The 57,671-nt window shown below is 63.7% G+C and carries 51 protein-coding genes and 2 tRNA genes (1 of these 53 cut by a window edge); 20 read left to right on the top strand and 33 right to left on the bottom strand.

What is annotated here, in order from left to right:
• The 6 genes from uxaC to H9627_RS13000 all read left to right on the top strand — a co-directional run.
• Positions 1-844 carry the 3' portion of a glucuronate isomerase gene (gene uxaC, locus H9627_RS13025; protein WP_191734456.1) on the top strand. 566 nt of this gene lie to the left of the window's left edge, so 844 of the gene's 1,410 nt are visible here — the last part of the coding sequence; its start codon lies beyond the left edge, outside the window; its stop codon occupies positions 842-844.
• Positions 841-2,226 (top strand): mannitol dehydrogenase family protein, encoded by a 1,386-nt coding sequence (locus H9627_RS13020; RefSeq protein WP_191734455.1) that lies wholly within the window; start codon positions 841-843, stop codon positions 2,224-2,226. Before uxaC ends, H9627_RS13020 begins: the two co-directional genes overlap by 4 nt.
• Before the next feature lie 11 nt (positions 2,227-2,237).
• Positions 2,238-4,079 carry a beta-glucuronidase gene (gene uidA, locus H9627_RS13015; protein ID WP_191734454.1) on the top strand — a complete coding sequence of 614 codons (1,842 nt, stop codon included), beginning with the start codon at positions 2,238-2,240 and terminating at the stop codon, positions 4,077-4,079.
• Between the two features lie 39 nt (positions 4,080-4,118).
• Positions 4,119-6,230 (top strand): cytidylate kinase family protein, encoded by a 2,112-nt coding sequence (locus H9627_RS13010; RefSeq protein ID WP_318247799.1) that lies wholly within the window; start codon positions 4,119-4,121, stop codon positions 6,228-6,230.
• A gap of 223 nt (positions 6,231-6,453) precedes the next feature.
• Positions 6,454-6,954, top strand: coding sequence for a gluconokinase (locus H9627_RS13005; RefSeq protein WP_191734453.1), 501 nt, complete (start codon positions 6,454-6,456; stop codon positions 6,952-6,954).
• A gap of 114 nt (positions 6,955-7,068) precedes the next feature.
• The gene (locus H9627_RS13000) at positions 7,069-7,629 is read left to right on the top strand and encodes a nicotinamidase (protein ID WP_191734452.1); all 561 of its coding nucleotides are present in this window, start codon (positions 7,069-7,071) and stop codon (positions 7,627-7,629) included.
• Between the two features lie 14 nt (positions 7,630-7,643).
• Here H9627_RS13000 and H9627_RS12995 read toward each other — a convergent pair whose 3' ends face one another.
• The gene (locus H9627_RS12995; RefSeq protein WP_191734451.1) at positions 7,644-8,765 is read right to left on the bottom strand and encodes an SPFH domain-containing protein; all 1,122 of its coding nucleotides are present in this window, start codon (positions 8,763-8,765) and stop codon (positions 7,644-7,646) included.
• Positions 8,766-8,955: 190 nt separating this feature from the next.
• Entirely contained in the window at positions 8,956-9,231 is a 276-nt protein-coding gene (locus H9627_RS12990; protein ID WP_191734450.1) for a DUF3618 domain-containing protein, read from the bottom strand.
• 152 nt (positions 9,232-9,383) lie between these two features.
• Here H9627_RS12990 and bcp point away from each other — a divergent pair, with 152 nt between their 5' ends.
• Both bcp and H9627_RS12980 read left to right on the top strand, forming a co-directional pair.
• Positions 9,384-9,860: a thioredoxin-dependent thiol peroxidase gene (bcp, locus tag H9627_RS12985; RefSeq protein WP_191734449.1), complete on the top strand. Its 477-nt coding sequence runs from the start codon at positions 9,384-9,386 to the stop codon at positions 9,858-9,860.
• A gap of 12 nt (positions 9,861-9,872) precedes the next feature.
• Positions 9,873-10,562 (top strand): TetR/AcrR family transcriptional regulator, encoded by a 690-nt coding sequence (locus tag H9627_RS12980; protein WP_191734448.1) that lies wholly within the window; start codon positions 9,873-9,875, stop codon positions 10,560-10,562.
• Here the strand turns inward: H9627_RS12980 and acpS are convergent.
• The 7 genes from acpS to H9627_RS14260 all read right to left on the bottom strand — a co-directional run bounded on the left by acpS (position 10,535) and on the right by H9627_RS14260 (position 24,484).
• On the bottom strand, positions 10,535-10,960 hold the full coding sequence (acpS, locus tag H9627_RS12975; protein ID WP_019372780.1) for a holo-ACP synthase AcpS: 426 nt from the start codon (positions 10,958-10,960) through the stop codon (positions 10,535-10,537). The genes H9627_RS12980 and acpS overlap by 28 nt on opposite strands.
• 6 nt (positions 10,961-10,966) lie before the next feature.
• Positions 10,967-12,424 carry an MDR family MFS transporter gene (locus H9627_RS12970; protein WP_191734447.1) on the bottom strand — a complete coding sequence of 486 codons (1,458 nt, stop codon included), beginning with the start codon at positions 12,422-12,424 and terminating at the stop codon, positions 10,967-10,969.
• Positions 12,425-12,573: 149 nt separating this feature from the next.
• Complete coding sequence (locus H9627_RS12965; RefSeq protein ID WP_191734446.1) at positions 12,574-21,642, bottom strand: type I polyketide synthase; 9,069 nt, start codon at positions 21,640-21,642, stop codon at positions 12,574-12,576.
• A 313-nt stretch (positions 21,643-21,955) separates the two neighbouring features.
• Positions 21,956-22,162, bottom strand: coding sequence for a hypothetical protein (locus H9627_RS12960; RefSeq protein WP_191734445.1), 207 nt, complete (start codon positions 22,160-22,162; stop codon positions 21,956-21,958).
• A gap of 82 nt (positions 22,163-22,244) precedes the next feature.
• Positions 22,245-23,009: a 3-hydroxybutyrate dehydrogenase gene (locus H9627_RS12955; RefSeq protein WP_191734444.1), complete on the bottom strand. Its 765-nt coding sequence runs from the start codon at positions 23,007-23,009 to the stop codon at positions 22,245-22,247.
• A gap of 60 nt (positions 23,010-23,069) precedes the next feature.
• The gene (locus H9627_RS14265; RefSeq protein ID WP_225213855.1) at positions 23,070-23,684 is read right to left on the bottom strand and encodes a hypothetical protein; all 615 of its coding nucleotides are present in this window, start codon (positions 23,682-23,684) and stop codon (positions 23,070-23,072) included.
• Entirely contained in the window at positions 23,570-24,484 is a 915-nt protein-coding gene (locus H9627_RS14260; protein ID WP_225213854.1) for a GntP family permease, read from the bottom strand. Before H9627_RS14260 ends, H9627_RS14265 begins: the two co-directional genes overlap by 115 nt.
• A 606-nt stretch (positions 24,485-25,090) precedes the next feature.
• Between H9627_RS14260 and H9627_RS12945 the strand changes: the two genes are divergently transcribed.
• Positions 25,091-25,672 (top strand): M23 family metallopeptidase, encoded by a 582-nt coding sequence (locus H9627_RS12945; protein WP_191734443.1) that lies wholly within the window; start codon positions 25,091-25,093, stop codon positions 25,670-25,672.
• A gap of 143 nt (positions 25,673-25,815) precedes the next feature.
• Here H9627_RS12945 and H9627_RS12940 read toward each other — a convergent pair.
• Positions 25,816-25,897: transfer RNA gene (locus H9627_RS12940), tRNA-Leu, on the bottom strand.
• A 133-nt stretch (positions 25,898-26,030) separates the two neighbouring features.
• On the opposite strand from H9627_RS12940, the gene H9627_RS12935 reads away from it, so the two are divergent.
• Positions 26,031-26,507, top strand: a complete 477-nt coding sequence (locus H9627_RS12935) for a hypothetical protein (protein ID WP_191734442.1) — start codon at positions 26,031-26,033, stop codon at positions 26,505-26,507.
• Positions 26,508-26,599: 92 nt separating this feature from the next.
• Positions 26,600-26,977, top strand: coding sequence for a DUF3817 domain-containing protein (locus tag H9627_RS12930; RefSeq protein ID WP_191734441.1), 378 nt, complete (start codon positions 26,600-26,602; stop codon positions 26,975-26,977).
• Positions 26,978-27,059: 82 nt separating this feature from the next.
• Here H9627_RS12930 and H9627_RS12925 read toward each other — a convergent pair whose 3' ends face one another.
• The 4 genes from H9627_RS12925 to murI all read right to left on the bottom strand — a co-directional run bounded on the left by H9627_RS12925 (position 27,060) and on the right by murI (position 30,133).
• Positions 27,060-27,683, bottom strand: coding sequence for a non-canonical purine NTP pyrophosphatase (locus H9627_RS12925; RefSeq protein ID WP_191734440.1), 624 nt, complete (start codon positions 27,681-27,683; stop codon positions 27,060-27,062).
• Between the two features lies 1 nt (position 27,684).
• Positions 27,685-28,422 carry a ribonuclease PH gene (rph, locus tag H9627_RS12920; RefSeq protein ID WP_191734439.1) on the bottom strand — a complete coding sequence of 246 codons (738 nt, stop codon included), beginning with the start codon at positions 28,420-28,422 and terminating at the stop codon, positions 27,685-27,687.
• Positions 28,423-28,480: 58 nt separating this feature from the next.
• Complete coding sequence (locus H9627_RS12915; RefSeq protein WP_191734438.1) at positions 28,481-29,248, bottom strand: MBL fold metallo-hydrolase; 768 nt, start codon at positions 29,246-29,248, stop codon at positions 28,481-28,483.
• A gap of 63 nt (positions 29,249-29,311) precedes the next feature.
• Positions 29,312-30,133: a glutamate racemase gene (gene murI, locus H9627_RS12910; RefSeq protein WP_191734472.1), complete on the bottom strand. Its 822-nt coding sequence runs from the start codon at positions 30,131-30,133 to the stop codon at positions 29,312-29,314.
• A 142-nt stretch (positions 30,134-30,275) separates the two neighbouring features.
• Here murI and H9627_RS12905 point away from each other — a divergent pair, with 142 nt between their 5' ends.
• Positions 30,276-30,911 (top strand): hypothetical protein, encoded by a 636-nt coding sequence (locus H9627_RS12905; RefSeq protein WP_191734437.1) that lies wholly within the window; start codon positions 30,276-30,278, stop codon positions 30,909-30,911.
• A 17-nt stretch (positions 30,912-30,928) separates the two neighbouring features.
• Here the strand turns inward: H9627_RS12905 and H9627_RS12900 are convergent, their stop codons facing one another.
• From H9627_RS12900 to clpS, 5 genes are all read right to left on the bottom strand, one after another.
• Positions 30,929-31,429, bottom strand: a complete 501-nt coding sequence (locus tag H9627_RS12900; RefSeq protein ID WP_173362578.1) for a MarR family winged helix-turn-helix transcriptional regulator — start codon at positions 31,427-31,429, stop codon at positions 30,929-30,931.
• Between the two features lie 100 nt (positions 31,430-31,529).
• The gene (locus H9627_RS12895; RefSeq protein WP_191734436.1) at positions 31,530-32,303 is read right to left on the bottom strand and encodes a rhomboid family intramembrane serine protease; all 774 of its coding nucleotides are present in this window, start codon (positions 32,301-32,303) and stop codon (positions 31,530-31,532) included.
• Positions 32,300-33,235, bottom strand: a complete 936-nt coding sequence (locus H9627_RS12890) for a P1 family peptidase (protein WP_191734471.1) — start codon at positions 33,233-33,235, stop codon at positions 32,300-32,302. The genes H9627_RS12895 and H9627_RS12890 overlap by 4 nt, the downstream gene beginning before the upstream one ends.
• A gap of 19 nt (positions 33,236-33,254) precedes the next feature.
• Positions 33,255-33,797 carry a DUF2017 domain-containing protein gene (locus tag H9627_RS12885; RefSeq protein ID WP_191734435.1) on the bottom strand — a complete coding sequence of 181 codons (543 nt, stop codon included), beginning with the start codon at positions 33,795-33,797 and terminating at the stop codon, positions 33,255-33,257.
• A gap of 11 nt (positions 33,798-33,808) precedes the next feature.
• Complete coding sequence (gene clpS, locus H9627_RS12880) at positions 33,809-34,069, bottom strand: ATP-dependent Clp protease adapter ClpS (RefSeq protein ID WP_006768416.1); 261 nt, start codon at positions 34,067-34,069, stop codon at positions 33,809-33,811.
• A gap of 323 nt (positions 34,070-34,392) precedes the next feature.
• On the opposite strand from clpS, the gene H9627_RS12875 reads away from it, so the two are divergent.
• A complete protein-coding gene (locus H9627_RS12875; RefSeq protein WP_191734434.1) occupies positions 34,393-34,917 on the top strand; it encodes a CAP domain-containing protein in 525 nt (174 codons plus the stop codon).
• A gap of 21 nt (positions 34,918-34,938) precedes the next feature.
• Positions 34,939-36,273 (top strand): nicotinate phosphoribosyltransferase, encoded by a 1,335-nt coding sequence (locus H9627_RS12870; protein WP_191734433.1) that lies wholly within the window; start codon positions 34,939-34,941, stop codon positions 36,271-36,273.
• On the opposite strand, the gene H9627_RS12865 is transcribed toward H9627_RS12870, so the two are convergent.
• Positions 36,270-37,217 carry an SGNH/GDSL hydrolase family protein gene (locus H9627_RS12865; RefSeq protein ID WP_191734432.1) on the bottom strand — a complete coding sequence of 316 codons (948 nt, stop codon included), beginning with the start codon at positions 37,215-37,217 and terminating at the stop codon, positions 36,270-36,272. The genes H9627_RS12870 and H9627_RS12865 overlap by 4 nt on opposite strands.
• A gap of 172 nt (positions 37,218-37,389) precedes the next feature.
• Here H9627_RS12865 and H9627_RS12860 point away from each other — a divergent pair, with 172 nt between their 5' ends.
• Together H9627_RS12860 and H9627_RS12855 are read left to right on the top strand one after the other, a co-directional pair.
• Positions 37,390-38,628, top strand: a complete 1,239-nt coding sequence (locus H9627_RS12860) for a glycosyltransferase 87 family protein (protein WP_191734431.1) — start codon at positions 37,390-37,392, stop codon at positions 38,626-38,628.
• Between the two features lie 40 nt (positions 38,629-38,668).
• A complete protein-coding gene (locus H9627_RS12855; protein WP_225213852.1) occupies positions 38,669-40,696 on the top strand; it encodes an ATP-dependent DNA helicase in 2,028 nt (675 codons plus the stop codon).
• On the opposite strand, the gene H9627_RS12850 is transcribed toward H9627_RS12855, so the two are convergent.
• The 4 genes from H9627_RS12850 to nrdF form a co-directional block, all read right to left on the bottom strand.
• Complete coding sequence (locus H9627_RS12850; protein WP_225213851.1) at positions 40,693-41,421, bottom strand: aminoacyl-tRNA hydrolase; 729 nt, start codon at positions 41,419-41,421, stop codon at positions 40,693-40,695. The genes H9627_RS12855 and H9627_RS12850 overlap by 4 nt on opposite strands.
• A gap of 7 nt (positions 41,422-41,428) precedes the next feature.
• The gene (gene serB / locus H9627_RS12845) at positions 41,429-42,727 is read right to left on the bottom strand and encodes a phosphoserine phosphatase SerB (RefSeq protein WP_191734430.1); all 1,299 of its coding nucleotides are present in this window, start codon (positions 42,725-42,727) and stop codon (positions 41,429-41,431) included.
• An 87-nt stretch (positions 42,728-42,814) separates the two neighbouring features.
• On the bottom strand, positions 42,815-44,557 hold the full coding sequence (gene ctaD / locus H9627_RS12840) for an aa3-type cytochrome oxidase subunit I (protein WP_191734429.1): 1,743 nt from the start codon (positions 44,555-44,557) through the stop codon (positions 42,815-42,817).
• Between the two features lie 626 nt (positions 44,558-45,183).
• Positions 45,184-46,188, bottom strand: a complete 1,005-nt coding sequence (gene nrdF, locus H9627_RS12835) for a class 1b ribonucleoside-diphosphate reductase subunit beta (RefSeq protein WP_191734428.1) — start codon at positions 46,186-46,188, stop codon at positions 45,184-45,186.
• Between the two features lie 488 nt (positions 46,189-46,676).
• Between nrdF and H9627_RS12830 the strand changes: the two genes are divergently transcribed.
• Both H9627_RS12830 and H9627_RS12825 read left to right on the top strand, forming a co-directional pair.
• On the top strand, positions 46,677-47,165 hold the full coding sequence (locus H9627_RS12830; protein WP_191734427.1) for a ferritin: 489 nt from the start codon (positions 46,677-46,679) through the stop codon (positions 47,163-47,165).
• Positions 47,166-47,402: 237 nt separating this feature from the next.
• Entirely contained in the window at positions 47,403-48,137 is a 735-nt protein-coding gene (locus H9627_RS12825) for a FadR/GntR family transcriptional regulator (RefSeq protein ID WP_191734426.1), read from the top strand.
• Positions 48,138-48,198: 61 nt separating this feature from the next.
• On the opposite strand, the gene nrdE is transcribed toward H9627_RS12825, so the two are convergent.
• From nrdE to ykgO, 4 genes are all read right to left on the bottom strand, one after another.
• Positions 48,199-50,304, bottom strand: coding sequence for a class 1b ribonucleoside-diphosphate reductase subunit alpha (nrdE, locus tag H9627_RS12820; RefSeq protein ID WP_191734468.1), 2,106 nt, complete (start codon positions 50,302-50,304; stop codon positions 48,199-48,201).
• A 145-nt stretch (positions 50,305-50,449) separates the two neighbouring features.
• Positions 50,450-50,908 (bottom strand): class Ib ribonucleoside-diphosphate reductase assembly flavoprotein NrdI, encoded by a 459-nt coding sequence (gene nrdI / locus H9627_RS12815; RefSeq protein ID WP_191734425.1) that lies wholly within the window; start codon positions 50,906-50,908, stop codon positions 50,450-50,452.
• A gap of 219 nt (positions 50,909-51,127) precedes the next feature.
• Entirely contained in the window at positions 51,128-51,361 is a 234-nt protein-coding gene (gene nrdH / locus H9627_RS12810) for a glutaredoxin-like protein NrdH (protein WP_191734424.1), read from the bottom strand.
• A gap of 487 nt (positions 51,362-51,848) precedes the next feature.
• Positions 51,849-51,971, bottom strand: a complete 123-nt coding sequence (gene ykgO / locus H9627_RS12805) for a type B 50S ribosomal protein L36 (protein ID WP_003857945.1) — start codon at positions 51,969-51,971, stop codon at positions 51,849-51,851.
• 198 nt (positions 51,972-52,169) lie between these two features.
• Here ykgO and nadE point away from each other — a divergent pair, with 198 nt between their 5' ends.
• Complete coding sequence (gene nadE / locus H9627_RS12800; RefSeq protein ID WP_191734423.1) at positions 52,170-53,003, top strand: ammonia-dependent NAD(+) synthetase; 834 nt, start codon at positions 52,170-52,172, stop codon at positions 53,001-53,003.
• Positions 53,004-53,010: 7 nt separating this feature from the next.
• Here nadE and H9627_RS12795 read toward each other — a convergent pair whose 3' ends face one another.
• The 4 genes from H9627_RS12795 to H9627_RS12780 form a co-directional block, all read right to left on the bottom strand.
• Positions 53,011-53,760, bottom strand: a complete 750-nt coding sequence (locus H9627_RS12795; protein WP_191734422.1) for a fructosamine kinase family protein — start codon at positions 53,758-53,760, stop codon at positions 53,011-53,013.
• Between the two features lie 6 nt (positions 53,761-53,766).
• Positions 53,767-54,189, bottom strand: coding sequence for a pyridoxamine 5'-phosphate oxidase family protein (locus tag H9627_RS12790; RefSeq protein ID WP_191734421.1), 423 nt, complete (start codon positions 54,187-54,189; stop codon positions 53,767-53,769).
• 114 nt (positions 54,190-54,303) lie between these two features.
• A complete protein-coding gene (locus H9627_RS12785; RefSeq protein WP_191734420.1) occupies positions 54,304-55,344 on the bottom strand; it encodes an MDR family oxidoreductase in 1,041 nt (346 codons plus the stop codon).
• Positions 55,345-55,391: 47 nt separating this feature from the next.
• A complete protein-coding gene (locus tag H9627_RS12780) occupies positions 55,392-56,012 on the bottom strand; it encodes a helix-turn-helix domain-containing protein (protein ID WP_225213850.1) in 621 nt (206 codons plus the stop codon).
• Between the two features lie 19 nt (positions 56,013-56,031).
• Between H9627_RS12780 and H9627_RS12775 the strand changes: the two genes are divergently transcribed.
• Positions 56,032-57,537: a bifunctional NAD(P)/FAD-dependent oxidoreductase/class I SAM-dependent methyltransferase gene (locus tag H9627_RS12775; protein WP_191734419.1), complete on the top strand. Its 1,506-nt coding sequence runs from the start codon at positions 56,032-56,034 to the stop codon at positions 57,535-57,537.
• 60 nt (positions 57,538-57,597) lie between these two features.
• On the opposite strand, the gene H9627_RS12770 is transcribed toward H9627_RS12775, so the two are convergent.
• Positions 57,598-57,670 (bottom strand) — tRNA-Ala (locus H9627_RS12770).
• Between the last annotated feature and the right edge of the window lies 1 nt (position 57,671).

Raw genomic sequence — 57,671 nt, 5'->3', positions numbered from 1 at the left:
CGTGCTGCCGACCTTCCGCCCGGATGCCTACACCAAGATGTACAACCCGGGGTGGGCAGAGAAGACCACCAGGCTTATCGACGTCGCCGGTGACGGCAAGGCCGGTTGGGAGGGGTACCTCCAGGCAATGCGCAACCGCCGCCAGTACTTCATCGACCACGGCGCCACCTCCGCCGACCACGGTCTGCACGACACCGATACCACCCCCCTGTCCCACGAGGATGCCCAGCGGATCCTGGACAAGGGCCTGGCCGGCACCGCCACCCTCGCGGAGATGCGGGCCTTTGAGGCCAACACCACCTACCGGTTTGCGGAGATGTGCCAGGAGGACGGTCTGGTCATGACCATCCACCCCGGTGTCTACCGCAACCACTCCGCCTCCGCGCAGGAGAAGTTCGGCAACGACATCGGCGCCGACATCCCCTTCCAGATGGAATACGCCCGCGGCCTGCGTCCGCTGCTCTCCGACTTCGGTGAGAACAAGGACTTCCACTTCGTCATGTTCACCATCGACGAGACCGCGTTCTCCCGCGAGATCGCACCCCTGGCCGGTTACTACCCCGCCGCCTACGTGGGCGCCCCCTGGTGGTTCATCGATGAGATCGATGCGATGAACCGTTTCCGCGCCTCGACGACCGGCACCACCGGTTTCTCCCGTTACTCCGGGTTCATCGATGACACCCGCGCCTACTGCTCCATCCCCGCACGTCACAACACCTCCCGCCGCGTGGAGGCCAACTACCTGGCACGTCTGGTCGCCGAGCACCGCATCTCCGAGGCCCGTGCCTCCGAGATCATCGTCGATCTGATCGATGCCTCCCCGAGGAGGGTCTTCAAGCTATGAGTAAGCAACTCAACCGCACCAACGCCGGTATCACCGCCACCGCCCCGGCGCGTCTGGTCCACCTGGGTCTCGGTGCCTTCCACCGCGCCCACCAGGTCTGGTACACCCAGCGGGCCGAGGCTGATCCGGCGACTCCGGAATGGGGCTATGCCTCCTTCACCGGTCGCCGTCCCACCATGGCTGATGCCCTGGCGCCGCAGGATGGTCTCTACACCCTGGTTACCCGTTCCGGTGCGGGGGACTCCCCCGAGATCATCACCGCACTGGTGGAGGCGCAGCCCGCCGACAACCTGCAGCGCCTGGTGGAGCTCATGGCTGATCCGCAGGTCGCGGTGGTGACCCTCACCGTCACCGAGGCGGGTTACCACCTGGATGCCGCGGGTGAACTCGATGCGGAGGACCCCGCCGTGCGCGATGATATCGCCGCGCTGACCTCCGCCCATGACAATGTCCCGGTCACCGCACTGGTGACCGCGGCGGGCAAGATCATCCACGGTCTGGCTGCCCGGCGCGCAGCAGGTGCCGGCGGCCTGGCGGTGATGAGCTGCGACAACATCGCCGCCAACGGTGAGACCACCCAGGCCTCCATCCTGGGCATGGCCGACCGGGTCGACACCGAGCTGGCCGCGTGGATCCGGGAGCAGGTGAGCTTCCCCTCCACCTCCATCGACCGGATCACCCCGGCCACCGAGGCCACCCTGATTGCGGATGTGGAGCAGCAGACCGGTTTCCAGGACAACGCACCCGTGGTCACCGAGCCGTTTGCCTCCTGGATCATCCAGGGTGGGTTCCCCGCCGGGCGTCCGGCCTGGGAGAACGCGGGTGTGCAGTTCGTCGACGACATCGAGCAGTTCGAGCGTCGCAAGCTGTGGCTGCTCAACGGGTCCCACTCCCTCATGGCCTACTACGGCCAGCTCAGGGGTCATGCCACCGTCGCCGATGCCATCAATGACCCGGACTGCCGGGCACGGGTGGAGAAGCTGTGGGATGAGGCGGCCCGCCACCTCACCGCCGAGGGCTTGGACGTGTCCGGGTACCGGGCGCAGCTCATCGAGCGTTTCGAGAACCCCCGCATCGTCCACAACCTCGCCCAGATCGCCATCGACGGTGGCACCAAGCAGCGCATGCGTGCCGTGCCGATCCTCAAGGCCGAGCTGGCCGCGGGCCGCAGTGGCACCGGTGCCGCGTTCTCCGTCGCCGCCTGGATCGCCTTCGTCCTCGGAGCGGCGGATATCCGCGATACCCGCGCCGTGGAGATCGCTGCAGCGAAGGCCACCGCCGATCCGGTGCGCTCACTGGTTGCGGTCCTCGATGAGGAGTTGGCAGCCGATACCGCCACCGTCTCCCTCATCCGCTCCCACGTCGCCCTGGTTCAGGAATAGGACCGCCCACCATGCTCGCCCCGCAGCTCACTCCGACCCGGACTGTCCTCCCCCTGGATGGCATGTGGCGTTTCCGGGTGGACTGGAACAACGACGGAATTGATGCCGGATGGCAGAACTCCCGTCTGGATACACGCCACGAGATGGCGGTGCCCGCCTCGGTCAATGATGTCTTCGCCGACGAGGCGGTCCGCAACCACGTTGGTTGTTATTTCTACCAGCGTGACGTCCAGATCCCGATGGAGTGGGGTGACCGGCAGATCGTGGTGAGGTTCGGGTCCGTGACCCACCACGCGGTGGTCTTCGCCGGCGATACCGAGATCACCCGGTTCAAGGGTGGGTACATGCCGTTTGAGGCGGATCTCACCGCGCACGCCACCCTGGGCGGGACGGTGCGCCTGACCGTGGTGGTGGACAACCGCCTGGATTACACCTGCATCCCCCCGGGGCGCATCAATATCCTGGGTGATGGCCGCCGGGAGCAGGAGTACCTGCATGATTTCTACAACTACTCAGGCATCCACCGGTCGGTGCATCTGATCAGCCGTCCCCGCACGCATGTCTCCGATGTCACCATCACCACGGATGTCACTGCGGGTGATGCCGGCGCCACCGGTATCGTCACCTGGGATATCACCGCCGAGGGTGAGCCAGCCGAGGTCACCATCACCATCATCGACCAGCGCACCGACGAGCCCGTGGCCACCGGTTCCGGTCACGCAGGCTCCGCCACCATCACCGACGTCAACCTCTGGACGCCGGGTGTCGGAGGCCTCTACGACCTGGAGATCCGCCTGGTTGACCAGGACGGCACGCTGATCGACCTCTACCGCCAACACTTCGGTGTCCGCACCGTCGAGGTCGCCCACAACCAGTTCCTCATCAATGGCAGGCCCTTCTATTTCACGGGTTTCGGCATGCACGAGGATCACGAGACCGTGGGCAAAGGGCATGTCGATGCCCACGTTCTCCAGGACATGGAACTGCTCAGCTGGATCGGGGCGAATTCGCTGCGGACCTCGCACTATCCCTATTCCGAACAGTGGATGGATTACTGCGACCGCCAGGGCATCGTCGTCATTGATGAAACCCCGGCAGTGGGCCTCAACCTCGGGGTGGCCGGCGGTATCCTCGGCGGCACCGAAGTCCCTGCCACCTTCGGACCCGACACCCTCAACGATCAGACCCAGGCGCAGCACAAACTGGAGATCGAACGGCTCATCGCCCGGGACAAGAACCGTCCCAGCGTGGTGCTCTGGTCGATTGCCAACGAACCGGAATCCCAGACCGATGCCTCCCGCGAGTACTTCGCACCCCTCGCACAGGCGGCCCGCGACGCGGATCCCACCCGGCCTGTCGGATTCGTCAATGTCATGCTCGCCCCCTATGACCGCGACAAGATCACCGATCTCTTCGATGTCATCATGCTCAACCGCTACTACGGCTGGTACTTCCAGACCGGGGACCTGGCCAATGCCGAGCGCGAGATGCGCGCCGAGGTCGAGGGCTGGATCACCACACACCCCGGTAAGCCGATCATCTTCACCGAGTTCGGCGCCGACACCGTCGCCGGTCTCCACTCCATCTACCACCAGCCGTGGACCGAGGACTTCCAGGTGGCCTACCACCGGATGAACTCCCGGGTCTTCGACGCCTATGACGAGATCATCGGTGAGCAGATGTGGAATTTCGCCGACTTCCAGACAAAGGTCGGAATCGTGCGTGTGGACGGCAACAAGAAGGGCGCGTTCACCCGCGACCGCCGTCCCAAAGCCGTGGCCCGCTATCTGCGGGACCGCTGGAGAAAACTTGACGCCGCCGCCTACGGGCGTCGCGAGCCGAAACAGAACTAAATAATCCCCCTATCATGGTTTTCTTACAAAGGAGCAACCGTGTCCACCACAGCCACGTCACCGGTTAAGGCCGGTAGTCCCGGTCAGGGTCAGATGCCCGGTCACCGGGTACTCACCTACTCATTCGGTGATATAGCCAACAACCTCTCGTTCATGATGACCTCGATGTTCCTCATGGTCTACATGACCGACATCGTTGGACTGTCCGCCGGCGTCGCCGGCGCCATCTACGGCATCACCAAGATCTGGGCCGGTTTCGCCGACCTGATCGCGGGTAACACCGTCGACCGCACCAACTCCAGGTGGGGTCGCCTGCGCCCCTACCTCCTCTTCGGCCCGGCCCCCCTGGCCATCGTCTTCGTGGCCCTGTTCTCCACCCCGGCGAACATGAGCATGACGATGACGATCGCCTGGATCTTCATCTTCGATGCCCTCTATCAGCTGGCCTATTCCTTCATCAACATCCCCTATGGCTCCCTGGCCTCATCGATGACCCAGGACCCGGTTGACCGCTCCAAGCTGTCCGGTTCCCGCGCCATCGCCTCGGCACTGGCATCGGTGGCCCTGGCCTGGGTTGTCTCCCCACAGTTCCAGGACACCACGGCTGATGGTATCCGCCTGAAGTTCACCATCACCTGTATCACTCTCGCGGTCATCGCGGTCGTCCTGTACCTGATCTGTTTCGCCAATTCCCGGGAGGTCGTCCCGCGTGCGGCGGGTTCCATCTCCTTCAAGCAGACCTTCACCATGCTGAAGCAGAACCGTCCGCTGCAGGTCCTGCTGCTGGCGGCCCTGTTGTTCCTGACCTCGAACTTCGTGTTCAATGCGGTGGGTCTGTACTACGTCCGTTCGATCACGGGTAATGCCGGTTACTTCGTCTTCCTGCAGCTTGCGCAGACCGCCGGTACCATCCTGTTCGCCTCCTTCGCCCCGACCATCACCCGTCGATACGGCAAACGCAGCGGTTATATGCTGGCCGCTCTGCTGGCCGCCGTCGGTTACGGTCTGATCTTCTTCATCCCGGGCGGCACCCTCATGTTGGCTCTGGTCGCCTGGTTCTTCGTGGGCCTGGGTGTGGGTGGCTCCAACGCCATGATGTTCTCCATGCAGGCCGACACCGTCGACTACGGCGAGTGGGTCTCAGGTATCCGCTCCGAGGGTGGCTCCTATTCCATCCTCTCCTTCACCCGCAAGATCGGACAGGGTATCGGTGGCTGGGTCGGTGGCGCGGTCATCGGCGCCTACGGCTACGTCGCCGGTGCCGAAATCGTCGACGGTGACCAGATCTCCCTGGGTCTGCGTGTGGCCACCGGTGCCGTACCCGCCGTCCTGGCGGTCATTGCCCTGGCCGCCGCCTTCTTCTACCGCCTCGATGGTGACACCCACCTCAAGGTCGTCGATGAGCTGACCAAGCGTCGCACGCAGTCGTCGATTGCCTCCGCCAAGGGCGTCGACGCCGAACGCACCAAGGTCGGTGCCGCTGACCTGGGCGACGGTCGCACCACCCTGATGCGCAAGCCGGGTCTGCCCAACCCGCCGATCGTGACCCTGTTCGGTCAGCGTGGCTCCGGCGCCACCGATATCGGCCCACTGGTGGCGGAGCTGCTCGGTGTGAAGTACATCGACCAGAAGTTCTCCTCCAGGGAACTCGCCCAGGTGGACAAGACCACACTGCTCTCCGATTCGACCTTCGACCGCTTCCTCCGTGGCCTCTCCGGTGCGGGTGGGCAGGGCACCGAGCTGGGTGCCGCCATGGAGTCCGCCTCCAACCGGGAGATGGCCTCGACCAACACCTCCGAGGTCCTGGCGGATGTCGAAGACGGTGGTGTGATCCTGGGACGCAACGGTGCGCTGGTGCTGGGGCCGGTCGTCGGCACGCTGCACGTGCGTCTGGTCGCCCCGATGGATAAGCGCATCGAGCGTGTCATGCACAAGGCCGGTCTGTCCGCATCCGCGGCCGCCGAGCAGTGTGAGATCGAGGACCGTCTCCGCGCGGAGATGAGTCTCAAGCTCTACAAGTGGGATCCGAATGATGACGAGGAATACGACCTCACCATCAACACCGCATCGATCACCTACAAGCAGGTGGCCGAGTTGATTGCAGAGCTGTACCGCTCCAAGTACCCGGACAGTGTGACACCGTCCAGGTAATGCACCTCACCGTTCATCCCGCCAGCGCGCCCCGTTCTCCCCGCGCGCTGGTGGGATGTTCCCTTTTCACTCCCGCCCACGGATGCCGGTGTGAGTAATCACACCGCCGCAGCCGGGGAGTGGCCTTACTTTCCCCCACCAAACGCGGTATGATAGTACCATTAACTTCGGCGCATCGCCCCCGCAACCCCGCCTCGGTTGCACTGAGAAAGGAACTGTCACGATGGACACACAGAGCAGAAAAATAGTCGTCATGGGGGTGTCCGGCTGCGGTAAATCCACCGTGGGCGAACACCTCGCCGCGGAACTCGGCCTGGAGTACAAGGACGGTGATGAGCTACATCCCCAGTCCAATATCGACAAGATGGCCTCGGGACAGGCACTCGATGATGATGACCGCGCCTGGTGGCTCGTCCAGGTGGGCAAGTGGCTGCGCGACCGCGACAGCGGTGTCATCGCCTGCTCCGCCCTCAAGCGTTCCTACCGCGATCTGATCCGCACCAAGGCGCCGGGCACCATCTTCGTCCACCTGCACGGTGACTATGACCTGCTGCTGTCCCGGATGGATTCGCGTGAGGACCACTTCATGCCGTCCACCCTCCTGGACTCCCAGTTCGCCACCCTGGAGCCGCTCGGCGAGGACGAGGAGTCGAAGGTCTTCGACATCGCCCTCCCCATCGAGGAGATCGTCGCCGCGGCCGCCGACTGGGTGCGCAACAGGTAGCACACGCGCGCTTGTCGACGCCGCGTCCCCCACCGTGGGCGCGTGCGTGGCACCTCCAGTGCGTAAACTAAGGGGTCAGGTAACACACTTGGATACGTGAAAGGGCCCCACATTATGTCTCGCGCACTGATTCTCGTTGATGTCCAGAAGGATTTCTGTCCCGGAGGGACACTTGCCACCGCCCGGGGTGATGAGGTCGCGGGACTGCTCGGCGCCTTCCAGCTCTCCCACCCCCAGGACTTTGATGCCGTGGTGGCCACCCAGGACTGGCACATCGATCCGGGCAGCCACTTCTCCGACAATCCCGACTTCGTCGATTCCTGGCCCGTCCACTGCGTGGCTGACTCCGACGGTGCCGCCATGCACGAGAAGATCCACACCGATCGCATCGATGAATTCTTCCGGAAGGGCCAGTATTCAGCGGCCTATTCCGGGTTTGAGGGCACCGCGGTTAGCGATGACACCACACTGGTGGACTGGTTACGCACACGCGACATCACCGATGTGGATATCGCAGGGATCGCCACCGAACACTGTGTCCGTGCCACGGCCCTCGATGCGTTGAAGGCCGGTTTGAAGGTCCGGGTACTCACCGGTTTCTGCTCAGCCGTTGACCTGCAGGCAGGAGATACTGCACTGGAGGAGATGCACACCGCGGGCGCTGAGCTCATTTAGCCCAGCCCGGGCGATTAGTAGCGTGCTTGCGTAGACGGCTGAGGGTTGGAGCTGGCCGAGATTTCCTGGGAAGCCTCGCCGAGAGTGTCGCGCAGGGTGGTGGCAGTGCCAACAAGCCGGGCGATCAAACTGTTGAAGTCTTCGCCATCTCCCAGGAACGTGAGCTTACCGTTGGACAAGGCACCGGACAGTGATTCCATGATTGCTGGCAAGTTGTCCAGCATCTCCTTCTCCAGGAGGATGCCCTTTTCGGAGGCAATCGAGGCAGCCAACTTCCGCTGGGCCTCAGCATCTGCTTCGGCGGTGATGAGGCGTTCACGGGCGGCAGCCTCGGCGGGCTTGATCACTTCGGTTTCCAACTCGGCTTCGCGTCGTTTGGCCTGGGCTGCAGCCAGCAGGCTCAGCTTCTCCTCCACTTCGATGCGGGCCTCAGCTTCAGCTTTGGGTCCGGACTGTTCAGCCTCGGCACGCGCCTTGGCGGTCTCCTTGGTGTTCTCGGATACCTGTAGATCGGTGTCACGACGGTACTGCGAGGTGAGCCGCTCGGCTTCCTGTTCCTTCTCGATAACGCGGGCGTTGGCCTCCGCCTGAGCGATGGCCGCGGCCTGTTCCACACGTGCCAGCTCCGGCTTGGAGAGGTTCGCGATGTGGTTGTTGTCATCGGTGATGGAGGAGATCTGGAAACTGTCCACCTTCCACCCCATACTTAACAGCTTCGGCGTGATGTTGGTGATGACTTCGCTGGCCAGGGCCATTCGATCAGTGATGATGTCCTCGACGGACATTTGACCGATCAGGCTGCGGGTCTCACCGTCAAACTCCTTGCGGATGATGTCTTCGATCTCATCATCAGACTTTTCGATATAACGCGCCGCGGAGATGATGCCTTCTTCGGAGGGGTCAACACGGAAGATGGCGTTAGCCGCCACATTGATGTCGATCTTCTGTGCGGTCTGTGCGGTGATGCGGACATCGACGCTATAGGTTCCCAGGTTGAGTTTTCTGACCTGCTGGAAGAGCGGTAGCCAGAATACGCCACGGCCTGCGACGATCTTAAAAGGCTTTTCCGGGGTGCGTTTGGTCAACCCTCCGGTAACAATGAGAGCTTCGGTTGCAGAGGGTGCGGTATAGAGCATCGGGGGTGCTGGATCCTTCAGGTTGTGAGATTTATTGGTGAAAGGGGTTCCACGTGGTCTCTCACCCGCAGGTTGCCCCTCACACCGTGTGCGGTCCCCATCGTAGGGGGTCAACCAGGATTATTCCTGGCAACACAAGAAGACCTGGTCACCTGAATAATTCAAGTGACCAGGCCTTCATATGCAGGGTCTAGCGCTCGGAAAGCAGACGCTGGATCTCCTTGAGGTCCTTGGACTTCTTACGGCTGCGCACCACGCTGAGCAGCACCACACCCAGCACCGCACCGGCGACACCCAAAAGAATCTTCTGAACTTCCGGTTCCTGTAGCTTCGCGGTGGCCTGGGTCTTTGCATCGTCGACAAGATTAGCTGGCTTGCTGCGGTCAGCCAGCTCATCAAGGGTGCTTGCTAGCTGACGGCGGGTGCGTTCGATGTCGCGCTGGATGTCTTCAATGTTGCGTGCCACGGGGCTACTCCTGATGGGTGTATCTGCGATCACTGGGATTTTGTTCTAACGCGTCTTCACAAACCCGTTACTGCGAGACCATATTACTTACTTCCTGGGCCGAGCGTACGCCCATCCCCGAAATGAGCACCGGACCGGCTATTGTTGTGGGTATGACTGATGCGCAGCGCCTTGATATTGGAGACACCCCACCAGCCTTCACCCTCCCCAATGATTCGGGTTCCACCACCTCCCTGAGCGATTTCGCCGGTGAGCGCGTGGTGGTCTACTTCTACCCCAAGGCCAACACCCCGGGGTGCACCACGGAGGCCTGCGATTTCCGTGACTCCCTCACCCAGCTCAATGATCTCGGTGTCAAGCTCGTCGGCATCTCCCCCGACCCGGTGGACAAGCTGGCGAAGTTCCGTGAGGATCACGATCTCAACTTCCCGCTGCTCTCCGATGAGGACAAGGCGGTCATGACCGCCTGGGGTGCCTTCGGGGAGAAGAAGAACTACGGCAAGATCGTCCAGGGTGTCATCCGCTCCACCTTCGTCATCGAACCCGACGGCACCGTTGGGGTGGCCAAGTACAACGTCCGTGCGACCGGTCATGTCGCGCGCATCCTGCGCGATCTTGAGGCTGCGTAAAACTTCACCACCATGGATTCCAGCAGAGATTCAGACACGGCGGGCACAGCCGACCCGTCCCTCGACGGAACCGAGATCCTGGTCCCCCGTCGGCGTCCCGCCCAGCAGCGCAGCCGGGAGCGGTTCAACCGTATCCTCACCGCCGCCCGGTCGGTGCTGGTCGATCTGGGTTTTGAATCCTTCACCTTCGATGAGGTGGCCAAGCGTGCGGAGGTGCCGATCGGCACCCTGTACCAGTTCTTCGCCAACAAGTATGTGCTGATCTGTGAGCTGGACCGGGTGGACAACGCCGAGGCCGTCGCGGAGCTGAAGAAATTCTCCCAGCAGGTCCCGGCCCTGCAGTGGCCGGATATCCTCGATGAGTTCATCGAGCACCTGGCACGTCTGTGGCGCGAGGACCCCTCCCGCCGTGCGGTGTGGCATGCCATCCAGTCCACACCGGCCACCCGCGCCACGGCGGCCGCCACGGAGAAGGAGATGCTGGAGATCATCGCGGAGGTGATGAGACCACTCGCGCGTGGTGCCTCCTATGAGGAGCGGATGTCACTGGCCGGTCTGCTGGTGCACACCGTCAGCTCCCTGCTCAACTACGCGGTGCGTGACATCGGCAGCGGCCCGGAATACGACGAGGCCTTCGAGTCCATCGTCGAGGAGATCAAGCGGATGCTTGTCTCCTACCTCTTCTCCGTGGCCACCGCGTAGGTCAGGACGCACACCGCGGTGGCGTAGTCACCGTCGTGGCTGATGCTCAGGCTGGTGGTGTAGTCCCCGATGCTCCCACGCACCTGGACGTCCAGTGCGGGTGCGACATCCAGCGCCACCCGCCCCCAGCGGTCGGCGCGCACCTCGATCAGTGCCCACTGCACATCCTCCTCAGGAATCACGGGGGGCTGCCCGTAGATCGCCTGTGACCAGGCCTTGATGAAGGCCTCCTTCGCCGCCCAGCGGCCGGCCAGGTGCTCGGCGTTGCGGTTACCGGCGCGTGTCGACGCCAGACGACGCTCCCCCGCCCCGAACACATCCATGAAGGAACTGCCCGGCTGGGCGAGCTGTTCCGCGAAGGCCGGGATGTGGACGAGGTCGGTGCCAATCGAGATCATGGGTTCCTATTCTGCCTCATGGGTAGGCCCATCGGTGGGCACACGGGTGATGAACAGTGAGAAGACCAGCGCGACCACCGCAACGCAGGCGCAGGCGAAGAAGGCGGAGTTCGCCCCGTCGGCAAGCGCCACCTCCTCGCGCACCCCGCGCGACATGGCGGACTGGCTGACCCCGCTGTAGACGGCGATCATCACGGCGGTGCCGGCGGCGCCGGCGAGCTGCTGCAGGGTGTTCATGATCGCCGAGCCGTGCCCGTAGAGGTGCTTGGGCACCGATCCGAGCGCGGTGGTGATCAGCGGGGTGAACAGGAAGGCCAGTCCGATGGAGAAGATCACATGGACCGCCACCAGCATCCCCACCGAGGTGTTCTCATCCACCGTCGACAGCCAGAACAGCGAACCGACCACCGCGAGCATGCCGGCGATCACGAGCGCCCTGGGGCCACGCCGGTCGTAGATGCGGCCCACAAACGGTGAGAGCACACCTTCCAGCAGGCCGCCGGGCAGCAGCACCAGGCCGGTGACCAGCGCGGAGACCATCAGCGAACCCTGCATGTACAGCGGCAGGGTGTTCATCACACCGAGCAGCGCACCGAAGAGTGCGAGCAGCACGATGATGGAGACGGTGTAGTTGCGGATGGCCAGGGGACGCAGATCCAGCAGGGCGCGGTCCGTCTTGGCCAGGGACAGCTGGCGCCAGACGAACACGACCAGGGAGACCACACCGACAACCAGGATGATCAGTGCATTGCGTGCGGCATCCCCACCATCGAGGATGACACCGATGGAACTGAGCGCGTACACCAGACCACCGAAGGCGAGAGCCGCGAGCACCAGCGAGAACACATCGAAGGGTGTGTCGCGCGGTTCGTTGATATTGCCGATCTTCACGGCACCGAGGATGGCCGCGATTCCCACCAGCGGCACCATCACCCAGAAGATCATGTGCCAGGACGCGACACTCAGAATCACACCGGCCACGGACGGCCCCAGTGCCGGACCCACCGCCATGACCACGGAGATCAACCCCATGACCGCACCCCGGCGCGGGACGGGCACCACGGTCATGGCCACCGTCATCAGCAGCGGCATGATCACGGCGGTGCCGATCGCCTGCGCCACGCGGGCACCGAGCATCACGGGGAAGGTGGGTGCCAGGGCGGCGATGACGGTGCCCACCAGGAACACCGCGGTGGCGAAGATGAACACCTGTCGGGTGGTGAACCTCTCCAGGATCCACCCCGTGGCGGGCAGGACCACGGCCATGGTGAGCATGAAACCGGTGAGCAGCCACTGCGCGGTGTTCGCCTCGATCGAGTAATCCGCCATGATCGCCGGCAGTGCCACCGCCAGGGTGGTCTCGTTGAGCATCATCACAAAGGCCGTGAACACCAGGACGGCGAGGATGAGGACGACGGGTTTGGGGATGACGGTGTTATCCGGGTTGGTCTGGGTGGAGGTCATGGAAAGACTGCGGATCCTTTCAGGTCATGGAGGTGGGATCTGCACAGGCAGGTGCGACCAGGAGATCCTATCAGCGTCCACGACAGACAACACCCGCTCCGGTGAACAGTAGGTTCACTGGAGCGGGTGTCGGGTGGATCTAACCGGGCTTATCCTTCAATGCCCGTCGGGTTGAGGACCCCGTCAACAAGCCGGGTGCGGGAGTCGAGCAGCACGGCCGCCTCGATCTCACGGGCCTTGCCGGCCTGGACGCCGAGGTTGCGCTCGACGGGGCGCTCATAGAGCACACCGCCGTGCATGCCGGCGACGATGCGACGCAGGCCGGCCTCCTCGCGGGCGGTGGCGGCGGCGCGCCACTGGTCGGCGGCCTCCTCGCCACGTTCCACTCGGACAGCCTCGTAGAAGGCATCCGGGTGCACGACCGCCACCATGGCGGAGACGTGACCGAAACCGAGCGAGGTGACCAGACCGGCCTTCGGTGCCTTGGCGGACAGGTCCAGTGGCTTGCGCAGCCACACCAGGTGCTCGTGCCTGGCCAGTACCGGGTCCACGCAGTCCAGCGCACGGTTGGCCGGGACCATACCGCAGCGCAGCACCTGGGTCAGGCCGATGAGCTGGAAGGCCGCGGCACCACCCTTGGAGTGACCGGTCAGGGACTTCTGGGACACCACATACAGCGGGTTACCCTGGGTCCGGCCGATCGCGGCGGCGATCCGCTCGTGCATGTCGGATTCGTTCGGGTCATTGGCGTTGGTGGAGGTGTCGTGCTTGGAGATAATCGAGATCTCATCAGCAGCAACACCCACCTCGGCCAGGGCGTGGACCAGGCGTGAATCCACACCGTCGCGGGCGGCACTGAGTGCACCCAGGCCGGGCGCGGGGATGGAGGTGTGCGCACCGTCGGCAAACGACTCGGCGAAACCGACGACGCCCAGGACCGGCAGGCCCATGTCGGCGGCGAGGGAGGCGCGTGCCAGCAGGATGGTGCCACCACCCTCGGACTCGATGAAGCCACCACGGCGGCGGTCGTTGGCGCGGGAGAAGAAGCGGTGCTCGATGCCCTTGCGTTCCATCTCCGCGGAATCGGCGGTGGCCGCCATGTCACCGAAGCCGGTGATGCCCTCCACGGACAGTGCGTCAAAACCACCGGTGACCACGAAGTCGGCCTTGCCCACGCGGATCTTGTCCAGACCCTCCTCCACGGACACCGCGGCGGTGGCGCACGCGGCAACCGGGTGGATCATCTGGCCGTAACCACCCACATAGGACTGCATGACGTGCGCGGCCACCACGTTCGGCAGGGCCTCCTGCAGCACATCGTTGGCGCGTGGCTCGGCCAGCAGACGGTCGACGTAGATGCCGCGCAGGGATTCCATGCCGCCCATGCCGGTGCCCTGGGTGGAGGACACACGTGCCGGGTGCAGGGCTGCGAGCAGTTCAGCCGGGTCGAAACCGGAGGACAGGAACGCATCCACGGTGCAGACGATGTTCCACAGTGCCACGGTGTCGAGGTTGTCCACCATGTCGGCCGGGATGCCCCAGACGGCAGGGTTGAAGTCCTTGGGCACCTGGCCACCGACAAAGCGGGTCATGGCCATGCGGCGTGGCACGCGGATGGCGGAACCTGCCTTGCGGGTGACCGACCATTCACCATCGGCCTCGTTGTAGGAGGCGGTGGTCAGCTCCGGCTCGGAGTCCACAAAGGTCAGTGCCTCCTCGCGGGACCCGACCGAGAAGGTCAGGTCGTGGTCGAGGTAGACGGTGGTCAGCTCGGGGGCGAAGTTGTCGAACATGCCGTAGGCGGGCATGTCGTTGTAGCGGCGCACACCCACGCGTGCCAGGACCTCATCGTGGAAACGGTCGTAGATGTCCTCCTCGGCGATGGCCTCGTCGTTGGCGTCGTACCAGCCCGGGGTGGGGTCCTCATCCCAGTGGATCAGTCCGGTGGTCCAGGCCAGTTCGATGACGCCGGCGGCGGACAGGGCGCCGGAGAGTTCGACGTCGAAACGCGTACGGGCGGAACCGACGGGTCCGAGCTCGCCGGCACCGACGATGACCACCATGTCGTCCAACGACTGGGTGACCTGCCCGGCGAAGTCCGGGGTGGTCTGCACGATCGGGCGGTACGGGGTGGGCAGGGCCGCGATGGTGCGGGGCGTGTCCATCTCCCCGGCCGGTGCCTGTTCCAGCGCACGGGCCATCTCGGCGAGGTTGATGTCGGATTCGCCCAGGCCACCGGTGAAGTCAACGGTGATCGGAGCGTCAGCTGCCTCCTCGCGGACATCGCCGGCAACCTGCGAGATGAGCTTCTCGGCGATCTCCTCGGTGGAGTAGGTCTCCACACCGGCTTCCTCGGCGGCAGCCACGAGCGGATCATTGCCACCCATGAGGCCGGTGCCGCGAACCCACCCGATGTGGGCGTGGACCAGGGAGGTGTGTGCGCCCCAGGCGCTCTGCTCGGCATTCCAACGGGTGACCACGGCATCGAGGGCGGCCTTGGACTCACCGTAGGCACCGTCGCCACCGAAGCGGCCACGGTTGGGTGAACCCGGGATGACCACGTGCAGGCGGTGGCCGACGCGGGTATTGGCACCCAGTGGTGCCAGCCCGACGATGAGGCGTTCCACCGACCACAGCAGCAGTCGCATCTGGGCCTCGGTCTGACCACCGGCATCCGCCATGGACCCGGACACGCGCGGTGCGGCGAACGGGAACAGCAGGGTCGGGATCATCGCGGGCTTGACCAGCTTGGACTTGCCGTTGACGGTTGCGGTCTGCTCGGTGCCGATCCAGTTCACGATCGCGTCGATGTCCGCATAGGAGCTCAGGTTCGCCGGGACCACCCACAGGGCGGCTGTGCCGCGGGCGGAACGGGCGTAGAGCTTCTTGTAGAACTCCAGACGGTCGTGGTTGAGGCTGGAGGTGGTGGCCACCACGGTGGCACCACCGGCGAGGAGCTTCTCGACGATCGCCGCTGCGATCGAATTCGGCGAACCACCGGTGACCACGGCTACGTCATCGGCGTACTCCAGAGGCGAGGTGTCGCGGGCCTGCTCGGCCAGGGCGCTCAGACCGAGGTACTCGGCCTGGAGTGCCACGACCTCACCGGCGCCGGTGACATCGATATCGGCGGCATCCAGTTCGCCCAGGGCAACGCGGGTGAGGTCCTCGCGGGCGGAGGCCCAGCGGTCATCGATCTGCACCACGCGGTCGACATCGAAGCTGGATGCGACCTGGCGTGGCCAGTCGGAACCGAGCTCACGGGAGACCAGCTCATAGAGCTCGTTGTCGGACTCGGCCTCCTCAAGGGCGGCCTGTGCGGGGGCATCCAGACCCAGCTGGGAGAGGATGGTGCGTGCGGTGGCGGCCAGGACACCGGCCCGGCCGGTGACCTGCTCGGCGAATTCACCGAGTGCCGCGGAGTCCACGACTCCCCCGGCTGCGCCACCTGCGGACGGCAGGGAGACGGCAACGCCGAGGCGGGCGGCGACGGCTGCCACGGCGGCGTCGATAAGCGCATCAAGCTCAGCCGCGCTCGACGGTGCGGCGGGCGCCAGGGTGGCCAGGTCGCCACCGCGCAGGGAGGCTCCCTCGCGGGCACCGATGACCACCTCGGCGACGACGTGGTCGGCCCAGCCCTGGCCGAGCTGCCAGGTGCCGGTGACACGCTCGGCGATGTACGCCGGGCGCTTGCCGGTGGGGCCGGTGATACGGCGCAGCGCATCGGCTGCGGCATCGGAGAGCACCGGGCCGAAGGCCTTGTAACCCTTGGCCATCTTGGACACGGTCACCTTGAGGTCACCGAGTTCCGCGTCGGCGGCACCCTCGATGGCACCCAGGCCGAATTCCACGCCGAGGTCCAGCAGCAGCTGGTTGCGGCGGGAGGAGACACCCTCCACGAGTGTTTCGATGGAGTCGGTGGCACCCATCTGGTCAGGGCGGACCTTGGTCCAGATGGCGATGAGCATCTCGGTGGCATCAGCCGGGGTGAACTCGATGTCCTCCGGGCGTGGGCCACCGGTGGCCACGGGTGCGGCGGGCACGGCAGCCGGGGCTGTCTCGGGTGCGGCGGTGGCGGCAACCTGGGTGCCCTCCGTCGCGGGAGTGTCGACGGATGCGGCCTCACCATCAGCGGGCTCGGAGGCCAGTTCGCGGACCACCTCGTCGGTGGCGAAGACCACCGGGCGGTCGCGTTCGATGTTGAGGACCTCGATCTCAGCCTCGCGGTACTGCGGCAGGTTGAGGGTCTGGCCCATCATGTTGGCCACGGTCGGGGCGGAACCGACACCGACCTCCACGAAACGCTCGACACCCAGGCCGCCGTTCCCGCGGGAACGGATGAGCAGGTCCTGGGTTTCGATCCAGCGGACCGGGGAGGCGAACTGCCAGGCCAGCAGCTCGATGAGCAGGGTGCGGGCGAGCTTCTGCTCCTCGCGTGCTGCCGCCTCGAAGTCGGCGAGGATCTCGCTGACGTACGGGGAGTCGACGACCTCAGCCATGGACTCGACGAACTCACGGGTGAGCTCGAAGGGACGGGCCACCAGGTTCGGGATGTAGCGACCAACAAGGGTCTCCAGATCCAGGTCGGCCGGGATGAGGGAATCCAGGTGCTCACGGAAGGCACCCACGCCATCACGCAGCTTCGAGGAGTGGAAGGGTACGTCGATGCCCGGGATCATGATGAAGGCACGCTGACCCGGTGCGCGGTTCTCCACGTCAGCACGCAGGGCCTTCAGGCCCGCCTGGGTTCCGGCGACCGCGTACTGCAGGCCGGCCAGGTTGTAGTTGACGATCTCGAGGAATTCCCCGGACTTCTCTGCCACACCTGCGACATAGTCGAAGACACCATCGGCAGTCAGGCCCATCTTGTTGGGGCGCAGGGCGGCCAGGCCGTAGTTGGACAGGCCGTTCTCATCGCGGTCGACCAGTCGGTGCATGGTCAGGCCGCGGCGGTAGACGATCTCCACCACGGATTCCAGGGAGAGCACACCGGCGTAGGCGGCCAGGGCGTTGTACTCACCAACGGAGTGGCCGGCGAAGAACGCCTGCTGGTTCAGGGCGTGGGCCTCGCGCATCTCGGCGACCTGTGCCACACCGAGGGTGGCCATGCCGACCTGGGTGAACTGGGTGAGGAAGAGCACGCCGTCGGGGTGGAAGAACTTCTCGCCGTCCACGGTGACCTCGGTGGGGTTGTTCTCCACGATCTCGAGGATGGAGAAGCCCAGCCTGGTGCGGGTGTGTGCATCGGCGCGGTCCCAGATGGCGCGGGCGGCCGCGGAGTTGCGGCGTGATTCCATGCCCATGCCCTGGGACTGGATGCCCTGACCGGGGAAGGCATAGAAGGTGGTCGGTGCGGCCATCACGGCGGTGGCGGTGAGCACCAGATTGCCGTTGACGGTGGCGGTGACGGAGCGGACCTCGCCGTGGCCGGGGCGGGAATCCACGGCGGAGCGCTCCACGGTGAACACGATGGTCTCACCCGGCATCACCGGGGCCAGCATGGTGGCGGTGTACTCCACGACCCGGGCGGCCGGGGTGTGGGTCTGCTCATCGGTGAAGTCAGCACCGGCGATGAGCTCGCCGATGGCGGAGGTCCACATGCCGTGGACGATCACGCCGGGCAGGCCAGCGAGGGCGGCTGCGGTGTCGGAGACGTGGATCGGGTTGCGGTCACCGGAGACCACGGCGAAGGGGCGCATGGATTCCGGTGCGACCACCTCGACCACGGCACGGTGGGACCGTGGGGTGTCGATGGTGGTGGGCAGGGTGGAGGTGTTGGTGCGTGCCACGGTGTCGCCGTTGCGACCCTTGATGGCGAAACGCTCGGACAGGGTGGCGATCTCCTGCTCACCGGCGGTGATGCGGGCGCGGACCACCACGACGCGGCCCATGGAGGTATCGGAGACCTCATCGGCGGTGGCAGTGGCGCGCAGTGTCACCTCACCGTCGGCGACGGACGGCAGCTCGGAGGTGAGCTTGATGTGGTGCTCGAGATGCACCAGGGAGAGCATGCCCTCAACCACGGAAGCGGAATCGGTGCCCGGGATCACGGCGGAGCGGACCGCGGCGAACACAGCGGGCCAGGCGCGACCGACCAGCACATCGGGTGCGGTGGCTGCCGGGGTCACGGTGGTCGGCAGGTGCGCGGCGGTGACATTGTCGTAGTCTGCCAGGTGACCGGCGTCCAGGGTGGTCTCCCACTCGGCGACACCATCGGTGAGGGTGGCCAGGGTGCCGCCGGCGGCGACACGGGTGAGCTCATCCATGGCCGCTTCGGCATCAGCCTGGGTGACCTGCGGAACCGCACCCGGGATGGTGTCCCCGGGCAGGGTGAAACGGATGACCAGGTCGGTGGTGGTGCCAAACGCGGTGGATCCGGCCAGGGGCACGGTGAGCAGAACATGCTCGGTGTCCTCGACCTCGAGGCGGGCGCCGGTCGGGGCGTGGGTGGCGGTCTCACCGTCACGCTCCCAGGCGTCGACGTCACCCAGGCGGTGGATCATGGAGATGGTGTTGCGGCTGGCCCAGTAGGTGCCCGGCGCGGTGAGCAGCTCCTCGATGAGGTCGCGCTCGACTTCGTGCACCTCGGTGATGCGCTCGATGGAGGCGGCATTGAAACGGTCGAGCAGGTCAGCCACGGGCTCATTGGCCAGGGTGATGCCGGCGACGGCGGCTGGTCCGGGGATGATGGCGACCTGGTCGGCGTCGAAACGCTCGTCGTGGGACTGCCACAGGGAATCCGAACGCCACCAGCGGCGCACGTCCTTGTCGATGACCGGCACGAAGCACACCGGCTTGCCCGGGGTGCGGCACAGTCCGAGGAACCACGCCACATCCGCCGGGGTGAGCAGGTCGGTGGCGGCGTGCGGCAGGTCGGCCACGAGCTTGTCGACGACCTGCTGTGGCTCCACTCCCTCTTCCAGGGTGTGGGACGGGGTGAACTGTCCGTGGTCCTGCTCGATGAGTCGGGCCTCGGCGCGTTCAAGCATCTGGCTGAAACGGTTCGCCCAGGAGGCGTCGATCCACTCGCCGTTGACGGGTCCGGACAGTTCCAGGTAGCGGTTGAGCCATTCCTGGTAGGTCATGGAACCGAGGTCACCGAAGTAGACCTTGGCGGTCTTGCCGATGGCGGTGATGATCTCCTCGCGGCGGGCCTGGACGGCCTCCTCATCGCCGGCAACCTCATCGAGGAGACGCCCGGCGCGGGCAAACGAGTTGTCGATCTCGTGGATGTCCGCTCCCAGCTGGGAGCGTCCGGAGGCCATGCCGTTGGCGGCGCCACCGGCGGGGACCCAGTCGGTGGTGCCCGGGGTGGCCACCAGCAGTTCCTTGACGGACTGGGAGGTGGTGGCCTCCTTGGCAGCCATGGCGGCGGTGCCGATGAGGATGCCGTCGACAGGCATGTTGGGCAGGCCGTGGGCGCTGGCCCAGGAACCGGTGATGTAGTCGGCGGCGCGTTCCGGGGTGCCGATGCCACCACCGACGCACAGGACGACATTGTCCAGTGCGCGGACATCGGCGTAGGTGGCGATCAGGAGGTCATCGAGGTTCTCCCAGGAGTGGTGTCCACCGGCGATGCCACCCTCCATGTGGATGATGATCGGGGTGTCGGGCAGTTCGCGGGCGATCGCGAGGACGGCGTGGACCTGTTTGACGGCGCCCGGCTTGAAGGAGATCCAGGGGAATCCGCCGTCGACAAGCTCGCGCACGAGGCTGACGGCCTCGTCCTTCTCCGGCATGCCGGCGGTGATGACGATGCCGTCGATGGGGGCACCGTTGGCGCGGGCCTTGGGCACCAGGCGCTTGCCGCCGATCTGCATCTTCCACAGGTAGGGGTCGAGGAACATGGAGTTGAACTGGACATTGACGCCCGGCTCGAGCAGCTCGGTGAGCCTGTCGATATTGGATTCGAGGATCTCCGGGGTGACCTGGCCACCGCCGGCGAGCTCAGCCCAGTGTCCGCCGTTGGCGGCGGCTGCGACGATCTCCGGGTCCACGGTGGTCGGGGTCATGCCGGCGAGCAGCATGGGGCTGCGGCCAGTCAGTTCGCTGAAGCGGGTGACCAGGCGGGGGCGGCCATTGACAGATTCCACCCGGGGGGCGAACTCGTCATAGGACCGGGGCAGCTCCGGTGCCATGCCGGCGTCGAAGACCCTGGCCTGGCCGTCGGTGTCGCACACCGCGAAGGAGGCGGCACCGCGGCCGGCGAGGATGGAGTTGGTCAGGGGCACCACGCCACCGTCGGGGCCGATGTCGAGGATCCAACGTGCGCCGGCATCCAGGGCACCGGTGACGGAGGCAACCCAGTCGACGGGGTTGACCAGCACATCGGCGGCGACCTCACGGGAGGTCTCCGCATCCAGGCCACAGGCTGTTGCCCAGGTGACGGTCTGCTCCACGGCCAGGGACATCGCCGGGTGGTGGAAGGCAGCCTGGACATCAAGCTGGGTGATGCGGGGGGCGAACGGCTGACCGCCGCGCTCCTTATTCTCAATGGCCTTGGCGTCGGCGGCGGCCATCGCCTCCAGGGCGGTGATGACACGCTGGTTGTCATCGGGGCGGCCGACCAGGACATAGGTGGTGCGGGCATTGCGCAGACCGATGACCGGGCGGATCTCCTCGGGAACATCGGCTGCGGCGGTGTCGATGGCGGCCTGCAGCTGTTCGCGGGTGACACCGGCGATGGCGACCATCGGGGACAGGGTGCCCTGGGCGATCAGACCGGTCATGCGTCCGGTGCGGGTGATGGCGGCTCCGATGAGCTGGGCCAGTGCCACATACTCATCAGCACGGGTCAGGTCCCCCAGCAGGTGCACACCGAGCACACCCTGCGAGTGCCCGATGGCAGCGACGGCCTTCTCCACGTCGAGCCGCTGGGATTCCAGGGAATCCAGGGTGGCGATCTGGGAGACGAAGATGCCCGGCACGCTCACGGCGGCCTGGGCGGTGTCGAAGTTCGGGGTGTCTACGGCGGTGGCCCAGGCAACCGGATCGAAGCCGAAGGGGAAGGTGCCTGCGAGTTCATCGGCGACGGGAGCCAGCAGCTCCTGCGCGCGCTCGACGATGCCCTGGACGTTGGTGCCGGCGCCTGCGGCGACCGCGGCGCGGAGGGTCTTCAACCAGTCAAAGCCCTGGCCTGAGAAGGCGAAGGCATAGGGTTCCTGATCGAAGCGGTTGATCAGTCGGCTGGTCCCGAAGTTGCTGCCTAGTTCGGTCACGTGTGAACTCGCTCCTTGTTTGACTCAGACACCTCAAGGCCCCATGCCGGAACCATCGGTCTGCGCATGCTTAGCTGATAAAAACTGGAAAATGGCACACCTGTTACACCAGGGTGTCATTAGATAGGAAACAATATGCCATAAATCATGAGGAAAACGTCATCTTTTGTTGACGCGCGTCATCCCGATGCATCCTGCGGTCCCGGATGGGGTCATTCCGCTCCCCCCATCGTGCCACCTGACGTGTTTGATACAAAACTTCCCCGTCGAAATCAGGGGTGGGTGATTCGGGGTGGATACCTGCAGTTTCATCTCAGCAGAGATGCCGGGAGATGAGGTCGCACGCCTCCAAGAGAGCGGCGGGAGCGATGTGGTCTTCTTCACCTTCTGTATGGCGTAGGGAAATTCTCACACCCTCGGACGGAAGGAAAACCTGACAGGCATGATCGGGCACGATCTCAACCTCGGGAACAATGCCCCTGGCGGCCATCCACGCGTCGAAATCCCTGGAGATACTCATGCACCCCAGGGTAACGCGATCACCCCCCTCAACAACATCCCCCGATGCCCTGAGCCCCGCCCTCGACCCGCCCCGCCGGAACCTAGCTCGCGGTCCACCCGCCGTCGATGGTGCAGGCGGCGCCGGTGACCATCCCCGCATGATCCGAGGCCAGCCAGGTAGCCAGGGACGCAACCTCATCGGATTCCACCAGCCGCTTCACCGCGGATTCGGTGAGCATGATCTTCTCCACCACCTCACCCGGATCGATGCCGTGAATGTTTGCCTGATCCTCAATCTGCTTCTCCACCAGGGGCGTGCGCACATAGGCCGGGTTGATGCAGTTGGAGGTCACCCCGTGTGGGCCCCCCTCCAGGGCCGCGACCTTGGACAGCCCCTCAAGGCCGTGTTTCGCGGCGACGTAGGCGGACTTGAAGGCACTGGCACGCAAACCGTGAACAGACGAGATGTTGATGATGCGGCCGAAGCCCTGCTCATACATGTGTGGGAGCGCGGCACGCATCAGCAGGAAGGGGGCCTCCAGCATGAGCCGGTTGATCAGACGCCAGTTCTCGGGATCGAATTCATGGATCGGGGAGATGCGCTGGACACCGGCATTATTGACCAGGATATCGACCTCGAGGGAGAAGTCCTCCAGTGCCGCGGTGTCCGAGAGGTCCACCGCCCAGTGGTCGCCGCCCAGCTCGGCAGCCAGGTCGCGGGCTGCATCCTCGTTGAGGTTACAGATGGTCACATGGGCACCGGCCTGGGTGAAGGCCCGGGCACAGGCCGCCCCGATGCCGGAGGCACCTCCTGTGATCAGGGCCTTACGGCCGTCCAGGGAGATTGCATTGGTGGTGGTGTTCATTGTTCTACCTTTCGATGATGGGACGTGTGAGACGTGTGGTTCAAGGGGTGAGGTGTCGGCTTAGAACATTCCGAGGGAAACCGCGCCAACCAGCAGCGCCACGGCGGTGACCGGACCCACGATGGTGATCACCGCGAGATCCTTGTAGGACTGTTTGTGGGTCAGACCGCAGACGATCAGGAGCGTGACAACGGCACCGGAGTGCGGCAGCGTATCCAGGCCACCGGAGGCCATGGCGGTCAGACGGTGCATGACCTCGAGGCTGATGTCATCGGCGATGGCCATCTCGCGGAGCTCATCACCCAGTGCATTCAGGGCAATGGTCATGCCGCCGGAGGAGGATCCGGTCAGGCCAGCCGTGATCGAGACCGTCACCACCGAGGTGATGATGGCATTGGCGCCCATGTTGAAGATGGAATCACGCACCACGGCGAACGCTGCCGCCGAGGCAACGACCGCACCGTATCCAACCTCGGAGGCGGTACTGAAGACCGGGAACATGGAGTTTTTCGCCCCCTCCCCCACGGCCCAGATCAGCTCGCGGAAATGCCGGACATTGATCAGGAGGATGAGCAGGATGGCAGCGGTGATACCCACCAGGACCGCCCACAGCGCCGCCCTGTTGGCCAGGGCGATCCCGCCGTACTGCTCCTCCGAGAGGTAACTCCAATCCATCGCGGGAAGATATACAGCGTGCAGGCGAAGTTGACGACGAACACCGTGAGCAGGGGAAGGAAAGGAATGACACGGTTGGTGGGTTCGGCGAGCGTCACCGTGGCCTGCTTGGTGCCGTTTCCATTCTGCAGCTCCTCCTCGCCACCGTTGTGCACACTGGAGAAGTGCTCGCCCTTCTTACGCAGCTGACGGGTACGGAACTCCAGCCAGGCCATGCCGAACACGATGACGAAGATGGAACCGATGATGCCGATGGCCGCACCGGCGAAGGATCCGGTTCCGAAGAACTGGCCCGGGATGATGTTCTGCACCTGGGGTGTGCCCGGCAGTGCCGTCATGGTGAAGGTTAAGATACCCAGGGCGATGGTTGCGGGAATCAACCTGCGGGGAATGTCGGCCACCCGGAAGAGTTCACGGGCAAGGGGATACATGACGAAGGCAACCACGAAGAGACTGATGCCACCGTAGGTCATCAGGGCCGAGGTGACCACGGTGGCGGCGATCGCAGCCTTGCCCCCGATCAGGGAGGTCACGGAGGTGGCGATCGATTTCGCATACCCGGTCACCGTCATCAGCATGCCGAAGATGGCACCGGTGAGGAACACCGGGAAGAAGTTTCCGATAAACCCGGCCATGGCGGGCATGAAGATCTCCGTGTAGCCCGGAAGCAGTGGTGCCTGGGAGAACACCAGCGCCACGATTGAGGCAATGGGGGCGGCGATGAGAACCGGCACGCCCTGGTACGCAAGGGTGATCAACAGTGCCAGAGATAACAGGATTCCAATGATGCCGAGGATCATTGGCACCTCCTTTGGTAAATGCGGACATGTGGTTCGCCACAGAGCTCAGCCCTCTGATCCCGAGATCAGAGGGCACCAACATGCGGTGACCTGTTCAGGATGCACCACTGGATGTGACGCACGCTACATCTAAAGCCCCCAAGCTTTTTCTGCGTTTTTTGTAGTTTTCTCCATACGGCCGCGGGACCTAGCCACGGGCCAGTGTGGCACGATCCCACCAGCAACGCCGGGACGTGAGAATGGACCAACCCTGGGCGGGCCGGAACGGCTGGCCTCCCCGAAAGGCACGGCCGGAGTTCAACCCCCCGCCCCATGCCCGGCACGGGGATGCGGGCCCCGCACGCGCCCTCCGAACCCCAGGGCGCGAGCGGAGTTGGAGTGGCCGGGTTTTTCCCACCGGGACCGCGCGGAGGGTCACTTAGTGAGCCATCTAACAATCCCGCCGGAACTCCTGCTTACAGGTGTCAAAAGCTGATAAATACATAAGTTCCACCGCCTCCGGAACTTGGTTTACTGCGGGGATGGTCCCTAGGGTGATCACAAATTAATAACGAGCCAATCACAAAATGGTTCAGGCTTGTCGTCGATCCCCGTAAAAGGAACCCCATGTTCAACTCCGGATGCACCCGCAACATCTTCCGCAGGCGCCTCACCCTGGCCGCCGTGGCAGCTGGCACCGTCGCAACCGCCGGGCTGGCCGGCGCTCCCGCTGCCACCGCGCAGCCCGCCATCCCCGCGGACTTCGCCGCCATGTCCTCCCAGCTGGCCACCGTCGCACCCTACAACGCCACGATCGCAGCCCCCAGCGTGGTCCGGCCCGCACACGGCACCTTCACCTCCGGGTTCGGTCCCCGCTGGGGCACCATGCACAACGGCATCGATATCGCCAATGCCGTCGGCACCCCGATCTATTCCGTCATGAGTGGCACCGTGATCAACTCCGGCCCCGCCTCAGGTTACGGCCAGTGGATCCGCGTCCAACACGATGACGGCTCCATGGCGGTCTACGGACACATGTCCGCACTCTATGTCTCCGCCGGCGAGCGCGTGTCTGCCGGCCAGACCATCGCGGGCATGGGCAGTGAGGGCTTCTCCACCGGCTCCCACCTCCATTTCGAGATCCACCCCGCAGGCATGGGACCGGTTGATCCGGTCGGCTGGTTCGCCAACCACGGCGTCTACTTCTAGGACTTTCACACCAGCCCGCCGCAGCCTCCATGAATGCCCCGGAGACCCCGGCGCGGACAGGGGAAGAAGAAACAGAGATAGCCCGGTCAACCGACCGGGCTATCTCTGTCATTACTACTGTGTATTTCTCTGTAACTATTGTGTGCGCCTGGAGAGACTTGAACTCTCACGTCCTGGGACACTGGAACCTAAATCCAGCGCGTCTGCCAATTCCGCCACAGGCGCTGTATCGCATCGAAACCGGCTGAGCCCGGTGCGACAGCGCACTTGATCATACATGGTGGCTGATACACAACAAACAATGTGGTGTCCATAACGAAATTCGCGTGGGAGGAAAACGGGGGTATCCTTGATATTTGTGAGTGAGCAAGGTCGAGCTGAAGTGAAAACCAGGAAGAAGGTACGACTCAGTCATGTCATCTTCCTTTTCATCTGTTTCTGTGTGGCTCTGGCCCTGGCATGGTGGCAGTGGACCCGCTTCCAATCCGGTTCTGGTACCTTCCAGAATCTGGGTTATGCCTTCCAGTGGCCGGTGATCGGTGGTTTCCTCGTCTTCGCCTACCGCAAGTACCTGGAATATGAGAACGAGTCGATCGACCGGGAGAACCTGGCGGCTGAGCTCGCCCGTCACCCGGATGCCGATAAACAGGCCACCAAACCTGCGGTGGCCCCGGTGGAGGAGGATTTCATGATCTCCCACCGCCCCAGCCTGGTTGACAACCCGGATGCCGTGACCGAGATCGATGATGATTTCCTGCCCAGCCGCCCCACCCTGGATGTTGATGAGTTCAACCGCATCAACGATCCGTCCCAGCGCAGACGCCGCCGGACATAGAGCCGCGGGAACTTTCCCGGGCGCCCAACCGACCACTCCACCAGAACCACCCAGCAGTTTCCGCACCCGAGGACCCCGAGGACTTTCACGCCGTGACTACGCCGACCCAGACCATCCAGATCCACCCGGAGCGCAAGAAGCGCGTCCGCACCGCACTGACTGCCTTCTCCGTCGCCGCATGGGTGACCGGTGTGTTCCTGCTGGCCCTGGTGGTGGAGATGGTGATGAAATACATCCTGCAGATGGATCTGCCGAGCTGGGCCACGTTCATCCCGATCGCCCACGGCTGGGTCTACATCATCTTCCTGCTGTGCACCCTCAACCTGGGTCTGAAGGCGCGGTGGGATCCCAAGCGCTGGTTCACCACCGCCATCGCCGGTGTGGTGCCCCTGTTGTCCTTCTTCGTGGAGAACAACCGCCGCAAGGAGGTCATTGAAACCTTCCAGCTCGACCAGCCGGACACGGTCTAAGACCCAGCAGACAGCACTGTGGCCGTTCATATCCCCGAGGGGACTTGAACGGCCACAGTGCTGTTGTTGTTCAGGCGTGGGTTTACTGCCCGGCCAGCTCCGCGATCGCGGGCACCAGGCCACGCAGCGCCTTGCCGCGGTGCGAGAGTGCATCCTTTTCCTGCGCTGTCAGCTGCGCGGAGGAGCGGTCGCGGCCCTCGATGAGGGATTCCTCCATGGGGACGAACAACGGGTCGTAGCCGAAGCCGTTGGTGCCCACCGGTTCGCGCAGCAGGGTACCGTGCCAGCGGCCCTCCTCCACGAACTCCCGGCCATCCGGGGTCACGATCGCGCAGACGGAGACGAACGCCGCGCCCCGGCGCTCCTCCGGGATGTCGGCGATCTGCGCCAGGAGCAGATCGTTGTTGGCCTGGTCGTTGCCGTGTTTACCCGCCCACCGGGCGGAGAGCACGCCGGGCATGCCGTTGAGGGCTTCGACCTCGAGACCGGAGTCGTCGGCCAGGGTGATCAGGCCGGTGTTGGCCACGCCGGCGCGTGCCTTGATCAGGGCGTTCTCGGTGAAGGTGCGGCCGTCCTCCACGGGTTCGGGATAGGACGGGACATCCGCCAGGGCGAGCAGTTCCACATTCGCGATGCCGGCCTGGTCGAGGATGCGCTGGAGTTCACCCAGTTTCTTGGCGTTGTTGGAGGCGACAAGCAGCTTCATGTCAGATCCCCAGGGCGGCCTTCTGTGCGTGGACGAGTTCCCGGCAGCCCTTCTCGGCGATGTCGAGCATCTCGTTCAGCTGGGCGCGGGTGAAGGTGGTTTCCTCACCGGTGCCCTGGATCTCCACGAATTCACCGGATTCGGTCATGACCACGTTCATGTCCACATCGGCGCGCACATCCTCCTCGTAGGGCAGATCGAGGCAGGGTTGGCCGTCGATAAGCCCGACGGAGACGGCGGCCACGGGCGGCAGCAGCGGGTCGCCGGGGACCACGCCCTGCTCCTTGAGCACCTTGATGGCGTCGGCGAGGGCGACGTAGGCGCCGGTGATCGCGGCGGTGCGGGTGCCGCCGTCGGCCTGTAGTACATCGCAGTCGATGGCGATGGTGTTCTCACCGAGCTGGGACAGGTCCACCGCGGCGCGCAGGGAACGGCCGATCAGGCGGGAGATCTCGTGGGTGCGGCCCTTGACCTTGCCGGCCATGGACTCGCGGCGGTTGCGTTCGGCGGTGGCGGCGGGCAGCATGGCGTACTCGGCGGTGAGCCAGCCCTCGCCGGAGTCACGCTTGAACCGGGGCACACCCAGTTCCACGGATGCGGTGCACATGACGCGGGTGTTGCCGAACTCGACGAGCACGGAGCCAGCGGGGTTGGTGGTGAAACCACGGGTGATCTTGACGGCGCGCATCTGGTCCTGGGCGCGACCGTCGGCGCGGGTGAAGCTGGTTGTTGAAGTCATGGGTAACAGGTTACCTGTGCCCCACCCGCTGATGCTTATCGACGAAAAGCCGACAGCCCTAGATGGTCAGCTCCAGGCCCGGCAGACCCAGCTCGATGGGTCCGTCATAGTACTGCGCGGCGGCCGCGAGGGTCGCCTCCTTATCCGCCCACGGCGGGACGTGGGTGACAATCAGTTTCTTCACCCCGGCGGCCGCGGCGATCTGACCGGCGTCCTGACCACAGATGTGCATGCCCGGGACCCTGCCCTCACACGAGGTCCCCCAGGTGGCCTCACAGAGGAAGACATCCACATCACGGGCGGCGTCGATGAGCACCTCGGTGTAGGCGCTGTCACCGGAGTAGGCGAGGGTGGCGCCGGTGCCGTGCTCCTCCACCCGCAGGGCGTACGCCTGGATGGGGTGGACTACACGGAAGGGGGTGACGGTGAACTTGTCCACCAGTTCAGGCTGGCCACTGACCCAGGGGGAGAAGGCGAAGGTGTCCCCCATGTCATCGATGCCCTCGGGATCATCGGAGCTCAGGCGGCCGAGACGGTTGGGGGTGTCGGTGGGGCCGAAACACAGATTACGCCCCGGTGCGGGGGCATAGGGGTGGAAACGGCGCCACACCAGCAGGGAGGCGAAATCCGCGCAGTGATCGGTGTGGAGATGGGAGAAGGCCACATGGGTGTCCGTGGGATCCTGTATCTCCTGGAGAGCAGCAAGCACACCGGGGCCCATGTCCATGAGCAGGGAGGGCGCGCCCGGGGAGGACACCAGATATCCGGAGGCTGGGTTACCTGGTGAGGGCACACTTCCGGAACTTCCGAGGATGGTCAATCTCATACGGCCACTCTGCCACGAGTTCTGTCCAGGTGCGCGCTTTTGACCCTTTTTGTAGTCAAACCCTTACACCATATTGTGACGGATCTGGGTCACAACCGGGCCGAGGAACCTGCGACTGAGCTGGGAGAACAGTTCCGGATCACCGGTGGATTCAAAACTGTAGGTGGGCTCGGGGTGCATGCTGGGATCCGCCAGGAGGTCGTTCTGGCTGAGGATGCGCAACACGTCCTTGGCTGTTTCCTCCGCGCTGGAGACCAGCGTGACATGATCACCCATCGCCAGCTGGATCACACCCGAGAGCAACGGGTAGTGGGTGCACCCCAGCACGAGGGTGTCCACGCCCTGTGCCTGGAGCGGTTCGAGATACCCCTCGGCGATGTTGAGGATCTGCCGGCCGGAGGTGATACCGCGTTCCACGAAATCGACGAACCGGGGGCAGGCGGCGGCATGCACCTCGATGGAGGGGCTCGCCGCGAACAGATCCTGGTAGGCCCCGGAGTTGATGGTGCCCACGGTGCCGATGACACCGACCTTCCCGTTGCGGGTGGCGGCCACCGCGCGGCGTACCGCGGGCAGGATGACCTCGACCACGGGGACGTCGTAACGCTCCCGGGCGTCGCGCAGGAAGGCCGCCGAGGCGGTATTGCAGGCGATGACGATCATCTTGCAGCCTCGCTCCACCAGTTCATCGGCGATGCGCAGGGCGTGCTCACGGACGCGCGCGATGGGCAGCGGACCGTAGGGGCCGTTGGCGGTGTCACCGATGTAGATGATCGACTCGTGTGGCAGCTGGTCGATGATCGTGCGGGCCACCGTGAGTCCCCCGACCCCGGAGTCGAAGATTCCGATGGGGGCATCCGCGCCCGGGATGGGTCGTTCGATCATTGAGGCACCGTAATCAGTCACAGTGTTCAATAATAGCCCTGCGCCACCACGGGTCCAGACGGCACCAGCTGATGTCGTGGGCAGGATGTGCCACAATATGGACACACCCCCACCCCCCTGCTGCTCGAGAGGACACTCCCCCATGTCGGATGCGCGGTCCGGTCCCGATACCGATGAATTCCCCGCGATCCAGGAGGGCATGGAGGCCCCGGTCGGTGTGCACGGTTCGGAGATCACCGTGGCGCCGGTGCGACGCAACACCCGCGCCACCGGCATCACCATGGGGATCCTCGTGGTGTTGCTGCTGGTCATCGTGGGTGCGGCGGCCTATGTGGTTTCCGGCCTCGGTTCCGATGATCCCGCACCCCAGACCATGGTGGTCACCGAGACCCCGATCGTGGAGGTCACCCCGGAGCAGGCCCCGGAACCGGCAGCAGAACCCACCCCGGAACCTGCCGAGCCCACCGGTACCCCGGCCGGGCGCCCCACCGCCCCGGCGCTGCCCGCCGGATACTCCCCCGTCAACGACGCCGCCACCCAGAATCTCCCGGGTGGGGACCTCAACAATGTCTACACCGGCACCTCGACCACCTCACCGGGGTTCGCGCTCAATGTCCGGGATGCCTTCGTCCGCTACTACCTGGACACCGGGGAACTGAACGGGCAGGTGCGCGCCACCAGCCCGGCGACCGGCATGACCTACGACGTCGACTGCGTGGACAACGGAGAATTTGTCACCTGCACCGCGGGTGACAACGCCGTGATCTACATCAGCTGATCCCACTGCCCCGGCTGCTACACCCTCGGCATCCGGGGTGGGTCGAGCGCGGCGATGATCTTCTCCATCGCGGTCCCCAGAACCTTGAGTTCCTCATCGGTGAGATTGTCGAAGATGAGACGACGGACCTCACCGACGTGACCCGGCGCGGCCTCCACCACCTTGTCCCACCCATCCTCGGTGAGCACCGCCACGGTGGCACGGCCGTCGGTGGGATCGGGTTCGCGGCGGACCCAGCCGGCCTTCTCCAGACGGGTCACCACGCGCGAGAGGTGGGACAGGGTCATGTCGGACAGCTCCGCCAGTTCACTCATGCGCAGACGCCGCTCGGGAGCCATGGAGATCTGTGCGAGGGCGAAGTAGTCGAAGTTGCTGAGGCCGTTCTGCTTCTTCAGCTGGGCATCAAGGCGAGCGGGGAGCCATACGCGCATGGACCAGATGTTCAGCCATACGTCCTGCTGCTCCTGGTTCAACCAGACATCATCCGAAGTCGCTGAAACTGTATTCTCGCTTGTCATGTCAACCCAGGATAGTGACATTCACTACTGCCCGCCCATCGAGGGTCCTGTTAACACACCCTGATCAGTGCGCAGAACATGCGGAAATTCGCAGGTATTCTCAGTATCCCCGGTGCCTGCCCTGATCCTTTAACTGTTTCCGCATCTGTTTCTTCAACTGTTTCTGTTGCTTCCGTTCCCGCAGGGCCGCCGGGTCATCGGAGGCGATGAAGGCACCCGCGGCCACACCGCCGACACCACCGAACAGGTGCGCCTGCCAGGACACACCCGGGTAGATGGGTAGCAGGCCCCAGAACAGACCCGAGTAGATGAAGGCCAGTGCCAGGCCGACGAGGAACTGTTTAACATCCCGGTTGAACAGGCCACGCACGATGAGGTATCCCAGCCAGCCGTAGATCAGACCGGAGGCGCCGATGTGGTTGGTGCCCACCCCACCGAACAGCCAGGTGCCGATGCCGCCGATGAGCACAGTGAGCAGCGTGACCTCCCAGAACACCCGTTTTCCGCTCATACCGATGATGAAACAGAAGATCGCGCCGGGCACGGTGTTGCTCATGAGGTGGTCGATGTTGGAGTGCAGCAACGGCGAGGTGAAGATGTGCCACAGGGCGCTGGTGTCCAGGGGGTGGATACCCCAGTAGTTGAGCAGACCCCCGGTGAGCACGTTGATGAAGTGGACCGCCCAGATCACCACCACGAAGCCGACCGCGAAGGTCAGGCCCGTTCGGATGGAGGACTTGTCCTTCAGCTGCTGCCCCATCTGGGGTGTGCGGCGCTGCCAGGGTTTGACGGGTCCACCGGTGGGTGGGGTGAATCCGCTGGAACCGAATCCGGTGTTGTTGTAGGGGAAATTTCCAAAGTTGTTATAACTCATGGGATCAGTTCTCGGTAGGTGGTCAGCCCGTGGCCCGGGCTGGCGGAGGTGACGGCGTCGACAATGGCGTCCTGCACGCAGTCAGCAGCCGCTGCGCACAAGGATGCCAGAAGTACCGCGTCCACGCCCGTCCCATCCCCGGTGGACAGGGCGAAGAGGGTGTCGCCGTCCATCGGCGAATGCGAGGGACGCACCGCCCGCGCCAGGCCGTCGTGCCCGGTCAGTGCCAACCGTTTGGCCTGCGCCTTGGTCACGGGCGCGTTGGTAGCGATCACACCGATGGTGGTGTTGAGGTCCGCGGCTGGGTGCGGCACGGCAGCGAGCTTGTCGACGTCCACCGCCGCCCGTCCCGGCGCCCCGTGGAGGGTGCCGGTTGTCGGGTCGACGACCTCCCCAACCGGGTTGGCCACGATGCCTGCGGCCACCACAAACTCCTCCACTGTGGTGGAGGCCTGGCCGAAACCGCCGCGCAGGTGACCGGCGGTGGCCCCGGTGCCGGCGCCGATGCTGCCGGAGACATCACACTGGTGGCCTGACAGTGCATTCTCGACGGCGGTGAAACCGTGCTCACGGGTGGGACGGTTGGTGGGATCACCGACCAGCAGGTCGAAGATCACCGCGGCTGGCACGATCGGGACGATCGGCCCCAGCCGGTCCGGCCCCAGAACCGGGAAGCCGATACCGCGTTCCTCCAGTGCATACATCACCCCATCGGCGGCGGCCAGTCCGTACGCTGATCCACCGCACAGGGCAACGGCATGGACCTGCTGCACGGTGTTGTGGGGTTCCAACAGGTCGGTCTCCCGGGTCCCAGGTCCCCCGCCACGGACATCCACCCCAGCGAAGGCACCACCCGGTGCCACCACCACGGTCACACCGGTGTCGTGGGAGGTGGCATGGCCCAGGTGTATTCCGGGGACATCGCACAGCATTCCGCCGACGGGGGTCATCTCAGGATCCCACCATCGCATCCAGCAGGGTTTCCTGGTTGTAGGCCAGCCACTGGATGAGACTCTCGCGGTCTTCCTCCTGTGCCTCCCCACCCTTGAGCTCCCCGGAAGCCAGGTAGAGGCGGATGTCATTGAGTCCCGCCAGCCAGGCGTGGGCCTCCTCCTCGGGGACCGACACCGCGACATTGCCATCCGGCCCGAGTGCCGAGTTGATGACCTGCAGGTTCGCGATCTTCTGCCGGGTGATGTCATTTTCGTGGAGGGAACGCAGCAGCGAGTTGTCGCCGTCGTACTCCTCATCGCCCTCCTGCTGGAAATCCGGGAGCAACCGGGCCAGGGCTGGATCCCGGGGTGCCTCCTTGTGTCCGCTCGGGATGCCGGTCATCTCAGCCAAGGGATCCTTCGGCACGGCCTGCGCGCGGTGGATCAGGGCCTCCAGCACCACCGCGGACAGATTGCCCAGCACCTCACGTTCCATCGGCTCCAGCACACAGGTGTACCGGGCAGGTCTCATGAGCGCCTTCCTGCGCTTCCATGGCTGCATGTAATAATCCCCTATCCGGCCTGCTGCATCGTTGCCCACAGGCCCGCGACGTGAAGCTTTTTCACGTCACCTTCAACCTTGTCCTTCTCCCCGGAGCTGACCACGGCCTTGCCCTCGGTGTGCACCTGCATCATCAGCTCATTGGCGCGTTTCCTGCTGTAACCGAGCACCGTCTGGAAGACGTAGGTGACATAACTCATCAGGTTCACCGGATCATCCCAGACGATGCACAACCAGGGCAGATTCTCGCTGGAGACGGTGTGGACATCCATCTCCACATCGGGTTCGGCGGTGGGTGCGGACGGTGACGAACACACGGGTGACACTCCGGATGCCCCCACCACCCCGGTGTCCGATTCTGCGAACGCCGGGGGCAGGTCGGGTGTGTCAACAGCCCCGTGGCAGTGGACGTGATGCAGGCCATTCATATGAATCAGCCTAGTCAACTCCCTCACGCGGGTGCAGGGCACGTCACCGATAATCCACCGCCGTGGTGACAGCACTGGTCCTACCTGGGGTTTTCTTCGACCGGGTACCCGTGCTCTGTTATCGTTAGACCAATAACACGACAGGCGTGCGACGGGAGGTCGACTTGATGCAGGATCTCGATTCCCAGATCAGGGCTGCGATCCGCAGACTCGGCATCACCAACGGCACGGTGGTTGATTCCCTGAGCAATCTGGTACCCATCCTGTCGGTCCTGTTGACGCTGGTCATCACCGTCGCCACAGTGCTCACCGGTCTGGATGATTCCGATGGTGACACCCCGCAACCGGTGGTCAATGAACAGATGCGCACCGACCTGCTCCGGGCGATCAACTACCACCGGGACATCCCGGTCGATTTCGACCTCGAACTGCATGCCAGTGCCCAGCGGCAGGCCGTGGCGAATGCCACCGCGGGTGGTAACGACGTGGCCACCGCCGGTGCCGGGCGCATCCTCATGCTCCAGGCCAAGCAGGACACCGACAAGGCCACCGTGGACAACTTCCTCGAGCTGTGGAGGCAGGATCGTCCGAACTACGACGCACTGATGCATCCCGATAACCGGGAGATCGGAATCGGGATCGCCGAAACAGCCGGAACCACCTATGCCGTGGTGCAGTTCAGACAACGGTAGCTTTTCCGTAGGATCGAAGGGGTGAAATCAACCGCATCCTCCATCCCACCAGAGAGGTCAACGGCACTGTTGACCGATAAGTACGAGCTCACCATGCTCCAGGCCGCGCTCGCGGACGGCACCGCCGACCGCCAGGTCACCTTCGAGGTCTTCAGCCGTCGTCTGCCCAATGAACGCCGTTACGGCGTGGTGGCCGGAACCGCCCGGGTACTCCACGCAGTGAAGGACTTCACCTTCACCGCCGAACAACTCGCAGATCTTGATTTCCTGGATCAGCGTACCCGTGACTTCCTGGCCAGCTACCGCTTCACCGGCCAGATCGACGGGTACCGCGAGGGCGAACTCTACTTCCCCCACTCCCCGCTGCTCACCGTGCGTGGCACCTTCGCGGAATGCGTGGTGCTGGAGACGGTCATCCTGTCCATCATGAACGCGGATTCCGCCGTCGCCTCGGCGGCCGCCCGAATGGTCACCGCCGCCGATGGCCGACCGATCATCGAGATGGGGTCACGCCGCACCCATGAGTACGCGGCTGTGACCGCCTCCCGCGCCGCCTACCTCGCCGGGTTCTCCGCCACCTCCAACCTGGAGGCGGCGTTCCGCTACGGCATCCCTGCCTCGGGCACCTCGGCGCATGCGTGGACCCTGCTGCACATCAACGAGGACGGCACCCCGAACGAGGCCGCGGCCTTCCGCTCGCAGGTGGATCAGCTCGGCGCGGAGACCACCCTGCTGGTGGACACCTATGACATCGCCCGGGGTGTGGAGACGGCCATCGAGGTCGCCGGCACCGACCTCGGCGGGGTCCGGATCGACTCCGGTGATCTGGGTGTCCTGGCGCGTCAGGTCCGCAAACAGCTCGATGATCTGGGTGCCCACAACACCAAGATCGTGGTGTCCTCCGACCTGGATGAGTTCACCATCGCAGGTCTGCGCGGTGAACCGGTCGATGTGTTCGGCGTGGGCACCTCCGTGGTCACCGGGTCCGGTGCCCCCACCGCGGGCCTGGTGTACAAGCTGGTGGAGGTCGACGGTCACCCGGTGGCCAAGCGGTCACGCAACAAGGCCAGCCACGGGGGAACAAAGAAGGCGGTGCGCACCCACCGTTCCACCGGCACCGCCATCGAGGAGATCGTCTACCCGTACCACTCCGAGCGCCCGGACACCGGGAAGCTGGCCACCCTGGATCTGACCATTCCCCTCATGCGGGATGGGCAGGCGGTCGACGGCCTGCCCACCCTGGAGCAGTCACGGTCCTACCTGGCTGATCAGCTGGTGACCCTGCCCTGGGAGGGTCTGGCACTGTCCCGCGATGAGCCGGTCCTGCACACCCGGTTCACCGGTTTCCCCGCCTAGAGGCGGGAGATGATGAGGTCGGCCATCCCCCGCTCACCCAGGGCACTGGGATGGACCGGCATCCGCAGCCCATCGCCTGCCCCGGGGAGGTCAACAACGGCGCGGACCCACTGTCGGGAGGGATCCGCGCAGGTGCCCGTCCCCGGGACATCCGTATCCACAAACTCGTATCCCAGCTGCTCATTGCCGGCTGCGTGACGGTTGATGGTATCCAGCAGCTCCCCGATCCGCACCGGCACGGCGACCGGGAGGTTGGTGTCACTGCTGCCACCGGGCCCATCGCTGATGTTGAGCACGCAGACCCCTCCCCTGCCGTCGTCGATCTCCGGGTAGCCGATGAACATCACCCGGGCCTGTGGGGCCGCCGCCCGCAGCGCCTCCAGCACCGGGGTCATCCTGGTCGTCCATGCGGCCTGCGTGACGTTCTGACCACCGAAAACCGCACCGAAATCAGGCAGGCCACCCAGCTGGGGATTCCAGTCATCCGCACCCCCGGCGCCGAGGGTTACCAATCGGGTGTCAGCCCCGAGATCGCCGTTGGCCTGCGCCTGGTGGATCATGTCGATGACGCCACGTCCGGCAGTACCTGACAGGGTCGCGTTATTACAGGTGTAGTTGGCGTAATCCCCTTCGAACGCCTCCCTGCCCACCCGTTCCGGGTAGCCCTGGGGACTCTGTACACATTCCCGGTTGAGCAGGCCGATCATCTGCAGGGGAATCTCAGGGTTGGCGGCAAAGGAATCACCGAAGGCGACATAGGCACGGGCGGTGGTCGCCGGGGTGCGGATTGCCGGCATGAGGTCCGTGGATGTCTGTGTGAGTCGCTGCCCGACGGAACCCGGGACGGTGGATTCCTGTGCGGACGCCATCACCCCACCGGCTGAGGTGGTGAGGATCGCCATCGTCAGGATCGTCGTTGCCCTCAGTGCCAGTTGCCGCGTCATCGGTGTCCTCCTGTGCTGGCCCACCCAGGGGGCCGTCTTCATAGTCCGGTTGTGGATGGTGACGTGATTTCTCCAGGTTAAAGCACCTCTCCACCCACCTGCAACGATGGTGCGCATGACAAGACCCAGGCAGTAACCACCCGGTGTGGTGGCGTTCACTAGGATTTCCGCTATGTCCCGACGCGCATCCCTCCTCCTGACCACTGTCTCCTGGGTGGCGACCAGGCTGATCATGGTCTGGTTCTCCCTGCGACAGCACGAACAGTGGGGCGATGTCCGTTACTACCTGGAGGGGGTGGAGAAGGAGTCCGTCGGTGGGCGTGCCCTGGTGGAATACCCGGATGCCACGGTCATACCGCTGCGGATGATCGGATGGCTCACCGAGGGGTTGGATTCCTTCACCCTGGGGGTCATCGCCTTCTGTCTGCTCCTGGATGCCGCACTCTCAGGCTGGCTCGCCCGGCGGTGCGCCGGAGGGGATCACCGACGGGATGCGTGGTGGGGTTTCTCCTTCTGGATCCTGTTCGGAATGTTCATCGGACCGGTGATGATCGCCCGGTTGGATCTTCTGCCCGGTGTCCTGGTCGCCGGGGCCGCGGTATGGATCGGGAAGAACTCCCGGATCGCCGCAGTATTCCTCGGTGTGGCCACCGCGGTGAAACTCTGGCCGTTGGCGCTGGCCACGGGGTTGGTGGGGCCGTGGCGCAACCGCGGGACCTGGGCCCGGCTCGCCTGGTGGGCCGGTGCCATCCTGATCCTGGCGGTGCTGACCCTGGTCACCTCCGGGTGGTGGCGGGTGGTCTCCCCACTGCAGTACCAGGTGGACCGCGGTCTCCAGTCGGAGACACTGCTGGCCACTCCCTTCATCTGGCTGGCTGCGTTCGATGCGAGATGGAGCGTCACGTATGCGTCGTCGAAAAGCTTCGAGGTCTTCGGCACCGGCGTGGGGGCCACACTGATCGTGTCGAGCGTGGCCTCGCTGGGTGTGGCGCTCGCCGCTCTGGTGGTGACCGCCCGCCGCTTTTTCGGTACCGGGGAGCCCCGGCCCGTGGCCACCCGCGCCTACTGGCTGGCGCTGGTCCTGCTGATCGTGGTGACGTCCAAGGTGTTCTCCCCGCAGTACCTGTTGTGGTTCGGTCCGCTCATCGCGGTGATGATCACCCTCGACGGTGGCCGCCTCACCCGTGCCATCGGGGTGCTCATGGTGGTCACCGCCGGATTGACCTCCTGGTTCTTCCCCCTACTCTTCGATTCCTTCATTGAAGCGCCACCATCACTGCTGTCGGTGGTGGTACTCACCCTGCGCAACCTCCTCATGCTCGTGGTGACGGTGCTGGCCTGCCGGTGGGCATGGGTCTGCCTGGTTGCCGAACACAGGGCCGAAAGCGCAGGTGATTCCCCGCGATCCTGAGGTTTTCGCGCCCCGCACACAGGCCGATACACTGTGTGGGATGTCTGACGCCGATCCCACCACCCAGCAGTCCGCCACGGAAGAAACCAGCACGGAAGAAACCAGCACGGAGACCAGCACCCCCACCACCGGGGAGCTGCTCACCGCCGCCGTCGAGTCCCTCGGTGGTGCCCGGCGCGCAGGCCAGGAGGCCATGGCAGAGGCGGTGACCCACGCCTTCGACAAGAAACGCCACCTCGCCGTCCAGGCCGGCACGGGCACGGGTAAATCCCTGGCGTACCTGGTGCCCTCGATCCGGTATGCGCAGACAACTGATTCCACGGTGATCGTCTCCACCGCCACCATCGCCCTGCAGCGCCAGCTGGTCAACCGTGACCTGCCGCGGCTGGCCGATGCCCTGGAACCCCTGCTGGAACGACGCCCCACCTTCGCCATCATGAAGGGCCGGTCCAACTACCTGTGCATGAACAAGATCGCCCGCGAACCGGAGCCGGAGGATGCCCTCATCGGGGAGGATGACATCTCCTGGCTGGGCAAACACATTGTCCGCCTGCACGAGTGGGCCAATGAGACCGACACCGGGGACCGTGATGACCTGGATCCGGGTGTGCCGGACCTGGCGTGGAAACAGGTCAGTGTGACCGCCCGCGAATGCATCGGCGCCTCCCGCTGTCCCCACGGCGAGGAGTGCTTCGCCGAGATGGCCCGTGCCACCGCACGGGAGTCCGATGTGGTGGTGACCAACCACGCCCTGCTCGCCATCGATGCACTCTCCGATGTCAACGTCCTGCCTGAACACGATGTGGTGGTCATCGATGAGGCCCATGAACTCGACGGCCGTATCACCGCGGTCGCCTCCGCCGAGATCACCGTCAACTCCCTCAACCTGGCGGCCCGCCGCGCCGGGAAACTGGGCGCCGACGGCCGTGAGGACAAGATCACCGAGCTCGCCGGTGACCTGGAACTGCTGTTCCAGACCATGCGGCCGGGTAGGTGGCGCGACCTCGACGAGGGGTCCAAGGGCACCCTCGTGGCGCTTCGCGACGCCCTGTGGTCCCTGCGCCAGACCATCGCCACCGCCCCCGAGGGCGAGGCCGCCAACGATCCCGAGCGCAACGCCGAACGACAGAACCTGGCCAGCCACCTGCAGGAGATCCACGACTCCATCATCCGCATCCTCGAGGTGTTCGAGGAGGAGGACGCCGCCAAGCAGCAGGACGTGGTGTGGCACAACCAGGATGACCGGCGCGGTGACTCCCTCAACGTGGCGCCGCTGTCCGTGGCGGGGCTGCTCCACCAGAAACTGTTCACGGACAACACCGTGGTGCTGGCCAGTGCGACGCTCACCATCGGCGGCAACTTCAACGCCATGGCCGCCAGTTGGGGTCTGCCGAAGGGCACCTGGGATTCCCTCGATGCCGGCACCCCGTTCGACCCGGCGAAGGCGGGCATCCTCTACACCGCACGGCACCTGCCGGATCCGGGCCGGGACGGTCTGCCCCAGGAAACCCTGGATGAGATCTACGAGCTCATCATGGCCGCGGGTGGCAGGACACTGGGGTTGTTCTCCTCGAAGCGGGCTGCGCTCCAGGCCACCGAGGCCATGCGTCTGCGCCTGCCGTTTGATGTGCTGTGCCAGGGTGATGACAACACCGGTGCCCTGGTGAAGAAATTCGCCGAATCCGAGAACACCTGCCTGTTCGGCACCCTCACCCTGTGGCAGGGTGTGGATGTGCCGGGTAAATCCCTGTCGCTGGTCCTGATCGACCGCATCCCCTTCCCCCGCCCGGATGATCCGCTGCTGCAGGCCCGCAAGGAGGCCGCCGACGCAGAGGGACGCAACGGGTTCATGGAGGTCGCCGCCACCCACGCCGCCCTGCTCATGGCGCAGGGTGCCGGCCGCCTACTGCGGCATGTCACCGACCGTGGTGTGGTGGCGGTGCTGGATTCACGCCTGGTGACCAAACGCTACGGCAGTTTCCTGCGCTCCTCCATGCCGCGGTTCTGGGAGACCACCAACGGCGACACCGTGCGTGCGGCGTTGAAGCGTCTGGTGGCTGCCGACTAGGGAACCGCGACCGCCGTCACGGAATTCGCGGCGACCTCGGTGAAACCGGCATCACGCACCGGCACCGCACCGGGGGCTGTGAGCTTCTCGGCAAAGTCCGCTGGTGGGATCTCCCGGACATGCAGGGCGAAGTCCGCGGCCGCCCAATCCCGGACCCACTCCAGTGGCTGGTGGGCTGCGAGCAACATGGAGGCGTGACCGACCTGGGCGGCGGCCTTGCCCAGGGTCATCTCCAGGGAGGCGTCAATATAGATGACCGGGTGATCATCATCGATGGGTTTGGGATCATCCAGGGGCAGCTCCGTGCCGGAGATCTGCAGTTTCCGGATCGCGTCCGGCACCTCACTGACCGCACAGGGGATAAAGGCACGTACCTGGGCGGAATCATCGGTGACAGTGACACCGGGCAACTCCTGCACCCGGTCCCACGCGGCGTTGCGCGCCCTGCGCGCCACCTTGCGGATCAGGTGGTCGTACCAGCCTTCCAGCGCCGCGCGGAAGTCCGGGTCGGTGGCCACCCGCCCGTCGAGACAGAGCTTGACGACGCTCCTCGCCGCCGCATCCAGCACATCGGTCCTCCGCGGCGGATCCGTCTTCGGGATGTGCAGCACCAACTGCATGGCCTGCACCGTGGACGGATCCGCAGGGTCCTCCGAGTGGGGCCCGTCGGACACGCGCGCGCTGAGCAGACGGTGGGCGGTGACCAGGGAGGCGTCGACAAGCATCGTTGGTCTAGCGCTCCAGGGGAACGCGACGGTAGCTGCCGTCCTCGAGGTCGGCCAGGTCGATCTCATCGCGGGAGATACCCAGGATGTGGAGGACCTCATCCAGGAACGGGTGGTTGACGGAGGTGTCGGCGATCTCCTTAAGCGCCGGCTTGGCGTTGAAGGCGATGCCGAGACCGGCGGCGGAGAGCATGTCGATGTCGTTGGCACCATCACCGACGGCCACGGTCTGGTACATCTTCAGCCCGGAATCCTCGGCGAACTCATGCAGCAGCTCGGCCTTGGCGGCACGGTCCACGATCTCCCCGATGACGCGACCGGTCAGCTTGCCGTCAACGATCTCCAGGGTGTTGGCGCGGACATAATCCAGCTCCAGCTCCTCCGCCAGATCATCCAGGACCTGGATGAACCCACCGGAGACCACGGCGGTCTTGTATCCGAGGCGTTTGAGGGTGCGGATGGTGGTCCTGGCACCCGGGGTCAGGACGATGTCGCGGGCGACCTCATCGATGACGGAGGCATCCAGACCGGCGAGGGTCTTGACCCGCTCGCGCAGGGACTCCTCGAAGTCGAGCTCACCGAGCATGGCTCGCTCGGTGACCTCCGCGACCTCCGCCTCCTTACCGGCGTGGGCTGCGAGCATCTCGATGACCTCACCGGTGATGAGGGTGGAATCGCAGTCGAAGCAGACCAGACGCTTGGAACGACGCAGCAGGCCCGAACGCTCAATGGCGATATCGACGTTGAGCTCCGAGGTCAGGCCGGCGAGCGCCTTGCGGATCTTCTGGGCGCCACCCGGGCTGGTGTCCGGCACCGTGACCTTCAGCTCCAGGCCGGTGACGGGGTAGTCGGCGATGCCGCGGATGGTATCAATGTTGGCATCATAATCGGCGAGGGTCTGACCCACGCGGGACAGATCGATGGCATCCACCGGGTCACCGAGGATGACTACGACGTGAGATGAACGGGGACGGGACGACACGAGGGTGTCCTGAATCTCCACGGTCACGGACTGCCCGTGGACCTTGAGGGTCTCGGTCAGACCGTCGGTGACGGTCTCCAGGCGGCCAGGTTCGATGCCGACGAAGGCGGCGAGGCTGAGGAAGCCACGGAAGATGGTCTGTTCAACATCCAGAACCTGCACCTTGTTGGCTGCCAGCACGCGGAAGAAGGCGGCGGAGACACCGGGGCGGTCCTTACCACTCACGGTGATCACTGCGGGGCTGTATCCCTCACGCAGCGCCACCTGCTGACCGGCCTGGGCGGATTCGTTATCGATCTGGAAACTTTCAGTCACGACGATCATTCTCTCATGATTCAAAGGGGGAAACGACATTGACCCCGGCAGATTATCTACCGGGGTCATTGCAGTCGGAGGGGACTTATCTAGCCCTTAGCGTACTTCAGCTGGAGTAGGCGACTGGGTGGTTTCTGCACGCAGATCGTGCTCACCGACGTGAGCCTCACGGCGCATGCGCTCGATCATGTGCGGGTAGTGCAGCTCGAACGCAGGGCGCTCGGAGCGGATGCGGGGCAGGGAGGTGAAGTTGTGACGAGGAGGCGGGCAGGAGGTTGCCCACTCCAGGGAGTTGCCGTAACCCCATGGGTCATCGACGGTCACGAGCTCACCGTAGCGCCAGGACTTGAAGACATTCCAGACGAATGGGATGACGGAGAGTCCGAGCAGGAAGGAGAAGATGGTGGAGATCTGGTTGAGGGTGGTGAACCCATCGGAGTCCAGGTAGTCAGCGTAACGACGTGGCATACCCATGTTGCCCAGCCAGTGCTGGACCAGGAAGGTGCCGTGGAATCCGACGAAGGTCAGCCAGAAGTGGATCTTGCCCAGACGCTCATCCATCATGCGGCCGGTCATCTTCGGGAACCAGAAGTAGACGCCTGCACAGGATGCGAACACCACGGTACCAAAGAGGGTGTAGTGGAAGTGCGCGATCAGGAAGTAGGAGTCGGACAGGTGGAAGTCCAGCGGCGGAGAGGCCAGCATGATGCCGGTCAGACCACCGAAGAGGAAGGTGGACATGAAGCCCACAGCCCAGATCATCGGGGTCTCCCAGGTGATGTGACCCTTCCACATGGTTCCCACCCAGTTGAAGAACTTGACGCCGGTCGGAACCGAGATCAGGAACGTCATGAAGGAGAAGAACGGCAGCAGAACCGCACCGGTGACGAACATGTGGTGAGCCCACACGGCCATGGACAGTGCACCGATGGACAGGGTGGCGAACACCAGGCCGATGTAGCCGAACATCGGCTTGCGGGAGAACACCGGGATGATCTCGGAGATGATGCCGAAGAATGGCAGTGCGAGGACGTATACCTCTGGGTGGCCGAAGAACCAGAACAGGTGCTGCCACAGGATGGAGCCGCCGTTGGCCGGATCGTAGATGTGGCCGCCGAGCTTACGGTCGTACAGAACACCCAGGGCTGCAGCGAGCAGCAGCGGGAAGATCAGCAGAGCCAGAACGGAGGTGACGAAGATGTTCCAGGTGAAGACAGGCATACGGAACATGGTCATACCCGGTGCGCGGAGGCACAGGATGGTGGTGAGCATGTTGATGGCGGATGCGACGGTACCGATACCGGTCGCGCCGACACCGATGATCCACATGTCGGAGCCGATGCCCGGTGAGTGGATGGAGTCAGACAGTGGGGAGTACATGGTCCAACCGAAGTCGGCAGCACCACCCGGGGTCAGGAAGCCGGTCAGCATCGCGACACCACCGACGGTGGTGATCCAGAAGCCGAAGGCGTTCAGTCGGGGGAAAGCAACGTCAGGCGCGCCGATCTGGAGCGGCAGGACGTAGTTGGCAAAACCCCAGACGATCGGGGTTCCGTAGAGCAGCAGCATAACGGTTCCGTGCATGGTGAACAGCTGGTTGAACTGCTCGTTCGACAGGAACTGAAGACCCGGGGTGAAAAGCTCAGCTCGGATAAGCAGAGCCATCAGACCACCGAGGAAGAAGAAGCTGAACGACATGATGATATACATGATGCCCAGCTGCTTGTGGTCGGTGGTGGTCATCATTAACCATGCTTTGCTGCCCTTGCGTGCATGGCCTGTCGGCTCGGGCCTCTGCGGGGCGACGTATCCGTCGACCCTGGGCGCCACAGCGGTCATAGGTTCCTCCTGACTACGGGACGATCCATTCGGATTACCGATCGTCCTTCAACAACACTGCCTTATCTTAGGTGACAGGCAGGATCCGAAGCCAGCCCAAAAGGGCCGGTATGCAGCTAACTGTAACCCCTTTTCAGGCCGAGAAAAAATGTTTTCCCTACATTGGATGACCTCCCCCTCACCCACCGGTTGATGTTTCCCATGGGGTTTCATTCAATCATGTGAACCCCCTCACACCCGGGCCTCGTTTCGCCAGCATGGCGCACCCCCGCGAACACACCCCACCACCCACCCGTTTAACCCCCCGTGTGGGCTCAACCTAAAGGTTGAGACCGGCTGAAACGAAGGGAAATTTGATGCCGTGGTGAAAATTTTCCGCGACACACCTCTCCGGTCTGCCATGCCAAAACTTGTCATTCATCATCTCGGCGGCCTCGTTCCGATCAAGTCCCAGGCACGGAACCCGGCGACTGTCCGGCTAGCGGGAAGCGAATTACAAGTTTTCTTTCCCTCCCGCCGATGGTGTTCCTTATATATAGGTGTGGGAAAAACAAAAAGACCGCACGCGCCAGGCGTGCGGTCTGATGGTTGCCCACTCCCCTCCCGCGGGGTGAGGCGGAGGGATCCTAGAAGTCCCAGTCCTCATCCTCGGTATGCTCGGCCTTGCCGATGACATAGGAGGAACCGGAACCGGAGAAGAAGTCATGGTTCTCGTCGGCGTTCGGGGACAGCGCTGAGAGGATGGCCGGCGACACCTTGGTTTCATCCGCCGGGAACAGTCCCTCGTAACCGAGGTTGTTCATCGCCTTGTTCGCGTTGTACCGCAGGAAGCGCTTGACATCCTCGGTCCACCCGAGTTCGTCGTAGAGATCCTCGGTGTACTGGGTCTCGTTCTCGTAGAGATCGTAGAGCAGGTCGAAGGCATATTCCTTCAGTTCCTCCTGGCGCTCCGCGGATTCGCGCGCCACGGCCTTCTGGTACTTGTACCCCACGTAGTAACCGTGCACGGCCTCATCACGGATGATCAGACGGATGACATCGGCGGTGTTGGTCAGCTTCGCGTGGCTGGACCAGTACATCGGAAGGTAGAAACCGGAGTAGAAGAGGAAGGACTCCAGGATGACCGAGGCGATCTTGCGCTTGAGCGGATCCTCGCCTTCGTAGTAGGCGAGGATGATCTTGGCCTTGCGCTGCAGCGCCTCATTCTCCTCGGACCACCGGAAGGCGTCGTTGATCTGGGGGGTGGAGGCCAGCGTCATGAAGATGTTGGAGTAGGACTTCGCGTGCACCGACTCCATGAATGCGATGTTGGTGAGCACGGCCTCCTCGTGCAGGGACTCCGCATCAGGAAGTAGAGATACCGCACCGACGGTGCCCTGGATGGTGTCCAGGAGGGTCAGGCCGGTGAAGACACGCATGGTGGCCTGCTTCTCCAGCTCGGTGAGCGTCCCCCAGCTCTTGATGTCATTGGACACCGGGACCTTCTCCGGTAGCCAGAAGTTACCGGTGAGGCGATCCCATACCTCGAGATCCTTGTCATCGGGAATGGAATTCCAGTTGATGGCAGCGATCGGCGCCGGGTGGTTTGCCAGGTACGCCTCGTGGATACTCAGATCAGAATCTACAGCCATGGGGTGCGCTGTTCCTCTCTAGGGATGAAGGTGGTGGGATATCGGGGCAGCCCGCGAGCAGTACCTGCCGCTCAGCGTGGGGCCCGATTACCCCTCTGAGACTACCTGTTGTGCCCCCAATCCGTTAAGCAGCCAGGCCCGCGTTCAGAGACGTGGTCCCCCGCCTACATCACCTACCAGTACGTGCTGGTCCGGCAGTTAATTTCATCACAATTGCATATATTTTCACCCGCCTTCCCTCCCCCACCGCCGGGGGCCGGCACCAGGACCGCGCGGGGCACCCATCAGGAACGCCGGAGGTCGATTATGACGCTGACCACATCACTTAGATGCTCGGTGACGATGAACCACCGTCCACCCTGCTCCCGTCGGACCGTCAGTGCGCCACACCACAGGGGTTCGGTCCACTGTTCCGTCTCACAAAAAGCCAGGTTATGGTGCGCTAACCTTGGCTGACGTGGACGGGGAGCGGGTGTATCTTCGAGGCCATGGCTATCAATGAACGACTCGCAAGCACAATGAACAATCAGGTCACCGCGGAGCTGGAGGCTTCACTGGTCTACCTCCAGCTCTCCTATGTCCTCGACGATCTCGGTCTCGTCGGTATGCGTGACTGGATGAAGAACCAGAGCGAGGAGGAGCTGGAACATGCCGACAAATTCTCCCAGCACCTGCTCAATCGCGGATATGTCCCCCAGATCGGGGATATCGCGCCCCCGAAGCTGGATATCGCAACCGCTGTCGACGCATTCGAGGCTGCACTCGCCCATGAGCAGAAGATCTCCGGCCTCATCCGTGAACTCGCCGCCATCCAGGACGCAGAACGCGATTACGATTCCCGCGCCCTGATCAACTGGTTCCTCGAGGAGCAGGTTGAGGAGGAGGCGGCCGTCGCCGAGATCCTCGACCGCCTCCGCATCGCGGGTGATTCAGGCTCCGGCCTGCTGCACCTTGACGCGGAACTGGGTTCGCGTTAACCATCACCTGATCCGACCGTCCCGGGTTGCTTCCTGCCTCTCAGCGAGGGAGGGGCACCCGGGTTTTCCCTATTCGAGCATGGATTTTACTGTGATTTTTGATATCGGGGGTAGCAAAACCTCGAAAAATGAATGGAAAAAAGTAATAATGGTAATCACATTAATGATGTCGCAGGATTAGCACCCCGATGTCCTTTACCGCCTGCACAACAATCAGATAGAAAACGAGGAGGCACGGTGCCCCCGGTCCCTGAAAAGAAATCAACGGGCTCGCCCGCCAAGCCACTGCTCGAGCACGTTCTCGATGAACTTGGTCAGGAGATCGTCAGTGGCAAGGTCGCAGTCGGCGATACCTTCAAACTGATGGACCTCAGCGAGCGTTTCGGGATTTCCCGGACAGTTGCCCGCGAGGCCATGCGCGCCCTGGAGCAACTGGGCCTGGTGTCCTCCTCCCGTCGCATCGGCATCACGGTGCGCCCCCGCGATGAATGGGCCGTGTTCGACAAGTCCATCATCCGCTGGCGGCTTAACGACGAAGGGCAGCGCGAGGGTCAGCTACAGTCGCTGACCGAGCTGCGCATCGCCATTGAACCCATCGCGGCACGCAGCGTCGCTCTGCATGCCTCCGAAGAGGAACGCAGGCGCTTCAAGGAGCTCGCCACCGAGATGCGTGAGCTCGGTGAATCCGGCATGGGCGCCTCCAAAAGTTTCCTCGATGCGGACATCATGTTCCACGAACTGATCCTGCGCTACTGCCACAATGAGATGTTCGCCGCCCTCATCCCCCCGATCAGTGCGGTGTTGGAGGGGCGCACCGCCCACGGTCTCCAGCCGGACACCCCGGAGCAGGTTGCGTTGGACAACCACGACAAGCTTGCCGACGCAATCCTGGCCCGTGATGCGGACGGCGCCGAGGATGCCTCCCGCGAGATCCTCAGGGAGGTCCGGGACACGTTGTCGTCCCTGCGGTGACACTCCCCAACGACAAACACCCCGGAGGATATCCTCCGGGGTGTTTCTCATGGCCGTGGCCCTAGAGCATGCAGCTGACGCAACCGTCGATCTCGGTGCCCTCAAGGGCGACCTGACGCAGACGGATGTAGTACAGGGTCTTGATGCCCTTGCGCCATGCGTAGATCTGCGCACGGTTGATGTCACGGGTGGTGGCCGTGTCCTTGAAGAACAGGGTCAGTGACAGGCCCTGGTCCACGTACTTGGTGGCTACCGCGTAGGTGTCGATGATCTTCTCGTAGCCGATCTCGTAGGCATCCTGGAAGTACTCCAGGTTGTCATTGTCCATGTGTGGTGCCGGGTAGTAGACGCGACCGATCTTGCCTTCCTTGCGGATCTCGATCTTGGAGGCGATCGGGTGGATCGACGAGGTCGAGTTGTTGATGTAGGAGATCGAACCGGTCGGCGGGACAGCCTGCAGGTAGCGGTTGAACAGACCATGCTCCATGACATCAGCCTTGAGCTGCGCCCACTCCTCCGCGGTCGGGGTGTGGATGGTGGAGTTGGCGAACAGCTCCTTCACCCTGTCGGTCTTCGGGGCGAATTCGGTCGGGTCGAAGCGGTCGAAGTAGACACCGGATGCGTAGTCGGAGTTCTCGAAGTTGGCGAAACGCTGGTTACGTTCACGCGCGATCCGGTTGGAGGCACGGAGGCATTCGTAGAGCACCGCGGCGAAGTAGGCGTTGGTGAAGTCCAGGCCTTCCTCGGAACCGTAGTAGATGTGCTCGCGTCCCAGGTAACCGTGGAGGTTCATCTGACCCAGCCCGATGGCGTGGGCGGCGTCGTTGCCCTTGCGGATCGACGGGACGGAATCGATGCTGGTCTGCTCCGACACGGCGGTGAGACCACGGATGGAGGTCTCGATGGTGCGGGAGAAGTCCGGGGAGTCCATCGCCATGGCGATGTTGAGGGACCCCAGGTTGCAGGAGATGTCCTCGCCGATCTCGTCGTAGGAGAGATCATCGTGGTAGGTCGACGGGGTGGAGACCTGCAGGATCTCGGAGCACAGGTTCGAGTGGGTGACGCGACCCTCGATCGGGTTGGCAGCATTCACGGTGTCCTCATACATGATGTACGGGTAACCGGACTCGAACTGGATCTCAGCCAGGGTCTGGAAGAACTGACGGGCGTTGATCTTGGTCTTGCGGATGCGGTCATCATCGACCATCTCGTCGTAGAGCTCGGTGACGGAGATGTCGGCGAACGGCTTGCCGTAGATGCGCTCGACATCGTACGGGGAGAACAGGTACATGTCGTCGTTGCGCTTGGCCAGCTCGAAGGTGATGTCCGGGATGACCACGCCGAGGGAGAGGGTCTTGATGCGGATCTTCTCATCGGCGTTCTCACGCTTGGTGTCCAGGAAGGACAGGATGTCCGGGTGGTGCGCGTTGAGGTAGACGGCACCGGCACCCTGACGGGCACCGAGCTGGTTGGCGTAGGAGAAGGAATCCTCGAGCAGCTTCATCACGGGGATGACACCGGAGGACTGGTTCTCGATCTTCTTGATCGGTGCGCCGGCCTCACGGAGGTTGGACAGCAGCAGGGCCACGCCACCGCCGCGCTTGGACAGCTGGAGGGCGGAGTTGATGGCACGGCCGATCGACTCCATGTTGTCCTCGATGCGCAGGAGGAAGCAGGACACGGGCTCGCCGCGCTGTGCCTTACCGGAGTTGAGGAAGGTGGGGGTCGCCGGCTGAAAACGGCCGGTCATGATCTCGTCGACAAGCGCGTTGGCGGTCTCCCGCTCGCCATCGGCGAGGGTGAGGGCGACCATGCACACACGGTCCTCGAAACGCTCGAGGTAACGGCGACCGTCGAAGGTCTTCAGGGTGTAGGAGGTGTAGTACTTGTAGGCACCCAGGAAGGACTTGAAACGGAACTTGTAGGAGTAGGCGCGCTTGAACAGGTCCTTGATGTACTCGAAGTCATACTTGTCCAGCACCTCCTTCTCGTAGTAGTTGTTCTCCACCAGGTAGTCGAGTTTCTCGTGGAGGTTGTGGAAGAAGACGGTGTTCTGGTTGACGTGCTGGAGGAAGTACTGATTCGCGGCTTCCCGATCCTTGTCGAACTGGATCTTTCCGTCATCATCATAGAGGTTGAGCAGCGCGTTGAGGGCGTGGAAGTCCATCTGGTCTCCGCGTGGAATGACGGAGGTTCCCGTTGCAGTCAAAGGAATGGTCCCTTTCAAGATTGTTTTTAAATTAGATCCGGTGGCCCGCCTGCGGGCACGACCGGGATGTCTGATCCATGATGCCGGAGTTGTCTGGTCGGGGTCAGCTCCCGACCAACTCCTGCAGGGATTCGGGGACGGGGCCCAGACCGAGTGCATCGGCGTTCTGGATGAGTCCGCCGCGGAGGATCCGCACGTCTTCCTCGTTGCCCATCAGTTCAAACCGGTAGACGTAGGGCACCTTGCACTTGCGGGCGATCTCATCTCCGGCGAGCCCGAAATCAGCTCCGAAGTTGGAATTCCCTCCCGCCACGACCGCGCGGATGAGGCTGCGGTTGTGTTCGTTGTTGAGGAACCGGATGACCTGGGGTGGGACCGGACGGGAGTTCCTGCCACTCATGGTGACACCCCCGCCGTAGGTGGGCACGATGAGGACATAGGGTTCATCGACCAGCAGCGGTTCCTCCACCCTGGTCAATGGGATACGAACATTGGGTAGCCCGAGCTTCTGCACGAATCGGTGCGTGTTGTCGGTGGCCGAGGAGAAGTACACAACCAGCATCCCCGAACTCACTTCCCTTCTGAAGAACTCGCACCGTGTCCGACGGTGCGTGCGGTCCGGCGAGGTTATCCCCTGTTGAGGATACTCCCGGAATGATTCCCCCCACCCACGGGTGGAGAAAGACAAAACGCCGCCAGATAGGCGACGTGGGCATCCGGACAACCCCCATGCGGGGTTCCCCGGCGCGGTAGCCTCCAGACCGGTGAAGGCGCGGGCGTGTTAGGCGACAGCCGTGGCCATTTCACGGATGCGCTCCGGGCGGAAACCGGACCAGTGGTCGGCCTCGGTGACGACAACAGGAGCCTGGAGGTAACCGAGGGCGAGCACGTAGTCGCGTGCCTCATCATCAAGGCTGATGTCCACGAGCTCATAATCCAGGCCAGCCCGGTCGAGGGCCTTCTTGGTTGCGGTGCACTGGACGCAGGCTGGCTTGGTGTAAACAGTGATGGCCATGTTTTCGGACCCTTTTCCCTTTCAGCTCCAGCCACCGGGGGCTGAAACCTCATCTCACTTTTTCGGTTTTATAAAGTCTTTCTGCCATCTCTGGCCGAATAATCAGCCAGTTTTCGAGTCCCCACCTCTTGCGGTGCGTTCTCTTAAGGCGACAACACAGACACTATACTTTGTGGTGAATTAGTGCAAGGAGCACTACATATAGTAGTTACACGGAGGGTATTCCCAGCACATCACATCTTCAGCCCCCACATGTTGCGCCCCGAGCCACCCGGGAACCCAGGCAATGTAACTACAAAGTTGTCATTTACCCAGCACGTCCAGTGGACACCCTTGTCCCCGTTATGGATTTGTTATAAATCACCCCTGCCGGTGGGGTACCCCCATTGGTGTCCACACTGGCCCCGGACCTGGCCACGAAAAGAAGAAACCGCTGCCAACCATGAAAATCATGGTTGGCAACGGCTTGTTTCAGATTTACCCGGGATTAACCCTGGCGGGCCTTGAAACGTGGCTCCTTCTTGTTGATCACGTAGACTTTGCCACGGCGACGCACGACCTGGGCGCCCGGCTTGTTCTTCAGCGACCGAAGGGAATTGCGTACCTTCATTCGGGCGCTCCTTTCTCTCATGCGCTATAAGGCTATTGAAGCTCGATTGATGTGCGGGATAAACCGCACGTCATACCAGCTATGACACGAGGGTCTATCTTATCCGACAGGGCGGTAAACACCAAACCCCGTCTGCTTTCAGCGTTCTCTACAGCTGCGCAACGCTGTCGGGGAGCATAAAAGCCTACGATGAAAACCATGACAGACACTCGAGACCATATCATCTCACAACTCTCCACCGTTCCCAGCATCGAGCCCGCAGCCGAGGTCGAATCCCGAGTGCAGTTCCTGGTGGATTACCTCCGGGTTTCCCATGCCCGCGGCTACGTCCTGGGTATCTCGGGCGGTCAGGATTCCACCATCGCAGGTCGCCTGGCCCAGCTCGCCGTGGAGCGCATCCGCAGCGAGGATGGCGGCGATCACCAGTTCGTGGGTGTGCGTCTGCCCCACGGCCTCCAGGCCGATGAGGAAGACGCCCTGGTGGCGCTAGATTTCATCCAACCGGACCGCAGCATCAGCATCAACATCCGTGAATCCACCGATGCCCTGTCCGCCGCCACCGCAGCCGCCCTCGGGCAGGATGACCTGGGGGACTTCAATAAGGGCAATGTGAAGGCCCGTCAGCGGATGGTTGCGCAGTACGCCATCGCCGGCGAGCTCGGACTCCTGGTGATCGGCACCGACCACGCGGCCGAGAATGTCACCGGGTTCTTCACCAAGTACGGTGATGGGGCTGCTGATGTCCTCCCCCTCGCCGGACTGACCAAGCGCCAGGGGGCTCAGCTCCTGCAGTATCTCGGCGCCCCGGAATCCACCTGGACCAAGGTTCCCACCGCCGACCTGGAGGAGGACCGCCCGGCACTTCCGGACGAGGAGGCGCTCGGCGTGACCTACCAGGAGATTGACACCTACCTGGAGAACACCGGGGAGGTCTCCCCCGGGGTCGCCGCCCGCATCGAGCACCTGTGGAAGGTCGGGCAGCACAAACGTCACATGCCGGCCACCCCACAGGATCAGTGGTGGCGTCAGTAGTCGGGGATCAGCCCCACAGGTCGAGGGTCGCCTCTGCAGCCCGGATCAGTGGGGCGGCATAACCCGGACCGTGGGAGGAGGCGTGGACGGCCAGGGGGTGCAGCTGATGTACCGGGGTTCGTGCCCGCCACCCAGCACCGAGTGGATTGACCTCCTCGTACCCGGCGCGGATCTCGTCCAGGTGGGGTGCGCCGAACAGTGCCAGCATCGCCAGGTCCGTTTCCGGGTGCCCGCCGTGGGCGGCGGGGTCGATCATCACGGGGCCCTGGGTCCCGAACAGGAGATTCCCGCTCCACAGGTCACCGTGGATGCGGGCGGGGGTCACCTCGACGTCCTGGGCCCTGATCACCGCGCAGGCGGCCTGCACCGTACGCAGACCGTCGGGGCTGAGGTGCGCGCGTCGATAAGCATTCTCAGCGAAGGGCAGCACACGCTGCTCCACGTAGAAATCGGCCCACCTGTCGGTGGGTGTGCAGTCCTGGCGTTGGGTCCCGATGTAGTTGGGCCCCTCCCAGCCCGGGGGCGGGGAGCCGAAGGCGGGCGCACCGGCGAGATGGATGCGGGCGAGTTCCCGACCGGCGGTGCGGGCGGCCGCGGGTGTCGGTCGGGTGGGCTCCACCCTCATGGTGGAGATGTGGGATTCATCCGCACTGACCACCCAGGCTACCGCCTCGGACGCCTCACCGAGCCACTTGAGCCCGGCAGCCTCAGCCAGTGCCGACTGGGGCTCGCCGGGCCTTTTGGTGAAGGTCTCCACGGTTGATCAGTAACGCGCCGGTTCCTCACCGAGCTGGAACTCGCGGCCGGTGATCTCATTCGGGGTGATGCGGACGTAGTTGTACTTCAGGGTGGGCACCCAGGGCTTGAGGTCGAGTTCATCGACCTCCTGGATCTCCTCGAGATCCTGCACCAGCTCAGCCGCACCCCGGACCACCACAGACCAGGCCACACCGTCCTTGACCTCATCGACCTCGAAGAGGACATCGTGGTTGAGGGTGATGGTGAAGAGCTTGTTGCCCTCCGCGGTACGGAAGTAGAGGTTCTCACCGTTGGTGACGTAGTTGACCGGGAAGATGTCGAGGTCATCGCTGCGACGGACCACAACCCGCCCGAGAGCGGTCCTGGCGAGGCGCTCCCTCGACTCCTGCTCGTTGAGTTTCTGGACTGGGCCGTTTACGTCTGACATCGCTGCAACACTCCCTGGTGATGGATGAGAGGCCTGGAGGTGATACTGAAGAACACTCCAGGTTAGAAATGCTTTCCATTAACCAGTTTACCCGCCGGTGCCCTTCCCGGGGGTCTAATGAATCCGCACCGCCATGCGGCCGTGCAGCCTGCCCGCCATGAGATCGGTGCCTGCCTGGGGGACGTCGGCAAGCTCGACGACGGTGGTCATGGCATCGAGCACGCCGGTGTCCAGGTATTCAGACAGCAGCGACCACGCACGTTGACGCAGCTCACGGGGCGCATCGACGGAGTTGATGCCCACCAGGTGCACACCACGGAGGATGAACGGGAGCACGGTGGCCGGCAGGTCGGGTCCCTGGGCCAAACCACAGGCGGTGACGATTCCACCCCATTGGGTCTGCGCCAGGGCGTTGACGAGTGTGTGCGATCCCACTGAATCCACCACACCCGCCCAGCGGGCCTTCTGCAGGGGACGCCCCGGTTCGCCCAGCTCGGCGCGGTCGATGATCTCCGAGGCCCCCAGACCCGTGAGGTAATCCGCATGCTCCTCCCGGCGTCCCGTGACGGCCACCGTGGTGTAACCCAGCTGGTGGAGCAGATGCAGGGCAATGGATCCCACGCCACCGGTGGAACCGGTCACCAGAATCTCCCCGTCCCCGGGTGTCACGCCCTGCTGCAGAAGGGCATCGACGCACAGTGCCGCAGTGTATCCCGCGGTGCCCAACGCCCCAACCTGCTGGGCTGAGAAATTATAGGGAATGTGGAGGGTGGATTCAGAGTCCACCCACAGACGCTGGGTGTAGCCACCATGTCGGTTCTCCCCCAGCCCTGCACCGTTGAGCACCACCTCATCACCACGATCAAAGCGGTCATTGCGGGATTCAATGACGGTGCCCACCGCATCAATACCGGGAATCAACGGCAGCGCGCGCACCACGCCCTTATCACCATGCAACGCCATCGCGTCCTTGTAGTTCAGGCTGGACCATCCCACCTCGATGAGGAGGTCTCCGGCGCCGAGGAAGTCCGACTGGGAGGAGGTATCGGTGTAAGCGACGGAAACCCCGTTGCCATCCGAGCCACCTTCCGTGCCATCCGAAGAGACCACGATGCTGTTGATTTTGCCGGGGGTATTTGCAGTTACTGGAGTCATAAGCACCGAGTGTAGTGAAAACACGGGAGTTTCAACCGGGAATTCCGCTACTCCCCCGGCTCATGATTATGGGTGTGCATCTTGATGCCCGCCTCATTGAAGATGCTCAGGATCTCCGCCTTCCGCCCATCAGCAGCACACATGGCATGGGGCGTGCGGGTATCAAATTCCGCAGCTTCCCCACTCTCCAGTGTTATATCCCGATCACCCAGGAACAGTCGTACCTTGCCGCAGAGAACATAGAACCATTCAAAACCCTCATGCACACGCAGGGGCGGAATCTCCGTGGTGGGTGGATAGGTGATCTTGTAGGTTGCCACCGGAGCACCCTCGGGTGCCAGTGGCGCGATGACCATTCCATCTTTCTTCACCACTGGCCGACGCACTCTGGGATCACGCTGTTCCACAAATACCAGATCATCAAGACTCATGCCGAGCCTCCGGGTCAGGGGCAAGAGCAATTCCAGGCTGGCCTGACGTTTCCCCGATTCCAGACGGGAAAGGGTACTGGCGGACATCCCGGCATCTGCAGCCAGTTCCTCCAGTGTCAGTCCCCTACCCTGTCGCGCCACACGTAGACGCATTCCCACCTGTTTCAATTCCTGATTCATCCTGCACCCCTGAGCATTCTTGCCATTTCTGCAAACTATATTGCCATTCTGGATCATTGTGCCACATAATGGCACCATGCACACTCACCAATATGATGTCATCATCGCCGGCGGCGGACCCGCCGGACTCTCAGCAGCACTCATGCTCACCCGCGCAGGCCGCCGTGTCCTGATCATTGATGCCGGCCAACCACGTAATCGCTTCGCCACCCACATGCATGGCGTGCTGGGCCACGAAGGTCTTCCCCCACAGGATCTGGCCGCCAAGGGCCGTGAAGAGGTTGCAAGCTTCGGCGGCGAATTCCTCGACGCCACCATCACAGACATCACCACCAACCACAAAGGCCTGAACATCACCACCAATGATGGTGACACCAGCTATTTCGCCTCCGCCTTCATCCTGGCCACTGGCGTCACCGATGAACTCACGGACATCCCCGGCCTTGCTGAACGTTGGGGATCCACCACTCTGCACTGCCCCTACTGCCACGGCCACGAAGTTGCCGGCAAGCGCATCGGATTCCTGGCATCATCACCGATGAGCCTGCACATGGCAGAACTGCTGCGCCAGTGGAGCTCAGACCTGACCATTTTCACCAACGGGCTTGAGCTTTCAGAAGAAACCGAGCACCGTCTGCGCTCCCGTGGTCTGAAGCTGGAACCGCGCGCAGTCCAGGAGATCACCGGGGTCAGTAACGCAGTGCTGGTCAGCGGCGACCAGGTTCCCCTCGATGCCATCTTCACCGTCACCCAGCCCCGCCCCAATGACCAACTTCTGGCACACCTGGACCTGGAACGTGAGGAATCCGCCTTCGGGTCCTTCCTCAAGGTGGATGCCATGTATAAGACCAGCCATGATCGTATCTGGGCTGTGGGCAATGTGGTCAGCTCTCATGCCAATATTCCACAGTCCATGGGTGCCGGCTCCTTCACAGGCGCGGCCGTCAACGCCACCCTGGCGGGTTGGGAATTCGACGAGGCTGCCCGCACCCCGGTGCAGTTCTGGGAGGACCACTATGGCGCGGCCCCACAGGTATGGTCCGGAAAGGTGAACAAGGTACTGTCCGAGGTGGCTTCCACCCTCACACCCGGCAGGGCACTTGACCTGGGATGTGGCGAAGGTGCCGATGTGAACTGGTTGGCTGGGCAGGGATGGCAGGCTCTGGGCATTGACATCTCCCCCACCGCCATCGAACGTGCCAAGGAACATGCGGTACCCGGTGCGGAGTTCCTCACCGCTGATCTCACCGATCTGCCCGCGGGTGACTTTGATCTGGTCAGTGCCAGTTTCTTCCATTCGCCTGTGGAATTGGCCCGCACAGGCATCCTCAAGGGCGTGCTGGATCGCATCACTCCCGGCGGGCATCTGCTCATCACCTCCCATGTCGCACCACCTGCCTGGGTGCAGGACAAGCATGCCCACCATGGACAGATGCTCTCCCCGTCTGAGGAGTTGGAATTCCTCAAGCTCACCGATGAGTGGGAGGTGATCCTGTCGGAGACGCGTTCCCGCCCGATCACCGCCCCGGATGGTTCTCCATCCTCCATCGATGATGGAGTTGTCCTGGTTCGTCGCCGCTAGGGACCCCGGGGAACAAAGAAACCCGCTTACAGAAGGATCTTCTGTAAGCGGGTTTAACAGTGGAGCTAACGGGATTCGAACCCGTGACCCCCACACTGCCAGTGTGGTGCGCTACCAGCTGCGCCATAGCCCCG

This window comes from Corynebacterium gallinarum, from assembly GCF_014837045.1.
Classification (GTDB): Bacteria; Actinomycetota; Actinomycetes; order Mycobacteriales; family Mycobacteriaceae; genus Corynebacterium; species Corynebacterium gallinarum.
Note: the sequence above shows the minus strand (reverse complement) of the source record. Positions and strands in the feature narration are given on the sequence as shown.

Coding starts and splice junctions, on each gene's coding strand:
- H9627_RS13020 (WP_191734455.1), top strand. CDS start 841: ATGAGTAAGCAACTCAACCGCACCAACGCCGGTATCACCGCCACCGCC.
- uidA (WP_191734454.1), top strand. CDS start 2,238: ATGCTCGCCCCGCAGCTCACTCCGACCCGGACTGTCCTCCCCCTGGAT.
- H9627_RS13005 (WP_191734453.1), top strand. CDS start 6,454: ATGGACACACAGAGCAGAAAAATAGTCGTCATGGGGGTGTCCGGCTGC.
- H9627_RS13000 (WP_191734452.1), top strand. CDS start 7,069: ATGTCTCGCGCACTGATTCTCGTTGATGTCCAGAAGGATTTCTGTCCC.
- H9627_RS12995 (WP_191734451.1), bottom strand. CDS start 8,765: ATGCTCTATACCGCACCCTCTGCAACCGAAGCTCTCATTGTTACCGGA.
- bcp (WP_191734449.1), top strand. CDS start 9,384: ATGACTGATGCGCAGCGCCTTGATATTGGAGACACCCCACCAGCCTTC.
- H9627_RS12980 (WP_191734448.1), top strand. CDS start 9,873: ATGGATTCCAGCAGAGATTCAGACACGGCGGGCACAGCCGACCCGTCC.
- acpS (WP_019372780.1), bottom strand. CDS start 10,960: ATGATCTCGATTGGCACCGACCTCGTCCACATCCCGGCCTTCGCGGAA.
- H9627_RS12970 (WP_191734447.1), bottom strand. CDS start 12,424: ATGACCTCCACCCAGACCAACCCGGATAACACCGTCATCCCCAAACCC.
- H9627_RS12960 (WP_191734445.1), bottom strand. CDS start 22,162: ATGAGTATCTCCAGGGATTTCGACGCGTGGATGGCCGCCAGGGGCATT.
- H9627_RS12955 (WP_191734444.1), bottom strand. CDS start 23,009: ATGAACACCACCACCAATGCAATCTCCCTGGACGGCCGTAAGGCCCTG.
- H9627_RS14265 (WP_225213855.1), bottom strand. CDS start 23,684: ATGGATTGGAGTTACCTCTCGGAGGAGCAGTACGGCGGGATCGCCCTG.
- H9627_RS14260 (WP_225213854.1), bottom strand. CDS start 24,484: ATGATCCTCGGCATCATTGGAATCCTGTTATCTCTGGCACTGTTGATC.
- H9627_RS12945 (WP_191734443.1), top strand. CDS start 25,091: ATGTTCAACTCCGGATGCACCCGCAACATCTTCCGCAGGCGCCTCACC.
- H9627_RS12925 (WP_191734440.1), bottom strand. CDS start 27,683: ATGAAGCTGCTTGTCGCCTCCAACAACGCCAAGAAACTGGGTGAACTC.
- rph (WP_191734439.1), bottom strand. CDS start 28,422: ATGACTTCAACAACCAGCTTCACCCGCGCCGACGGTCGCGCCCAGGAC.
- H9627_RS12915 (WP_191734438.1), bottom strand. CDS start 29,248: ATGAGATTGACCATCCTCGGAAGTTCCGGAAGTGTGCCCTCACCAGGT.
- murI (WP_191734472.1), bottom strand. CDS start 30,133: ATGATCGAACGACCCATCCCGGGCGCGGATGCCCCCATCGGAATCTTC.
- H9627_RS12905 (WP_191734437.1), top strand. CDS start 30,276: ATGTCGGATGCGCGGTCCGGTCCCGATACCGATGAATTCCCCGCGATC.
- H9627_RS12900 (WP_173362578.1), bottom strand. CDS start 31,429: ATGACAAGCGAGAATACAGTTTCAGCGACTTCGGATGATGTCTGGTTG.
- H9627_RS12895 (WP_191734436.1), bottom strand. CDS start 32,303: ATGAGTTATAACAACTTTGGAAATTTCCCCTACAACAACACCGGATTC.
- H9627_RS12890 (WP_191734471.1), bottom strand. CDS start 33,235: ATGCTGTGCGATGTCCCCGGAATACACCTGGGCCATGCCACCTCCCAC.
- H9627_RS12885 (WP_191734435.1), bottom strand. CDS start 33,797: ATGCAGCCATGGAAGCGCAGGAAGGCGCTCATGAGACCTGCCCGGTAC.
- clpS (WP_006768416.1), bottom strand. CDS start 34,069: ATGGATGTCCACACCGTCTCCAGCGAGAATCTGCCCTGGTTGTGCATC.
- H9627_RS12875 (WP_191734434.1), top strand. CDS start 34,393: ATGCAGGATCTCGATTCCCAGATCAGGGCTGCGATCCGCAGACTCGGC.
- H9627_RS12865 (WP_191734432.1), bottom strand. CDS start 37,217: ATGACGCGGCAACTGGCACTGAGGGCAACGACGATCCTGACGATGGCG.
- H9627_RS12860 (WP_191734431.1), top strand. CDS start 37,390: ATGTCCCGACGCGCATCCCTCCTCCTGACCACTGTCTCCTGGGTGGCG.
- H9627_RS12855 (WP_225213852.1), top strand. CDS start 38,669: ATGTCTGACGCCGATCCCACCACCCAGCAGTCCGCCACGGAAGAAACC.
- H9627_RS12850 (WP_225213851.1), bottom strand. CDS start 41,421: ATGCTTGTCGACGCCTCCCTGGTCACCGCCCACCGTCTGCTCAGCGCG.
- serB (WP_191734430.1), bottom strand. CDS start 42,727: ATGATCGTCGTGACTGAAAGTTTCCAGATCGATAACGAATCCGCCCAG.
- ctaD (WP_191734429.1), bottom strand. CDS start 44,557: ATGACCGCTGTGGCGCCCAGGGTCGACGGATACGTCGCCCCGCAGAGG.
- nrdF (WP_191734428.1), bottom strand. CDS start 46,188: ATGGCTGTAGATTCTGATCTGAGTATCCACGAGGCGTACCTGGCAAAC.
- H9627_RS12830 (WP_191734427.1), top strand. CDS start 46,677: ATGGCTATCAATGAACGACTCGCAAGCACAATGAACAATCAGGTCACC.
- nrdE (WP_191734468.1), bottom strand. CDS start 50,304: ATGGACTTCCACGCCCTCAACGCGCTGCTCAACCTCTATGATGATGAC.
- nrdI (WP_191734425.1), bottom strand. CDS start 50,908: ATGCTGGTTGTGTACTTCTCCTCGGCCACCGACAACACGCACCGATTC.
- nrdH (WP_191734424.1), bottom strand. CDS start 51,361: ATGGCCATCACTGTTTACACCAAGCCAGCCTGCGTCCAGTGCACCGCA.
- ykgO (WP_003857945.1), bottom strand. CDS start 51,971: ATGAAGGTACGCAATTCCCTTCGGTCGCTGAAGAACAAGCCGGGCGCC.
- nadE (WP_191734423.1), top strand. CDS start 52,170: ATGACAGACACTCGAGACCATATCATCTCACAACTCTCCACCGTTCCC.
- H9627_RS12790 (WP_191734421.1), bottom strand. CDS start 54,189: ATGTCAGACGTAAACGGCCCAGTCCAGAAACTCAACGAGCAGGAGTCG.
- H9627_RS12785 (WP_191734420.1), bottom strand. CDS start 55,344: ATGACTCCAGTAACTGCAAATACCCCCGGCAAAATCAACAGCATCGTG.
- H9627_RS12780 (WP_225213850.1), bottom strand. CDS start 56,012: ATGATCCAGAATGGCAATATAGTTTGCAGAAATGGCAAGAATGCTCAG.
- H9627_RS12775 (WP_191734419.1), top strand. CDS start 56,032: ATGCACACTCACCAATATGATGTCATCATCGCCGGCGGCGGACCCGCC.